Genomic DNA, 43,410 nt, shown 5'->3' on the forward strand with positions numbered 1-43,410 from the left:
TTTTAGTATACCATTCGAACTGCTTTCAAATTGTGACTACTTTGTGAATTTTTTTGGCCTTTACGCATTAAAAACATACTAAGATAAGAGGCAAGACCACAGCTGTGGTCTTGCCTCTTATCTTAGTATGATAGAATGAAAGTTGTAACGACAGAGGTTGCGCCTCTATATATGCATCAAAATTTCTTCTGGTGTCTCAAAAATAAATTCGGCTTTTTCAAACCCTTCTTTTGATTTGGCTCCCCAAAGTGCGAGACCAAAATGAGCACCGGCAGCGTGCGCACAGGCCATGTCATACGCGGAATCGCCAATATAAATGACGTCGGAAGGTTTTAAATTCAGCATTTCAATATTTTTAAGCAAAGGTGCTGGATGAGGTTTATGTTCGGTCGTGTCGCTCGCGCAAACAATTGCATCAAAGTGATGATCGATGCCAAACGGATAAAAACCTTTTTCCATTTCCACCGCATTTTTGGATGTGACAACGCCACTTTGCGGAATCGCTTCGAGCGCCTCTTTTATGCCTTCAAAAATTTCCACCTCATGAATGAGCGATGCTTCGCGTTCCACCCATTTCTCAAAAACTTCATCTTCGTCTAAAATATCAAGTTGGGCGAGTGCTTTTTTGCCTGTTATCCCTAAAACAAAACGCAATTCATCTTGTGTATAGGAAAGTCCTTCTTCATGCAAAACAGATTGAAGAGAATGTAAAACCGCTTTTTCCGTGTCTAAAATTGTACCATCAACATCAAAAATAATCGCTTTATACATTTTTATTCCTCCTTTACTTTGCAAAAACATAATGATGATGCGGTGTATATTTGCTGCGCTTCATACGATTTGGTTCTTGCATGCCGTATCTTTCAGCCCGAAGTTCATCAGCAAATGGTTTCAATTTGTTTGTGCTATCTGCAATTTCAAATCGAGTATTATCACAAGAAAACGTTAAATATTGCCCACTTTTTTCTGGAACAAGTGCAATGTTCCGTAAACTCGCAAGCGGATATGTGTGACGTTTCCCTAAACCATAACTATAGTTTTGCTCAAAGACTAGATAATCACGCTCCACATAAAATTCTCCGTACTGATATTCCATACCAATTCCTGAATAAACCTTGCAAATGCCTGACACAATCATTATTTCCGCCCCCTTCAAAGTCTCTACCTAAGTTGTACATGATGAAACGGGTTTCATGTCAAGCGTTTTCAATTAAAATTTTTCAGACTGATTTTCGAACAATTAGAGTATGCTCAATTCGCTCTTTTCTTACTTCTTTTGAATAAAATATGGAAAAAGCCGTTTCGCCTAATTTTTTTAGATTGTGGTCGAGCGTTGTAAGGTCAAGCACGAGTCCAATTGGCAAATTTTCTTGCCCTAAGATAGCCAAGTCTTCTGGCACACGAAGACCTTTTTCGCGTGCATAGACCATAATCCCCGCCGCGACCTCATCGCCATTTGAATAGATCGCATCTGGTTTTATGCCACGTTCTTCAAAAAAATATCGGGCAGCCGCTATGCCGTCTTGAACTGTGTAGCAATCATTCAAGGCATATTCTGCCGCTTTTTTTTGGAACACTTTCTCAAAAGCACTCATTTTGTGTCGCGTACTAGGGCTTATGCTTCTAGCACGTCCATTCGTAAAACAGACGTCACGATATCCTTTTTCCTTCAAAAAAAGAAAGCCTTCTTCGTATGCTTTTGCGCGGTCGATGTAGGCACACGAAAGCTCAGGGATATCCGTTTCCTCGCTCACAACGATGGGGCCATACTCTGCGTACTGCCGAATCAGCTCCAACGTGTTCGCCCGGGAGGCAATGATAATCCCGTCAACCTGTTTTGTTTTTAACATCATCAAATATTTTTCCTCTGTTTTCGCGTCATATCCAGTTGGAAAAAGCGTCACCGAATACTTTTTTCCAAAAGCTGCATCCAAAACGCCGTTTACAACCTTATCAAACCACGGATGATCATTATAAGGCAAAATCACACCAACTGTGTTTGTTTTGCCAAGCGCCAAGTTTGTCGCGCTTCGGTTTGGTATGTAGTCAAGTTCCCGCATCACTTCTTGTACACGCTCTCGCTTTTCGCTCACTACATATGGATGATTGTTTAAAACGCGTGACACAGTCGTCACTGAAACTCCCGCCCGCCTTGCAATATCCTTAATGTTTGGCATTTTATAGCTCCCTCCTATACAAAAAGCAGGACAAATCGCCCTGCTTCTGGCAAACTTAGTAAGCCATCATGTTTCGCTCGGTGTTTCTATCTGACCTTCTTGAACGGGGTTAACTTCCACGCGAAGTGAAATAAGACGAGCGTCTTTAATTTCAAGCGCTGTAAACGTAAACTGTTCATATTCTGCCACTACTTTTTCCCCGTCGTTTGGAATACTGCCTAGAAGCGTGAGAACAAATCCAGCAATAGTATCCACGCCACGAGCAGGAAGTTCCACGTGAAACATGCGACTAAAATCATCTAACGCAAGCATCCCGTCAAGCTCATAAGTATGGTCATTTATTTTTACAAATTCATTTGTTAAATCATCATATTCATCGTCAATATCGCCGACAATTTCTTCTAGTAAATCTTCAATTGTAATGATTCCCGCAACACCACCGTACTCATCCATTAAAATGGCCATCTGATTACGTGTGCGCTGCATATTTTTAAGTAAATCATCAATAAACATTGTTTCTTGTGCAAAGTAAGCTTCTTTTACCAGTTTTTTAACATCAACATGATCAAAGCCAACTTTTCGAGCCTCTACAAAATAGTCTTTTAGGTGCAAAATACCATAAACTGAATCCTGATCTCCCATATAGACAGGAATTCGCGAATAGTTTTCCTCTAGCAATAAATCACAAATTTTTTCTGGTGGAAAATTCACATCAAGCATAAAGGCATCTGTTCGCGGTACCATCGCTTCACGGGCATATTTATTATCCAGTTCGAATACACCACGTAACATGCTGAGCTCTTCTTCCTCAATAACACCGTCTTTTGTACTCGATTCCATAAGCATTTGCATTTCTTCACGCGTCATACGGTCATCTTCTACCGCATCCGTCATACGCGTTAATTTCACAAGCGCATTTGTCGAAAGCGACAATAATTTTACGAACGGGCGAAGGACAGTTCCAACAACACGAATGGGTCCAACCGAAAAGCGAGCAATCGTTTCAGATTTTTGTAAGGCAATTCGCTTCGGATAAAGCTCACCGAATACTAGTGTAATGTAAGAAAGAATAACCGTGACGATTATTATCGACATTTCTTTAGCAAATGCCCCGCCGCCTAAATAGGATTCAAAACGAGTCGCAATGCTTGTCGCTGCCGAAGCACTTGAGAAAAAACCAGCAAGCGTTATACACACTTGAATTGTCGCTAAAAAGTTACTTGGATCTTCAATCAGCGCCATAAGTTTTTTCGCTTTCTTATCACCATTTTCAGCCTGGTTTTTAATCCGACCTTTATTTAATGATACAAGCGCCATCTCTGCCGAAGCAAAAAATGCATTGAGTAAAGTTAACACCAAAATAAGTAATAGTTGCAAGATAATCTGCTGACTCTCGGGGTCAGGTGACATGTAGCCGTCCACTCCTTATAAAAAGAAAATTTTGACTGAGAAATACTCCCAGTTACTCAAATTCTACCACGCTCTATCCTTTTGGTCAAAACTGCGCGCTTCATTTTCCTTAAAGCCTTCCAAATACTTGCAGCGCATCCGCCTGAATCATTTCAATCGGCGTGGCGCTCTGAATCGCCTCCTTGTTCACTGCAAAAACCGGCACCGCATTATTTCGATAATCAATTAAATTGCAAAATGGACTTACTCGGAAACTCGTTCCCACAATGACAATTAAATCCGCATTTTGCATTGCTGAAACAGCACCTGAAATTACATCTTCAGAAATTCCTTCGCCGTATAAAACGATGTTTGGACGGATTTCACCGCCGCAATCCTCATGAAAACGCGATTTTAAATATGACGCAGCAGCAATCGTTGCCCCGCAATTTTGACAGTAGCAATCATAGAGGTTGCCATGAAAATCAATTACCTTTTTAGAACCCGCTTTTTCATGTAAACCATCAATGTTTTGTGTAATTACCGTTATCTCTTTATCCCGCGCTAGTTCAGCCATCTTCATGTGTATCCCATTTGGTTTTGCCTTCGGATAATACAAGTTTTCCTTCACAAATTTATAAAATACTTCTGGTTCACGATGTAAACAAGTAACACTCAGTAAATACTCAGGATCTTCATACCCTTTGTACAACCCGTCTTTCGAACGATAATCTGGTATCCCAGAAGGCACCGATATGCCCGCCCCCGTCAAAAACACAATTTTTTTAGCAGTAAAAATAGCCGCCTGAAGTTGCTTGACATTTGCCATCTTCAAAACCTCTTTTCTCTCGTAAATTGTTTCATTAAAAATAGCCAATCATCTAAATTTAAATGATTGGCTATCATTATATCATTTTTTTTGGCTACAAAAGTTCATTTTATAGATTATAATTTACTGATTGGAATCCAGCCGGCCATCCCGTCCTCATTGACGCACCACGCAAAGCCGTTTAGTTCGCGATTACTTTCGACCTTATCGCCTGGTTTTACAGCGAGCTCACGCGCTGAGTAGTCTTCAGAAACGGTAGCAGACTTTCCGCTTTCATCCCAAATAAGTATTTGTTTTGGTATATAGCCTTCTAGACCATTTGCCTTTACTTTGCAGAAAATCCATCCTGGGTATTCTTCATCTTCTTGAAAAGTCCAAATCCCTTCATTTTTATGAGCAAAAAGTGGGTTTGTCCGTGTCATACGATGTTCTTTTTTCACAAGATATGTGCGATTCATTTTTTTGCTGCCTCATAATCTGCTAAAAATTTCTGAATCCCTGTGTCTGTAAGCGGGTGTTTTAGCATCTGTTCAAACACTTTGTACGGAACTGTAGCAATATCTGCCCCTGCTCGCGCACACTCGGTAACATGGATGGGGTGTCTGATGCTTGCCGAAATAATTTCCGTTTGAATATCATGAACAGCAAAAATTTCAGCGATATCGCGAACTAATTCTAACCCGTCCTGACCAATATCATCAAGGCGCCCTAAAAATGGCGACACATAGGTTGCGCCTGAACGCGCCGCTAGAAGTGCCTGTGCTGCTGAAAAGACAAGCGTGACATTCGTTTTAATCCCTTCGCCGTTTAACACTTTCACAGCCGCCAATCCTTCGTCTGTCATTGGAATTTTCACAACCATGTTTGGATGAATTTTTGCAATTTCACGACCTTCAACAACCATTTTGTCTGCTTCAAGACTTACCACTTCACCGCTAATTGGACCATCTACAATAGCCGTAATTTCCTGAATCACTTCACCAAAATCGCGGCCTTCTTTTGCGATTAACGACGGATTTGTCGTCACCCCAGCGATAAAACCCATTCGGTTAGCCTTTTTAATTTCCTCCACATTCGCCGTATCAATGAAAAATTTCATGCCAATTCCTCCTTCATTTAAAACGCTTTCAAATTACGGTTCCATTATAACGCAAATTTTACAAAACAAAAAAAGATACAGCTTGTCACATGCTGCATCTCAATCTTCTACAATTTTGATTTATCCAAAACTAATAACGGTTTTGGTTTATTACGAACAATTCCTTCTTTAGTTAAAGCTTGAATTGTGCACGCGACATACTCGCGAGATGTACTTGTGTAACGCGCCAAAACTTCCTGAGTAATTTCTTTCGGCAAAATAATACCATCTTGTGAAAAAGTTCCAAGCTTATTCGCACACTGGAGTAATGCTTTTCGAATCCGCTCTTCTTTTTTATAAAAGCTTAATTCCGAAAACTCTCTTGATTCATTTATTTTAATGCCCATTTGAGCTAAAATGAAATTGCGCTTTGGATCAATCTCTTCAAGAATTTCACTTAAAAATTTGCTGTCAACTTCCATGACTCTTGCCTTCCCAAGACTTTGAATACAAACTTTTGATTCAGAGCCATCTGAAAATATATGTTGCAGGCCAAATGTATCTTCTTTCTGCAAAAAGCGAATAATGGCCTGTTTTGATGATGCTCCGTGTGCTGTTTTAGCCTTTCTTTGAATGAAGACACCAAAATAGCCCTCTAAGATAAAGTAAACTTTCTTTTTACCTTCGTCTATGGTTTGGAGAACATCTCCTTTTTTGGTAGAGAAAACTGAACAATTTTCATTGTACCTCGGATGCTCATAACAAATTTCTAATAAATTTTTCAACTCTAAGTTAACATGTTCGGTTTTAACAGAAAACATAGGCCCTCCTTGTAAACGCTTTTAGTTCTATAAATTATAACATACTTAAATTGGCGCAATGTTCTGATTATACAAAAATTTATTAAACTATCGTGAATTAAATCACTTTATTAGTCGATAAATCTATATTTATAGCTGATTTTAGACGAAAAATGACCAATAATGAATTATTTGTGACAATTTTCCACTAACATTTCTTAAAAAATTACCACTTAAGCATGACGCGCTGTATAAAACTTCTCTATATAATAGAACGGGAATGGAGGAAAAAATACATGAATAAAAAAACTATTGAAACGACTTACACATGGAGCAAATTTTTTAGCCTTCTCGGTTCAGTAAAGCCAGCAAATTGGATTATTGGTCTAGCTTTAATCACAAGCATCATCACAACCATCGCTGGACTTGTTGTACCACTTTTTACAAAAAATTTCATTGATGGCTTTTCGTTATCACAAATAAATGGCAGTTTGATTGCTATCATCGTCGCTGCATTTGTTCTTCAAGCAATTGCAAATGGCTTCTCTGTCTTCTTACTTAATTATATGGGGCAAAAAATGGTCGCTACCATTCGCACTCGTTTATGGAACAAAATCATTCATTTGCCAGTTCCTTATTACGATAATACGAAAACTGGTGAAACAGTGAGCCGAATGATTAACGATACTGTTTTACTTAAAGAACTCATTGCCGACCACTTACCACAATTTGTTACAGGGATTATTTCAGTAATCGGTGCTGTCACCATTTTGCTTTTTATGGACTGGAAAATGACACTCGTTATTTTAATTGCCGTTCCTTTTACCGCACTAATCGTAGCGCCACTTGGGCAGCGAATGTTTAAAATTTCAAAAGGACTTCAAAAAGAGACGGCTGACTTTACAGGTATGATTAGCCAAACGTTGTCAGAATCACGTTTAGTGAAGGCTTCAAACGCGGAAGACTTAGAACAAAAACGCGGTTCAGAAGGTATAAATCGTCTGTTTGGATTTGGTATTCGCGAGGCAAAAGTGATGTCCGTCCTCGCTCCGCTAATTTTCTTTGTCGTCATGGGGGTTATTGTGGCCATCATTGGTTATGGGGGTATTCGCGTTGCTTCCGGGACGCTTTCAACCGGAACGCTCATCGCCTTTTTGCTTTACTTGTTTCAGATTATTGTACCCGTCACATCATTTGTCACATTCTTCACGCAGCTACAGAAATCAAAAGGAGCCACCGAACGTATTTCACAAATTTTAGAGCAAGAGAGTGAAGAACTTCAAAATGGTGTTGAAGAAGATATTTCGGGTAAAAAAGTTCATATTGAAGATGTGTCATTTGCCTATACAACTGGTGACACCATTCTTGACGGCATTAACTTTACGGCAAACCCGGGTGAAGTCGTAGCTTTTGCTGGCCCAAGTGGTGGCGGGAAGTCGACCTTGTTTGCCCTGTTAGAACGTTTCTACGAGCCTGCAACTGGCGCGATTTATGTTGGCGATACACCGCTTACAGCGATTTCGACCAAATCTTGGCGCTCCCAAATTGGCTACGTCTCACAAGAAAGCGCCATGCTATCAGGTACCATCGCAGACAATTTGACTTATGGCTTAAACCGTGAAGTAAGCGAAGACGAATTGTGGACCGTCACCAAATTAGCTTACGCCGATGAATTCATTCAAAAGTTACCGGAAAAACTACAAACTGAAGTAGGTGAACGCGGCATCAAACTTTCTGGCGGGCAGCGACAACGAATTGCGATTGCACGTGCTTTCCTCAGAAACCCTAAAATTTTAATGCTAGACGAGGCAACAGCGAGCCTAGACAGCCAGTCCGAACAAATCGTACAACAAGCGCTTGCGAATTTAATGGCTGGTCGGACAACTTTCGTTATTGCACATCGTCTGTCAACCATCGTATCGGCAAACCAAATTCTTTTCATTGAAAACGGGCGAATTACAGGGCGCGGAACGCATGCCGAACTAGTTGAAAGCCACCCGCTTTATGCCTCTTTCGCCGAACAACAATTGCAATAAAAAAAACCGCAAGACATGCTTTGCGGTTTCTTTTTTAGACTTAATTTTCTTCGCTATTAAATGCAAATTTACTCACAATAGCTGCAAGAGCACCACCAACAATTGGCGCCACGATGAACAGCCAAAGTTGCGAAAGGGCTTCGCCGCCTGCAAATAATGCTGGTCCAATACTTCTTGCAGGGTTCACTGATGTTCCTGTTAATGGAATACCTAATAAGTGAATTAAAACGAGTGTTAAACCGATAACTAGACCTGCAAACGGTGCGTTTCCATTTTTCCCTGTTACAATTAAAATAACTAAAACAAAAACGAAAGTTAGAATAGCTTCTACTAGAAACGCTCCTGAAGCGGTTAAATTACCAAAACCATTTTGCCCCAAATTTGTAGTGGCTAAGTCTGAAGAAATTAAGAATGTACGTAGTGTTAGTGTTGCAACAATGGCACCTAAAATTTGTGCTACTATGTATACTACCAAATCTTTTACAGATAAACGTTTATTGACAAACATTGCGATAGAAACAGCCGGATTAATATGACACCCAGAAATGGTTCCAATACTATATGCCATCGCGACAATCGATAAACCAAACGCAAGCGCAATGCCTGGAATACCAATACCTTCGATTCCACCACCTAAAACAGCAGTCCCAGTACCAAACAACACTAAAACAAAAGTTCCAATAAATTCAGCAATTGCTTTTCTCATCTCTTTCCCTCCTTTCCAATTTAATCAACATGTTTAAAAATACCATAAATTCACCTAGAAAGATATGGATAAGTTGTGTATTTTTCAAAACAAAAAAGTAGCCTTCTAAAAAAGCTACTTTTAAGGTTTAGCAATATCCATTTTTGTTCGCATTTCATCATCTTTTTTACTGCCCGAAAGAACAATCCCCGCACAAATCAAGCCAAGGAATGTTGCTGACATGGCCGAAAATAGAACATGCCCAACGAAAAAGATATAAATTAATGTAACGACTAGGGCAAATGTATAAATAGATTTCATTTTGCGTTTAAAAGCTTGGGAAATAAAATATAGCATCATAACAATGAAAAGAATTGTGCCAATAAGCCCCATGCTGAAAAATAAATCAAAGAAATCCATTTCAACGATGCCTAAGCGACCAAATTTCTCAAACCGATACTGGAATCCTTGCCCGCCAAAGAGGGTGAACTTAAAGTTTGGATCATTAAAAAAGAGTTTGGCTGCGCCTTCTAAAAAGACATTTCTAGAACTAAAAAGTAAGCGAAATAAGTCTCCTTCGTACACTCTATAAAAATATTGCATGCGCGTAACCGATCCTGATACAAGCTCAGTTGCAGATGGAATACCTTTAAAAAATATCCAGATTACCGCAAAAATGGCCGATAACCATACAAACGCTCTTTGAATATTCGAATGATAATGTTTTTTAAAGATTACTCGAATTAAAAGGTAAATGACAGTCAGAACCGCGTATACAACAACCGTTTTTGTCGCCAAAAGGAATAGGCTTACCACATTTCCAGCAAAAAGCAAGAGTAAAAACAGTACCTTTTTTCCCCATCTTTTTTGCAACTCTTTAATAAGGACATGTGTAGTCATGGTTAATGTAATAATAAGCGCAAATGAAATTGAGTTTTGTTCAAAGAAAAAGCCTTTATATCCCGCACCTGCTGTTGAATAAGTTTGACGCCCAACGCCTAAAGTATATGGGATTAAAAGTTCAATGGAAAGCAAAAAGCCGAGTGCAAGAAATATATTTTCGAAATTTATTGTTTTGAAAATTTCTCTTCGTTGATACACATAATAAGGTATTAGCACCCATAAAAAATATTTTATATACACGGAGAAATCCGCGAACATAAATGATGCACTAGTATTCAGGAAAATTCCTTGCAAGAAAAACATCAACAAATTTCCGAGTATAAAGAAAATGGTTAAATAGGTATAATACGTTTTTGGAAGTTTCTCAATTATGATCATGAAAACTAAGAATGAAAAGTAACCAAAACGATAGACAACACCTACTGGAGTAGATGTACCAGCTGCTAGGAAGAAACCATTTATCATATCTATAATTGGGCAAGCCACGGTTAGTATTATAAAAATATATACATTTAGAGGTCTTTTTTTAATGGTGATTACATCCTTACATGTTTTTATTTTTATCTGTAAATTTTCCCATTCTCAGTATAAAGCAAAGCACTTTTACTCACAATATGACTTTACTCTAAAATGAAGAGTCTACAGCCATTTGCACTCACCCCTTTCGCGCAAACGACCCTATAATACCCATTAGTTTCTGACACATTATTTTCACAGTGCTACGATACACCAATGAAATTATGATAAATATCGCAATTCCTATGAAAAAAGAACTCCATACACCCTCGGCAAAAGTCGCATAAAAAGCATATCCTACAAGCATGGCAATACTTGCATATAATTGAACTAACTTATAACTCACCTTAAAGTGCTTTAATGAAAAGTAAGTTCTTAGTGAAAAGAACACGATATAAGATAAACCCGTTGATATCGCAGCACCAGTCGCACCAATATAAGGCACAAGTAATAAGTTGCCGGCAATACCACATAAACATACTAAAGCTACAATAAGAATATGCAATTTTGTTTTTTTATAAAAATTGATACCTACCACTGTCACTTCTGAAATCGTATATAGTACCGGAACAAAGACTAAGAACGGCATAATCTGTGCGGCACCACCATATTCACTGCCAAGCAAGAGTACAATAACATCTTTAAACATAATTACTAACACCGCGATAATAAGCATTGCATAACTTACCACTACTTGCATGTCTCTGAAAAAGTGCGTATTACTCGGATTTTCCTTAAATTTCTCGTAGCTTAAAGGCACCCAAAATGCAGTAAAATTAAGTTGCAACGTATTTAAGATTGTTACAATTTTAAAAGCTGCAGAATATAAGCCGATTTCAGTATAGTTAGACCAATGTTTGATTGCAATTCGGTCAATGGATTCAAATAACATCGTCATTAAAAGTGTAATCATTAGTGGAACGCCGTACTTCAAAATATCAGATGAATGGCTTTTTATTTTAAGACTTCCTTTTTTAAAGAAATTCCAAAACTTATGTTCCACTCCGATAATAACAATCGAAACGACTGCCATACTAAACATATAGGCATAAATAATAACTTCAAATTGATTTCCTAAAAAGAAGGCAAACATCAAAATTCCAGCAAACTCAAGCGATTTACTCAAAATAAGTTTAAAGGAAAACACTTTACCTTTTTGCTGCATTCTAACAACTACGGACGCATACGTGTTGATTATTCGCAAAAAGGCATAGAGAATAAGTAATAACACGAGCCAAAAACTTACATAGGAAAAGATAAAACTCGAAACATCTTTATAAAAAATCAATACACCGACTGATAAAACTAGAAAGGCAGCCATGGATAGCTTTAAGCACATCAATAATAAATACTTTCGCTTATCTTCTTCTTCTTCATAAAAAAATCGATTAAAACTCTGGTCAGCGCCTAATAATGCCACAGCGCCTAGTATTTCAGCTGCAAGCAAAAACATAGACACTTTACCAAATTGATCTGGCGAAATTAGTCTAGTTGCAATTGGAGTACTAATGAAACCAATAATAAGTGCTATCCAGCTTCCAACTGAAATTGATAAAAATTTATTTAAAATGCTGTTACTTTTTTTCATACCTAGATGTCCTCTCTGCAATATCCCTTCAAGCAAACTTCGAGATAAGCAAACAACAAGTTGGATACAACAATTGATACCGTTAAAGAATATATGAAATTATTCCATATACCCTTCCATAATTCTCAAAAACGCCATAAAGCTAATAATTTGGTCTTTTTCCATTGAATTTCCCGACTCAAATGCAACTTTACAATCGTTCCTCAATTCTTCATCTTTAATTAAATGGATATTTTTCTTAAATGATTCTTGATAAAAACGGCTTAATTCTGGATTTATTTTTGCCCAGTAGTCAATCGGATTCATATGATTTTTTGAATTCAATTTCAAACCAAGCTTGATTTTCAAAAGTTTAACAAATGCAGCTGGAATACTCGTCCAAGGAATGGATACACCTTTAACCGTAATTAATTTCCGACTAATCTTCCCTTTCACTTTATCGTAAACAAAATTAGCTGCTTCTGGATAATATTTATTAATCCATTTAATGTAAATGCTATGCCCCGTCCGGTATTTAAACGGCATGGTCAGAGCAAATGACATAAACTCAACATCCGTATACGGAGAAATGGCTTCAGTTGTTTTAAGAAATGGCTTTAGTCCAATAAGATTACCAGTAAAACCACGATTATACAGTTTAAAAATCTCTTTATCGTTTAAATGAACGGAATTCTCTTCCGTATATTGAACTTTCTCAATCAATCGAGTCGAATTCGCACCTGCGCCAGGATGGAAGTCTTCTTTTCTACCTTTTTCATAATACGTCCCTAATATCGCACCGCCTAAATGACCCGTATGAACAATACCAAATTGATCCATGTTTAAAGTATTAGCCATGCTAAGCGTTGGTGTAATACTACAGCTTTGGCATCTGCCACCTGAAATCTTAACCGCTTCTTCAAAGTATTTATACAAATAAATCCCATTATCAAGCGACTTGAAAATCCACTCATTTTTTAGTTTGCCTGCCATTTGCTTAGGAATCGTTTCATCCATATAATCCGTTTGCGAAAAAGTATAGCTTAAAGTGTTTGTATAGCCCATATCATGCGCAACCCAAGTTGTCATTCTTGAGTCTAAACCGCCACTTAAAGCCGCTATATGCTTGTAGCCATATTCCTTATCCTTATCAAAAGAACGCTTAACAGAATTTCTAAAGAGCTGATTAATTTTAGCCATTGCCTCTTCCTCTGTCATATCAATTGGTGTATTATCAATTTCAAAATAACACTTTTTACTAATTCCTTTAGCTGAATATTGCAAATAATGTCCTGGAGTTAAACGAAATACTTCTTCAAAAAGTGTTTCATTACATAATGTATAGGAATGCGTAATCATGCTATACGCCGCATTTTTATTTAACTTAAACCTCTTCCCCGTATGCTTATGAATCAATTTCATAAGAACATCCACATCGGTACCAAAATACAAAATATCTGCTTGTTTATCTAAATAATAAAAGACTTCTTTATTTCCAATATGGTTCGTATATAGATTAAAAGTATTGGCTTTTTTATCTAAAAACACTCCTGAAAAATGACCTCGAAACTCATCAAAGAATGCTTCAGCTCCAAGCTTCGCCATTTTCTTTGTTAAGGAAAACATATCCCCATTTTTAATTTCATATTTTCCCATTAAATCAATCTTATTTAAAATTACTCCATCAACAATACAAAATGTTTCTTCATCTTGAGAGAACGTTTTATCATTTTCAAATTTTTTAACTGTATTTCTAAAAAAACGACCATACAAATGAGGTGCGTTTATTGTCTTTTTTTCTTCAATAAGGTTATCGTTTGTATCAAAAATATCATAGATTTCAATATCATTTTCCAATGCTATTTCTTGATTTGAAATAAATCCAAAAAAACCTGGCATATTAGGTTGACCTCTTTTCTTTAGCGGTAATAATTAACCTTGTGTTAAAATATACTACGCTGTATAATGCTTGTCAACGCGATTAAGCCCTTATAAATCCCTATAAAACAAACTGTCACATTTTCGCCCCATAATGAAGCCTATTTTTATGAAAAAACTACTAAATTGTGATTTCCGCTCTTCTCAAAATATACATAGAATGATAAAATGTAGCAGTAACTTTTCTTTGTGATAAAAATAACAAGCACATGCAAAAAACATAATAATACTTGTTTCACAAAAATATTAAAAAGTTTTACCTCTCTTCATAGCTCTACACATAACTAAAAACAACTAGAAAACACTTAGATTCATTTTTAGTGTTGCTAAAGTCTGGAGGACGCAATGGAAAACAGCTTAGATGTAAGACAACTATGGAATTATTTCAAAGAAAACAAATGGATACTCGTAATTAGTACATGCACATGCTTATTCACCATGATATTGTATCTTTACTTTTTTTCTCCCCCCGTCTATAAAAGTGAAGCAGAAGTCATTATTAATCAGGCTACTTCTGTGAAAAACCCCGCTGATGCGCAAACGGTACAAGCTAATTTACAACTTGTTAGTACATATACATCCATTATGAAGAGCCAGCGTATTTTGACACAAATTTCAAAAACAATGAATAATAAGTACTCCGTTCATGAATTACGTCAAATGGTTACCATATCAAGCCCTGCAGATTCTCAAATTATTCATGTTAATGTGGAAGGAACAAATGCAAAAGATGTCGTTAAGATTGCAAACGAAACGATTATAGCCTTCAGCAAAACCATTCCACAAATTATGAAAATCAATAATGTATATACTTTATCGCCCGCCGTTTACACGCCCGAAATGGCTCCTATCAAGCCACATAAAATTTTAATGCTCATTTTTTCAGTCGCTTTTGGATGTACTCTCGGTCTTATAATTATGTTTGTCAGAAGTTTGCTTGATACAACCATTAAGACGCCTCAGGATGTGGAACAGCATTTAGGATTAGTTGTTTTAGCTTCGATTAATCAAATAGAAATGAAAAACCCAGCCACCTCAAAAAGAAAATGACAACCTTTTAGAAAATAGAATACACAAAAAAAGCCCCTAATACATTAGGGGCTTTTTTGTGTATTTATTTAGGCGCCTCAATTTTCTCGATTCCACCCATATAGCCTTGAAGTACTTTTGGAATGCGGATAGAGCCATCTTCTTCTTGATAGTTCTCTAAAATCGCAGCGACCGTGCGACCAATTGCAAGGCCAGAACCGTTTAAAGTGTGTACAAATTCAGGCTTACCATTTAATTCGCGGCGGAAGCGGATATTGGCGCGACGTGCTTGGAATGCTTCAAAATTACTGCAAGAAGAAATTTCACGGTACGCACCATAACTTGGAATCCACACTTCTAAATCGTATTTTTTAGCTGCTGTGAAGCCTAAATCAGCCGTACACATACTAAGCACACGATACGGAAGTTCTAAGCGTTTTAACACTTCTTCTGCGTTGTTCGTCAACTTTTCAAGCGTTTCATAAGAATCTTCAGGTTTGACGAACTGGACCAATTCGACTTTGTTGAACTGGTGTTGGCGGATTAATCCGCGTGTATCGCGACCCGCAGATCCTGCTTCTGAGCGGAAGCACGCACTAAACGCCGTGTATTTGCGCGGTAAATCCTCTGCTTTTAAAATATCGTCACGGTGGTAATTCGTCACTGGGACTTCAGCTGTTGGTATCAAGAAATAATCCTCTTTTTCAACAAGAAAAGCATCTTCCTCAAACTTCGGAAGCTGACCCGTTCCCGTCATACTCATGCGGTTCACCATGTACGGCGGGAGCATCTCCTCATAGCCGTGTTCTTCGGAATGAAGGTCCATCATGAAGTTTAAAAGCGCGCGTTCTAAACGTGCACCGAGCTTTTTATAGAATACGAAGCGGCTCCCAGTTACCTTGCCGGCGCCTTCAAAATCTAAAATATCAAGGTTCGTACCTAAATCCCAATGTGCTTTTGGCTCAAAGCTAAAATTGGGGAGTTCGCCCCATTTGCGAATTTCTACATTGTCATCTTCTGTTTCACCGATTGGCGTTGATTCATGCGGAATGTTCGGGATTGCCATCAAAATGGCATTCAATTTTTCGTCAATGTCTTTTAGTTCAATGTCGAGCGTTTTAATTTTATCGCCCACAACACGCATTTCCTCAATTTTTGCATCAGCATTTTCCTTGTTGCGCTTTAAAACCGCAATTTCTTCCGAGACGGCATTACGTTCTGACTTTAGCGCCTCCGTCTCCAAAATGAGTGTACGCCTACGCGCATCTAGTTCCCCAAATTTTTCAAAATCACCTAAATCTTCGCCGCGATGTGCGAGCTTTGCTTTCACTTCTTCAAAATTGTTTCTTAATAATTTTACGTCTAACATAACTAGTCCTCCTTTATTTAAATAAGATGGTTTGTATATGTGTGTAGTCGAAAAAGGGATGCGTTACTCCTTGTATTTAGTTGGAGCTCTAAGTGCTAAAGCACTAAAACCTTGGATTAACACCTCTCTTCGATCGGTCTTATATTGGAGCTCTAAGTGCTAAAGCACTAAGAGCTCCAACAAAAAACCCCCGTCCCTTTCCTGTAATACAAACATACAGAGAAGGGACGGAGGTTGATATCCGCGTTGCCACCCTAATTGAGATTGTGAAAATCTCCAGCTTCATTTGGATTTAACGGCTCCAACCGGAATGACTTACTAACAAAAAGTGTTCCACCATTCACTCCAAGACGGATTCGCAAATTTTTGTTACAGGTTTCCACCAGCCACCTGCTCTCTTTTAAACAAAAAATTTGGTACTAATTCTTGTCAACGTTTTCTTTTATCAATGTAGTTGTATTCTAAACCATTCAAGAGGATTTTTCAAGCCTTTAAATTAAATCCAGTACTTCTGGTTCCTCCGTGGGAAGATCAAACAAGCGAATCTGCTCTGGAATGATTTTCAGCACCGTAAACCCAGGTTGCCTTTTATCCACCCATTCTGAGTTGATTTGGTTCCAAATATCTTCCACTACCGCCTCATTTTGTTCCACAACAACACGCCCATTAAATTCGACAAACGCCGTTTTCACATTTTCTCCCCAGTAGCCAATTAGTACACAAACATGTGGATTGCGCTTAACTTCGTCCAATTTCGGAAGCGTATTTAGCGTTGCTGTATAAAGCGTCAACCCTTTATGAAAAAAAGTCATATATCTAGCGTGCGGATATTTATCCTTCACAGAAGCCATAACGCCGATTTTATGATCCTCTAGCACATTTAGAATTCGTTCTTCTAGCTCATTTCGCATCTCTATCCCTCCAAAATGTTAGTTTTTTATTTCATTCCACCACAACAAAAATTTCAAACTTCACTTGTGTAAGCTTATTTAATTTGCTATAAAAGAAATAGTAACGAAAGGGGGATTTCGATGTTACTCATTATTGACCACCATGATTCATTTACATATAACTTATACCAGTATTTTTTAGAGCTAAAAGCAGAAGTTGATATCGTCTTTTCAGAAAACCTACCTGATGCTGCCCATTTAAATCATTATGATGCCATTATTTTATCACCCGGACCCGGAAAACCGACCGATTACCCAGAGACGCTAGCTTTTATCGAGCGCTTTTTTGATAAAAAACCCATTTTTGGGATTTGCTTAGGGCATCAAATGCTCGGCACATTTTTCGGTGCACGTGTTGTTTCTGCCCCCGAAATTGTTCATGGCAAAACCAGTACCATCACACATAATAAAACGCGTTTATTCCGTAGTTTGCCACACACGTTTGATGTTGCGCGTTATCATTCGCTTGCGGTAACTGGTGTAAAAAGCCCGCTAATTGAAACGGCTTGGACAGAAGACGGCGTTTTAATGGCGACAGAACACGTGGCACTTCCCATTTTTAGCGTACAATTCCACCCAGAAGCCATTTTATCGGAACATGGGCATCCTATTTTAAAAAATTTTTTAGAGGTGGCTTATGGCGAATCAGTTGCGTTTTGATTTCGAAGAGCAAACATTATGTTTTAGCGAACCAAAGGAAATTTTAACGGCTTATACATATCAGGAAGTCGAAACTGTTTTTGAGCAAGCGGAAAAGCGGCGGAAAGAAGGCTATTATATCGCGGGCTTTGTGAGCTACGAGGCGGCTCCTGCCTTCAATAAACATTTGAAAACCTTTTATGCGGACGAAAAATTGCCACTCGTTTGGTTTGGGGTATTTCTTTCGCCGGTTTCAAATTTCGAGGTGCCTTCCCGTGTAAAGCCGGCTTTTGCGTTTACCGCAGATATGACTTTCAAAGAATATCAATCACGCATTGCGCGCATTCGCGCGGAAATTGCGGCCGGAAACACCTATCAAACAAACTTCACGCTACGCCTAAACAGCCCTGTGCTGGCTGGATTCGAGGCGAGTTCTGCGTACATGCATTTTCGGGAACAAAGCGCCGCAAGGTACACGGCAATGCTTACAACGTCCACACATCAAATTCTCTCTGCTTCACCTGAGCTTTTTTTCAAGGTGGAAAAGGGGAACGTGACGACGCGGCCGATGAAAGGCACGATTCGACGGGGTGACACGGCAGAATTAGATGCGGCGAGACGGAATTTTTTGGCGAACGACGAAAAAAACCGTGCGGAAAACGTCATGATCGTCGACTTGCTGCGAAACGACCTTGGCCAAATTGCGCGCCCGGGTTCGGTGCGTGTGCCGCGTTTATGTGAGCTTGAACCGTATCCTACGGTCTGGCAAATGACATCGACGGTTACAGCAGAACTTGCGGCGAAGAAATCCCTTTTTGAAATTTTCGAGGCACTCTTTCCGTGTGGTTCGGTTACGGGGGCGCCGAAAAAAAGCACGATGGATTTCATTGCCGAGCTCGAAACTTCGGCGCGCGGAGTCTACTGCGGCGCAATTGGGTTCGCGAAGCCAGATGGGGACATGATTTGGAGTGTGCCAATTCGGACGGTTCAAATTGATTCTGCGGCAAACACGGCACGCTACGGAGTTGGTGGCGGTATCGTTTGGGATTCTGACGCAAAAGCAGAATTTGCAGAAATTGAAGCGAAATCGGCTGTTCTAGCAGATGCTTTCCCACCCGTCGAATTAATTGAAAGCATCCGACTTGAAAACGGGGAATTAAAGCGGCTTCATGCTCATTTGGATCGTTTGGAAAAAAGCGCACAATTTTGGCAGTTGCCATTTGAGCGTTCTGCCGCTCGCACGCTCTTACTGGCAGCTGCTGCTGAACATGCAAATGGCGTATTTAAATTCCGAGCTGAGCTAAAGCAAAACGGGGAATTTATTTTTGATATACAGGAAATAAGTTCTAAGACACCCATTTGGACAGCCAAAATTGCCACAAAACCACTCGCACAAAATGTGTTTTTAGCGCACAAAACGACCCGCCGCCAAATGTACGAGGAGCTTCGCGAACCAGATGTCACGGAAACTTTGCTTTATAACGAAAGAAGAGAGCTCACGGAATTCATCTCTGGAAATCTCGTTTTGGAAATCGGCGGAAAACTTGTAACGCCTCCGCTTTCATGCGGCCTCCTTCCTGGGGTCTTTCGGCAGACGCTACTTCAGACAGGAGAAATCGCTGAACAAATTTTAACTTTTGACGATTTAGAGCTAGCAACACGTATTTTTTTGACAAATAGCGTCCGAGGATTTGTGGAAATTGAATTAAGATAATAAACGGCCGTAAATAGTAGGAAAAGGCTTAAAAAGACGTATCCCGATGAAAAGCCGCATGCCCTTTACAAGAATCAAAAGCTATTCCTTAAACGAGCATATTCGTATTTTGTCATAATCACACAACTTTTAAATAAAGGCAAGATAGGGCTGCTGTCAATTTGGAAAAATAACTAGAAAGAAAAAGACCGTGGACATTTTTAAACTCCACGGTCTTTTTAATCACATGTTTCTTCTATACAGCTGAAGTATTTTATATTGAGCCCTATTTTAGGGGACAGGTTAGTTAAATTTTAAGTTTTTCTAAGACAAAGTTTTTGAGCGCATATTCCATCCTATCATTGGAACTTCCAAATACCTCCATCACTTCCCCAAAAGTCTTATCAACTAATTGATACTCCAAACTTTCACTGTTTCAAACATACCAAGAAATATCATCATGCGCATAGAATAAGTATTTTTGATTATCTTCTACATCATTCCAAGCTATATTATTAAAAATACTATCTAAGTTGGCTTTTGTAGGTTTGATACCATTAACAGATTGTAAGCTATTATTTACACTGAAAACCCATTTTCTAGTCAATAGAAAATGGGTTTCCCTGGTTAATTATTTTCTTCTTTTCAAGAGATTAAACTCGCTTGTTTTTAATACATTGAAAGCATTTATAATGAGCATCATAACAATATAACACTGACAACTTTTTATTCTTCCTCTTATTGGAAAATCAAATTATAGCCCAAGCTATAAAGGGGGTGATTTTTTATCAAAAGTTTACTTGAAGCAATTAAATACCGAATAAAGAATTAATAATCGACCAAATCCAACTCCAAAAATCCTGTTCTGTATCAGTCTCTTCTGTGCTAGATTTTTCAACTATCATTTTTGTTGCTGCAGATTCATTCAAAGATATGTCAGTAGCTGTAATAAATAATTCTTGAGATGCTTTTAGATTCGATATGGATATGCTAAAATTGCCCTTACTATCTGTTACTCCACGAGCAATTATATCACCCGCACTATTCTTAACGGATATTTTAGCATGAGGTTCAGCCTGACCTGTTATATTTTTAGTAGTATCATATATTTTATTTACGACTGGGAGAGCAGGCGGCGTTTTATCCTCAATGATTACTTTTGTTGGTTTACTTTTAAGACCGTTTTTTTCAATCGTCACAATGACACTGGCCCCTGAAGGTAATGGTTCTACAGAAATAGCAAAGACTCCTGTATTTGAAACAGTTCCATGATACTCTTGTAAGACTTGACCGGATTTTTCTTGTACTACTATTGTATATGCGGCATTTTTCGATGCTTCACCAGATATCACTCTCGCTCCGCTTTCTAAATCACGAAGTTTGGCAGGTTCTGGGCGCATATTTTCTACATTTTTTAAGAAAGATGTGATTTTATTTTTATATAAGGCAGGTTGAACATTATAAGCTCCCACATGTTCGGCACCTTGTACTAATAAATAGTCTTTATAACCTTTTCCAGCATTTTTGTAAAGTATATCTAAGGAAATGGGGGGGATAAACCAGTCAGCCTCACCATGTATAAATAACTTTGGTAATGTTGACTTAGTGACACTGTTTAAGGGTGAAACTTGATATAAATCAAACCCAAGAACAGGTTTTATTTGTCGTTCATTTAAAATTTGAATTAATCGATTTTCTTCATTATTCCAATCTATTTCATTAAGAAGAGGTATATATTCGAAATATTGCGTCAATAAGTGCAATGTATCTTTTAATTGTTGCTCAAGTGAATAATAGCCGCTATCTTCAATATAGGCTTTTACATTTTTGTGAGGAGTTTCTTGTGAGAGCATTGTGGTTGCAGCTCCCATAGACGCTCCGAATAAAATAATTTCTTGGTGTGGCTTTAGGCTAACTTCTTGATCAATCCATTTATTTAAATCTTGCTTTTCATAATAGCCAAAGGTAATATAGGTTCCCTCACTTTGGTTATGAGAACGAGTATCTGGTAAAAGTATGTTATAGCCTAAGTCGGAAAATAATTTAGCCTGTTCATAGATAGCGTTTGACGGTGCTCTATAGCCATTATGTACAATAATTGTTTCATCCGAATTATTATCTATATAGGTTCCTACTAATTTAATATTCGTTTTGGTTATTTCATCATAAACAGTTAAAGTTCTTGATTTTTTATTTTTCAGTAAATTAAACCAATTATTTATTTCACTAGTATTAGAACTGCCTCCTATACTTGCGATTAAACTGAAAAGGGGATTCTCCCTCTTAAATGCAAAATCAAAAGCTAAATCCACTAATGCATTTTCGACTTCATTTCCAACAATAGTACGCTTTTTATTCTGTAATTTCTTGGTTAATTCTTGGTTAATTTCATTAACAATTTCTTGTTTTTGGGGTGAGAGTTCTTCTATCTTTTTATTTGCGGACGAAAAAGTCTCTTTTGAAGTTGCTTGATGATTATCTACTTCCGCAAATGCAGTGGTTGGTACTATGAATAACAATAAGCTACACAAACAAAATATTTTTTTAAACATTTAATTCCTCCTCTTAATATGAAAGTTCTTTGAATGCTCGAGCCTTTTCATTTTAGCATTTTTTTGCCTGATTTAATGTGACGTTTTTTAGAAGTATTTTGAAAAAAAGGGGGTAAAAGTACACATTAATCTATTGACAACGTTTGTAATATTCAATAAAACCATTTATGGTGGTTAGATGATAAAATGAAAAAGAGGAATAGCGTAATCATTTCTAGTCCATTTTGAACATCTCTTTCAAATTTCGGAAACAAACCCGTGAGTCGCCGTGTTTTTTAATATTGGCTTTCTTTTGACTTCTCTTTTTAAAGCATAATGCTTCCGAACCACGCCAAATGTATGGTCGGGCTCTTCAAAAATACATATGATTTGTTGTGCCAAGTATTCGTTCTCTTTTTCTTTGTTAGCTTTTATTTTATAAGGACCTAGCTCATTTTCTCCAACTTTAGCACAAGAGAGATTGTTTTCTTTCGCTTCTAAGTTTCTAGGTTTTTTCGTTTCAAGCACTTCTTTCATGATAAATATTCTCTTTTCGAAGCTTGTTTTATTTATAGTCATACAAAAACACTCCCCATAAAATCACTAGATTTTTTGTTTTCTAGTGCCTATTTTATGGGGTGTATATCATATTTCAGTATGTTTATTTTTTCACCTATTCAATTGAAACCACTTTTTTCTAGGTTAAATTCATTCCTAGATATTTGCAGATGGCTGATTGTATCTGCTCAAGCGAGGAATCAAGGATTTACATTTGTTACCTATAGGCAATCGCGTGTAGGTTATTAAAACATGATTCTCGCCCAACCCATTTCAAAAATTCGTACCTATCCTCATTCTGGTGCGTTGTTTAACGACCAAGTCAACGTACTTGTATAAGATCCAACTTTATTACCAGATGGAATAGTTAATGTAACAGAATTTGTGCCCGTATTTGTCTTGAACTTCCCTTTCCACGATCCCATACCGCTATCAGCAGCTGCAGTCATGATCGTTTTCGCAGAGGTATCACTTGTTCCAAATGTTTGTGTAGCCCCTGTTGGCAAGCCAGATGTATTCGTTTCATCAACAGCTTCTGGTAATACTTGTCCGATTGTTAAAATCGTCCCTATTAATGTTTTTGTTTCATCTTCATTATTTTTAAAAGATGATGCACTCAGCTTCAATGTCCAGCCAGCGCCCGAACCACGATTATCCGATATCTGTACGAATGGATTCGTATTTTGATCTGTTAATACAAGTTTAGAACCCCCTACTTCCGCTTGACCAAATAAAAAGTTTGGCACGTAGTCAATACTTAGCGGACCTTTATTGCCTGTCTCCTTACCATCTCCTGGTTGAATAGGTTCATTAGGATCAACTGGTGTTACTCCTTCTCCTGCTGTAATAAGCTGTACAGTCCCCGTTGTGCTAGCAGTTGATGTTTCTACTGCCAGCGCAGTACTGCCAACGTTTGCAACTACAGTAAAGCCAATTAGCGTCCCTGCTATAATCAATTCTTTTTTCATTATACTATTTCTCCTTTTTATAAATTACGGCGCCTCAATGATTTGCCATTCAATCGCAGCCCGATAATCATCTGCGTATGCCCACGAAAAGAGCTGTACATAAAATCCTGCTGTTCCTTCTTGATTTAAAGCTATCCTTCCTTCTTGACCAGCCGCTACATCTAAAATCGTATTTCCAGCAGTATCAATTTGAATTCTTTCACCTTGATCATTTTGATAGTAAAACGTTTCAGGTGGCAATATGTGCCCTGCTTGGCTAACAAACCCTGTTGTCTCACCCTCTACAAGTGCAGTTAATTTAGCTTGTAGACGCCAACTTGATTTTTCAAGACGCGTATCTTCAATCGTAACCGGACCAATACTGGTCACTTTCGAGGCGGTAGTTTGTTGCGGAATAATCGCATCGATGGAAAAATCTTCGGGAGCTTGTTGAAATGCAATTTTACCATCAACTAAAATCGACTGTTGACTTGGAGCGGATGTATGCTGTTCCGCATCCACAGCATATACTTGCACTGTATGGGAACCGTAATCTAGATCTGCTGTATTGACTGTCCATTCGAAGCTTTGCGTCTCTCCTAATATAGGATTTTCTTTTGAACCAAGTTCAACTACTGATGCATCATCAATCTGATAAAAGAATTGCACTTGTTCGCTGTCTAAATCATGCCAATCCACTTTAAAAGTTGCATCACCTCCCTTCAGTATTTTATTTGTTTCATTCAATAAAGTAAGCTGTACGGCTGGTGCAAACTTTTTCAATAGTTTTTTCGTGATTATTGCCGTCTGTCCCATTAGATTTTCAGCTGTTACTTGGAAAGTATGCTCCCCATCGCTCAAGCTATCGATTTGTGCTTTAGTGAGCGTATAGAGCCAATCCCCATCTGTATTCGTACCATCAACCGTCTCTGTTTTGACCGTTGTACCGTCAATCGCATATGTCAATATCAGTTTGCCTTGGTTAGGATCGTGGAACGTACCATCAATAGTTTTCATCTCATCTGTATCGACGACTGGTACATCAGCTGTTTCTGTAAAGGTCAATACAGGAGGGAGATTTTGAGCCGGAATGAGTTCAAAAGGGGCAGCTTGATAAACAGCATTATCACCTTTAAATTCACTATTTAGATAAATAGCAGTGTTCGGCGTTTCAGTCGCGTAATGTCCTTCATAGCTGATTGCAATTTTACTTGGAATTTCACCACTCAAATCTAAATCTGGACTAATACCATCACTTGGAAATTGCAAAATACCATCCGTCCATGCTGAGTCTTCCATTTTATAAGAATCCAAAGCCATTTCGCCGAAATAGGGCGTTACAGTGATGGAGCCAGTATCTAAAATAAAATTTGGGTCATTCATCAAAGTAGCCCTAATGTTTTTCCAAGTTTGTTTACCATCAATATATTCAACCGAATAGGTCAACCGGACTTTTTCACCTACATGGATGGCATCACCAGAACTCATTTGTTTGTTGCGCGTGAGATTTTGAACAGTGATTTGTGGGTCGGCCTCAACTAAAAAGGGAACTTTCTGGAAAACAACTTTTTGCGGAGCGGAGTATGTACCAGTCGCTCCTGTAAATCCCCAAAGCACAGAGGTATTATGTGACAATACATTTGTATAAAATTCCTCGTACGGAACATCTACTACCTGTGTATCATCAATGATGTACTGTAATTTTTCTTTTTCAGCATCCCAGTTCACATCCAACTTGATCCACTTATCGCTTGTAAGCAAATAACTGATTGGATTGTAATGGCTGATATTGCGTTGTGTTTGGAACCAAGACCACCAAGAGCTATACTGCGTCAAATCTCCCGGCCAGAGGTAAGCGATGTGTTGCCCTTGGTTTGTTGTCGGCAAACCTTGATCATACCAACCATCCGCGTCCGCTTGGTTGTTGAACAAGTCAAATTCAATTGCAAAACTATTTGGAATTCCAATTGAATTTTCATCACGTTGATTTCCTAAATAACCAATCGCTGATGCGCCGTAGGTGAACCATTTTGGTGTTTCATTATAAGCTTGGAAAACGAGCGCCATCCCGTCCCCCACTTCATTTACTTGTGGACCGAAATATAAATAACTTGTCAAACTAAAATTTTTCTTAAAATCTAACAAGTTTTTTTCTGTACTCCAAATAGAACCGATGGCATTGCCCTGATTAGGTGTAATGGTAACAACACCATCACTACCTACCGACGAAGTACTTTCTGACTTGATTTCAAAAAGCCCCGTCAAATCTTGTACGTGTGTTGGTGGCACTGCCGCTGCACTAGTACGAACTGCTGGCATGAATATCATCATAAAAACAATTAATACACTAAATTTCTTGATTATTTTCCCCATGCTTTCTTCTCCTTCTAAATAACACGATTGCAGCAATAATTAGCAGAATGCCGATTGCAATAATAACAGCTTTTAAAACGGGACTGAATGTGTCTTCCAAATCCGTTTGTTCCTTAACTTGATGAATCTTATTAGCAGAAATAGTAAATTTTTTGCTAAAATTCCACGTTTTTCTATCGCCTGTGATAGTTAATTCATAGATATATTCACCTGGCGGAAAAGCCTTTAACCGAACACCTTCTAGTAAGCGATACTTTGAGTCTGGTGCCATTGAAAATATTTTGGGAGATATGGTATGGACAACACGTCCGTTTTTCGTCTTAATCGCCCCCATCAATTCATAATGCGAAATAATACGAGATGCTTGGTTAATAAGATTCACTTGGATGTTCGGTGCATGATTCCATTCCTTCAATTGCGGCTCACCAAGAATAAACTTTTGTTTCACTGGTTGGTCTTTTTCACTAAGTTTACACCCTATAACATATGCATAACGATTCTCGATTGTGACACCTGATTTTTCAGATTTCCCGTTGTCAACTTGCTTCTCTTGAATGTAAAACCCACCAAGGATTACACCGCTAAACAATTGTTTTGGCATCTCAATATAGTACTGGACTATTCTTGTTTCGCCCGCTTGTAATGTTACTTCCTTATCACCCGTTACAAGTTCTTCAAACGAATAGGTTAACGATTCAGCCAATTTACTTTTTTTATCACCACTGTAATCAATATTGCCACCTGTTCCAGTCCTTGCTGTATTTGCATTGACTGATAGCGTAAGTGGTTGATTAGACGTATTATGCATTTTCAATTCGACTTTTTCTATTTTCCCTGGTTCAACACGTAAATCGTAGTAAGAGACGTCATCGTTAATTTGTTGTGGTGATTTAATGATTTCAATATAATAAGGCATTTCTGTCTTAGTATTCGTTGCCTCAATGAGTTTTGGAAATAAGAGGCAAGAAACTGCCACAAATAACAATGTCACAACAAAGATAACGATTGACAAAGTTATACGGCGATATGTTTTTTTAAATTGCATATTTATTTTCCTCCCTTTTCTTGTGATTCTATATAAAGCATTGTTTTGCCTAATATGAAACGGTACATGTATAATGATAAATTAATTACATGCTGCTTTTGTCCTTTTACTCCACAAAATTAGCACTTTGGGTAAAAAAGCAGAGTTTGATATGAATATTTTTTAGCAGAAGATACTATTCTGCATCGTAAGTTTATTGAAACTAGCATTTTAGAACCCATACCTCTTCCAATTGATGAGTCCACCTCAAATGAAAACCATCCTGGGACATCTCTCAAAAAGTATGAAATGGCAACTTAACCAAAGATGGGCATATGAACACTTTTGTTAATCTAAACTATGTGGCACAGCCAACAAAAAATTAACCCTATCAATTTCTGAGTGTTAGTACTCTTGAAACTACAATATGAACATATTAAATAATTTTAAGCCCGTAATGAAAAATAAAAGAACCGAAGACCAAGTAATTGTGCCATTTTTAGAAATGGGCACTGCTTGATTTTCAGTTCTTTTCTTTAATTATGTTTCTTATTTGTTTTTATTCTCAAAGTTAGGCTAGCAAGGACTAGCGTAAGTCCAGCTAAAATTAGAAGCGGAGAATTCGTATCTCCTGTTTTCGGTAAACTTGTCGCTTGTTTCTCAACCGGGCTTTTCATTACAACTTTTTCATTGGTTGGCGTTACTTTTATATTGCTTGTTTTTTCATTTGGTGGCGCAACGTTTATGTTGTCCACTTGTTCATTTGGTGGCACTGGTTGATTTTTCTCAGGAGGTAATGGTTGTAAAAGGGGTTCTTTTACTGTCACGGTAATGGTTTTTTCAATTGTACGTCCGCCTGTATTTTCCACTGCATAGGTTACGCCGTACACGCCAGCTTGTGATGTATCGACGTTTGTTTCCTGTACGCGGATAGCGCTTGTCAAATCGCCATCAGTAGAGTCATTTGCAGTTGCGTACTCAAGCGGATCGAACGCATCGCCGACATATAATTCCACGTCACTAGCATCAATTGTAAGGTCGCGCACTGTCACATATACCGTCTTTTCTACACTGTCGCCGTCTTTATCCGTCACACTATATTTAATCGGATATTTTCCAACCTCATGAAGGTTCACCGCACTATCATCGACAACAATCTGGTCTGTAATATCACTTGCGTCATCGGGATCTGTCGCTTGAACACCTTTCATTGGGTCAAAACTTTCGCCAATATAGACTTCACTATCGAACGCCTCAATTACTGGTGCTAACGAATTTGTCACAATTACATTGAATGCGCTTTGAACAACTGCATTTTCCGTTCCATCATATCCAAAAAAGCCATTCATATTCGTTACCCTAACTGAGACGGGATAGATGCCCGGAACATCCCAGTTCACATTGGAACTATCCGCGGAAAATAGCATATCATCTTGGTGATAAAGACGAAATTGCGTTAAATCGCCTTCAAAACTGTCATAGGCCTTTGTTACACCTTGCCTGAGGTTTGGTATCGCATCTCCAATACGATAATAAATATCTTCTGTTTCAACAGCTATCGATTCTTTGATTTTCCTAAGTTGCTTATTATTTGCATTCTCGTAAATATATTGAATGCCACCAATGACTTCATCGCTGCCTTCAAAGCTATACCATGCATAGTCACCTGGATTAGATGTAGCAGGATCTGATGATCGTAGTACAAAGCTTGTATAATAACGCTCTTCAGGGTCATTAAAATGCATGTAGTTAACATCTGTTCGAGTCACTTTGTCAAATTCATAGTAACCGTTTTGATCTGTTATCGTTTGTCCGATTAGGTTACTATTTACATCGTATAAAAAGACTTTAATTCCACTTACATTAGGATCATTTGGTGCAGGTGAATTAAATGACCCTTTAACGCCATGCTCCGTTGTTAAACGTTCAAATGCTTGACCGTAAATCTTAGGGTCTTTGAAATACACAGTCGGCACGTAAGACATATCCGATGTATTTGTACGATTGTCATCGCGCCCGGTTGCAAAATACTGACCTTCCGCCTGATGTCCCGTTGTTTGATTAAAATCAGCCTCTAGTAATGTTGATTTCTCAACACTTTTCGCATTAAAAGATAGTTTCACTCGTTGCGTCGTGGTATCCCAGTTCACATCTTGAGTTACTTCATACCTTATCCAACGATAACGATTATTTTCACTAGGAGTACCTGTTTCAAAATTCACACCATCATTTGAATATTCTACCTTCACATCCGCGGGCGTGATACCCCCTGTAGTCACAATTTCAGGCGCACCAATCAATTCGATTTTTCCATTTTTATCCAAGTGAATGGTTTGTCCCCATGTTTTATAATTTCCTGTCATGTTCATTTGCGCTTCATACGTCAATGTATCATCGTCTGTATAAGGGAAAAAGGTAAGCGCTTTATTGGTCGGGCTGGTAGATACTTTCGATTTTACGGTTAGTCCTGCTCCGTAGCTCCCAGATGCTGCTTCCGCTGAAAAAGAGGATGGGAGTAGTAACACTAAAATGCTAAAAATACTCACTAAACTAATAAATTTTTTCATGATATTCTCCTCAAAAGTATTAAGTCAACACCTAATATATCGACTTTGTGACAAATTAGCAATCTATTTTTATGCTACTGTATAATAGACTACACATATTTTTTAGACAAACTGATTGAGGCAACAAGACTAATGATAAATGTGTCTATTTTGTGAACATTTAACCCAAAACTTATTGTTTCACCCAAAAATTGGTATTTTTTACACTTTTTCGGATATTCATTTTGTTTGTAAGAGTGATTTTCTATCGACTAAGAACATCGAAATAGACTACACATATCTTATGCTATAATAGTAAGCGAATTTATACCTATTCGAACTGCAACCAAGGGGGCGTTTTTTATTAAACGGTTATCAGTTATATTTTTTTTCATACCTGTCATTATACTTTCTATTAGTGTCTATAATGGATATCGAGACTATCAAGCTAGTCAAAAAGAAAATTTAAAAGAGGCTAACCATCTGCTTTTATTTGACAAAGGGAATAAAATGCTAGTCGTACCAGACAATGACAATCTAGTTGCGAATTTATATGACGTTAAAGAGAAAACCATTGAAAAAACTTTCTCTTTCGATTCTGATATTTTTAAACAAGCCATCCCAAGTTATCAAAATGGCACATTTGTTATCGCAACAAAAACGAAAGATAGCGAGCTTCAACTTCATCAAATTGATGCAAGCGGCAACTTGAAAAACATCCTTTCACAAAAAATCATGATGGATGGCTTTTTAGAAAGCAATAGTTATCCTTACCGTAATCGTCTTGTGCTTGAAGCACAAAATAATGCTGATTCATATTATATTCAAGTACAAAACGGGAAAGCGACTACTTTAAATTTAGCTAGTGACAAGCGCCTTCCTGCAAGGCCAACAAATATTTCCCTAAATTACGGGGTGAGCGCAAACTTTTTACCGACTTGGCGAGTGTATTTAAAAGATGATTCCACCGTACAATTAAGTGGTATTTTAAATACAAAAAATACGTATTCCATCACAAATGAAACGAGTGAAGTATCTATCCAAAAATCATTTTTAGCAGATACTGGACTAAGCAAAAACCAATTACTCGGGGTTAATACTTCATACCCTAAAGAAATTTACCATCTAAGCCCCACTGATTTTCATGCCAGCGAAAAACTTGCGACGCCAAAACCACTTTATCAAGCACTCATTTTCCCACTAAATTCAAAAGAAAGTTTACTCATTGGTTCAAGCACACAAGACGAGGAACAAGGTGGCATAACCGCATATTTATATAATGAAATAGATGGTGCTCTAACAGACGTTAGCCCACTTTTTGAAAAAGCAAATTACAAAGACTTAGCCGATACAAACGCGCTTTTTTATAAAGTCGAAAACGAGAAAGAGCTATATTACGACGGAGCGGGCAAAACAACTGGCATGTTCGATTTGGCAACAGGTAAAGCGAGCATCATTGAAGCGGCAGATGTTAGTTCGTGGCCTCAAAAAACAACTACCAAATTAGGCGCATTCGTTCAATTTCTAAAAGAGCATCCAGCGCTGGCTATCAATTGGTTTGTTTGGCTTTTCATTCCGCTTATACTGCTTTTAGTAATTGTTTTCAGGAAACTTTTCTTTGCGTTTAGACGTAAGAAAAATAAAGAGGGCACTGTTATTTTGCCCGCTACAATTTTGTCCGCAAACGAAACCGGCGTCTATATTAATAATCAGCCTAGAGTTCGTTTTTTACTGCGCTTTCTCTACAAAGGCAAAGAAAAAGAACTTGAGGTTCACCGTGTTGTTTCGGTCCTTTCTCAAATTCAGGTTGGGCAGCAAGTGATGATTCACTATAATCCGAAGAAAAATAAAGCTATTTTCATGGATGAGGCTGATATGACGGAAGGCGCCACAAAAGAAGTGCGCGTTCCAAGTGCCACACTTACTGCTGTGCTTTCATTTGGAGCGGCAAACCGCGGGACAGCTGTTGAACTTGAGTTGAAAGCAAATGGTAAAGTGTACCGCGTTCCTGCCACCGAGCCAGAAGGATTTCGTTTTGAAATCGGCAAACTAGCAGAATTAATTGAAGTGGGCGGTGTTACCCGTTTGCTCGCATATAACACCACATATGAGAAAAATGATAATATCACGCTAAACGCTACTGTTACAGCTATTAAGCCTCTTTCGGCAACGGTTTTGGGACGCAAATTGACTCTACTTGACTTAAGCGTTCAAGCAGGCAATACGAGTTTTCCAATCCAAAATAGCCAATTTATACCTGAAACGATACCATTACAGGTCGGGATGGTGCTTCCAATCAGTTTCACGCAGGAAGACTTTTCTCTAAGAAAAAGATTAAGCCAAGCAAAAGAAGGCTCCGCCGTTATATCTTCCGTGAACTATCTCGGCTACACAAGAAGCGAACGACCTGTCGCACGTGTTGAACTTGACATAAAAAGCCGCCGCTATACTTACATCGGAACTATCGAGCCCACCGCAAGCCCCCGTTCTGGTGACGCTGTTTGGGTACAGTATGATGAATCACACGGTGATGCTATTATCATTCGCTATAGCTAAAAAATTCGCAGGTTTCTAGAAAATAGCTGTATTTGCTTTTAGAACCTGCGAATTTATTTTTAACCAGTGAGTTATGTTAGAATAAAAGAATATCAATAAAAAAAGGAGTGAAGCAGGTATGTATGGTATCCATCAAAAAACGCCTGGTGCAAAAATTTTTATCTTCATCACCCAGCTTATTTATCTAGTCTTGGCGTTTTTTATCCTCTATCAAGATACTACTTTAAGTAGCTATATACGTTATACGATTATCATTTTCCTACTAATTACTTTCCTTCGCTTAAATGCGATGCTTTTTATCTGGTTACCACGCGGAATTAGCTGGAAAGAGGCCACTGGGAATAGTTTGGCATTTGCCATTTACTACATCGGTTTCCCCTTATTCACTGTATTCAGTCAGACTAGTTCCAATGTCACCATGTATATTACAGGGATAATCCTCTTTGTAGCCGGCAGTCTGATTAACACACTTTCTGAGTTGTTACGAAAACCATTCAAAGCTGACCCTTCAAACAAAGGCAAACTGTATACTGGGGGGTTATTTAAATACGCCATCCACATTAATTATTTTGGAGATATATTATGGGTAGCAGGATTTTCATTAGTTACTTTAAATGTTTGGGCCCTTTTTGTTCCGTGTTTCTTGTTCCTCATGTTTGTCTTCTCTTACATCCCAAACGCCGACAAATATTTACTCCAAAAGTACGGCTCTCAATTTGAGAATTACCAAAAGCACACAAAGAAGCTTATTCCTTTTATTTGGTAAAAATATAACTATTCTTTGCATATAAAAAAGCAGATATTATATCTGCTATAGTAGCCTTTTAACCAGTATGGGTTGCGTTTCCTTCCTGTGCTGGTTTTTGATTGGATTCTTTTTTTCCGTAAATCCCTCTTCGTAGCCGCTGAATACGCCCCTCCTGAACAAGTATTTGCAGATGATAACGTACAACTCCTCCAAATGCAACTTCTAATTCTGCTGCTCGTACAGGACCATTCATTTCCACAAGCTTTTGGATTTGTTTCAATTCCTGCCTATCCATCTCATCTTCCCTTTCTCTAAAGGATCTTATTATTCCGTTGACTATACCCGCTTTTTAATCAATGTAACAATAAACAGAAAAAAATAATGCCACAAAATATTTTCGAATAGCGCACGCAAATAAGCATTTTATGATGCGTAGCTTCTGATTTCACTAAGTTCATTCTTCTTTCTTAGATACAGTTTGTTTTATATAAAAAATCATGTAGAGCATACTAAGTGTTAGAACAACGATACTTTTTGATACTAAAATGGTATCAACTGGACTTGTAAATAGTGCATAAACCAGTGGAACAGTGACAATGAACTTTAATTTAACATTTGTGGTTGGAAGACTTTTCACAATATCTCTTAATACCAGTACAAATAGAGCGATGATGAGAATGCAACCTATAAAACCGACTTCCCCTATAATCATAGCCCAATAAGAATCCGTCGCGAATTGTGGATTACTCGGCGCAAGCCCCCATACTCCGTCAAGACCATACTCAGAATAGTAGGGCGAATAATTAACACGCGCTGAATTTGAACCGAACATACCAAGCCCACCACCAAGCGGAAAATAGTTTTTGGCAATCTTCATTGAAGTTTGTAGTAAAAGACCACGTGCTTCCTGTGTCGCTCCGAAAAACTGATCCATAATACGATCAAAATTAAACCAGACAAAAATACCACTAAGCAAAGCAATAAGCCCAATCGGAATTCGTTTTATATAAGGAAACAGAAGCAAAAGAAGAAAGAAACAAAGATAAAAACCGATGGAAGTACTTCTCCCTGCGATAAAAATCAAAATAAAATTAAGCAACAAGTAAAAATACGGCGGTTTCTTTTGATCCACAAGTTTAAAAAAAGTAGTTAGCGTGGATAGAATCAAAATAACCAAAGCAAATTGAGCAGGATGTCCAAAACCAAATGAATACGTTTGGATGCCAAAACGAGTATCAAATGGCTCCAAAAGAGGCACAAAGAAATGGATGACGTACACAACTAAACAAGAAATTGTAACCAACCAAGCTAAGAAAGTAAAGAGCGGTTTGGTCGATGTAACATCAATGTTTTGAAATAAATATTTGCCACTTAAATAAAGCAAAATAAATTTGACAATACTGAAGAAAGTGAGGAGTTGCTGCGCAATTGTATTTTGATGGAGTGTAAATAAATTAGGCATAATCGCCATAATGAAAAATAAAAATAGAACTCCGATTATAGTCATTTCGCTCCTTGAAATGATTTTTTTCCCCTGCACAGATTCATAAATCGCTTTAAATAAAGCCGCAATAAGGAAAAGTACCACAACACCATTTTCTACCATGCCTCCAGTAGGAATGAATTGGGCGATAAGATTTGAAAAAAGAGCAAATAAAAATAATCCGATGAATAAGTGCATATATGATTCTCCTTAACGCTCATTTAACGTCTTTTTTTTAATAGAACCTTAATCAATCGATAACATTGAATAAATAATGGAAATTGAAAAACAAGTACGAGTATACTCAAGCTAAATAAAATTACTGTGGACGGGTGGTGACCAAAAGAAAGATAACTACATTCAATAAGGAGTAGGAATAAAGAACCGAAAAAGCTCCATTTATGCATCATAAACTGCAATTGTTTTGTTTGAAGTGCTCGAATAATCCACGTGACGAAAAAACCGACAAACGTTGCGATAGATGCTGCTAACACACCAAATTTTGGCACAAATCCAATTGTAATTGCCATCGAGATAGCACTTCCAATAAAAGATGTTAATAAAAGTTGCCGTGTTTTTTTCGTAATCATATAAGAAACTTCAATGAAGCTTGAGAAGCTTGAAAAACAAGCAGCTAAAAGTAGAAACGGAATAAAAATCCATACACTATGATAGGCTGGGGCAAATAGAGACGTCACAAGGGGCTGAATGATGCATAATAAGATGGCAACTCCACTAAAAAATAAAGATGAGTAGGCGGAAAAAACCTGTGCGAAAAAATGATTTTGGTTTTCTTTTTTTTCTTCTAGTGCGGTTAAACTCCAAGCTTGGAAAAACACCGTATGAACTAAAGATAAGATGCTTGGAATTTTAGCTGCCACCGTATATAAACCGGCTGTGCCGATACCTAAAAACCAGGTGATAATATAGCGATCAGCAACTTGCAAGAGCCACCAGAGTAGCGAATTTGGGATGAGAGGTATCGAATAATGAAGCATCTTTTTCAGGAGACTAAAACGGATACCTGACCACTGGAAAAGCGAGATAACTCGCCCGCAAGCTAGGAATATGACATTTCCTATAAAAAAGGAAAGTACTTGGGAAAATAAAAATCCTGTTACACCCATATTCAAGTATTTTAGGCAAATGATATTACTTACAAGTAAGACAACGGTTATGACTAAACCTGCTACCGCGTATAGTTTTAACTTATTGACGGAGCGTATTTGTTGTTGGAGGATAAAGTAAAGAGACTGACAGGCGATAAGTAGCACAATCAAAAGAGCTAGGATCGAAAAACCGCTTATGAGTGTGAAAATTAGGTAGGTAATGGCAACAAGTAGCATACTGAAAAGCCATACCCCAATAGCTGAGCTAAAGGTTCTTTCCTGTTTTTCTTGCTCAAGGTTAAAGCGAAATAAGCCATCTGCAATACTTAATGTTAGGATTGGAAGAATAACTGAAACGGACATAACAATCAAGTCAGCTAGACCATATTCTTTTGGAGTTAAATAATAGGTGTAAAACGGGACGAGAAGAAAAATAAGCAATTTACTGCCAATATTCCCAAGTCCAATGATAAAAATATTATGTCCAAGTTTTTTTAATGATTTTCCGTTATTCACTTATGCGTCACGCTCCGTATAGTAGTAATCAAGTTTTTTCATCTGTGTGTTATTAAAAATGGTCCCGATAATAGGGGCGTTCGCATCTTTAAACATTTTAATCGCTTTTCGAACTTCTTGTTTTTTTGAATAACCATTTTTAGCAACAAATACACAACCGTCTACCCATTTTGAAATTAGGAGTGCATCTGTAACTGGCAAAACTGGTGGCGTGTCAATAATAATAACATCATAATGTCCTTTTAAGATACTCAGAAGTTGCCCCATTTTTTTTGAGTTTAAGATGGCATAAGGAGAAGAAGGGCGCGTTCCAACTGGAAGGATATCAAATTCACCTTGAACAATTTCTACAATAGCATCCTCTAATGGGATGGATTGTGAGGAACCAAGTAAACCAGTTAAACCCATTGATAAATTTGCTTTTGGAAAAACGAATCTTAATGATGGTTTGCGTAAATCTAAATCAATGAGTAATGTTTTTTTACCACACTGTGCATATGTTGCTGCCAAATTAGAAGCTATCATCGTTTTACCACTATCTTGAGTTGGCGACGTCACTAAAATGGTTTGGAATTGCATATCAATATTTAGCATCTCTATATTCGTTTTAATAGTCCGAAAATATTCTGCTTGCTCTGAAGTTGGGGCATATAAGGATACGAGTCGATTTTTCAAGTCACGTTTATCTGTTTTTTTCATCTTCATCTTGCCATCCTCTCTTGCGGGGTTCATAAACTTTAATTTTTCCAACAGAACCTAGTAGCGGGATGCCTAACTCTTCAAAATCTTCTTCGCGTTTCATTTTACTCGAAAAGATAGTTTGAAATAGCAAATGGATAGTCCCGATAAAAAAACCTCCAATAAGACCAACAAAGCCAAATAATAATGGGTTTGGAAAAATGGGTTTTTCAGATGTTTTTGTTTCAGCAAGGGTAAGTAGCTCTAAACTACTTGTGCTCACCATTTTCGGTGTAACTTTAATAAATTCTTTTGCAGTTGTATTGGCAATTCGCGCAGCTTCTTTTGGGCTGTCTGTTGTAACCATAATATTAATGACTTGCGAATTTTCCTCCGTTGTAGGCTGAACCATACTTTTTAGTTCGCGGACAGAGTATTGTCCGTCTAGGTCACGACTAACTCGGCCCAATACTTTCGGACTCATAATAAGTGCTTTATACGTATTAATCATTTGTAAATTAGCTTGAACTTCTGAACCCGCATTCGTTGTCTCACTTGACGGTACAACAATGACTTGAGACTCCATTTGATAGCTTGGAGTAATTAAAAACAGCGAAATACAAACTGCGGTAACACACCCTAATAAGGTCCAAATAAAAAGGAGCCATTTATGTTTGAAAAACAACTGCCAGAGTTCACTTAAATTAAATTCTTGATTCAAGTTTATCACGCACCATTTCTTTAGTCATTGTAGTTTTATATTCATTATGCCAAGCCTTGTTATAGGCTTGAATGGAAAATTGGTCATTCACGGTTTGACGCGCATTAACTGATAACTCTTGTCGCACATTTTGATTTGCTAAAAAATAATCAATTTGTTGAACCATAGCTGGAATATCTCCAGCCTTTGTTAAAAGACCATTTCGCTTATTTGTTAATAATTCTGGAATTCCACCAACCGTGCTAGATAAATTTGGAATCCCAGCTGCCATAGTTTCTAAAATAGCCATGGGAAGCCCTTCATGATAAGAAGGTAAAAAATGAAGGACTGTTTCTTCTAAAATTGATTTTTTATCTGTAACCCAGCCACCTAATGTAACATTTGGGATATGTTCTGTTTGAATAATTTGCTTCACTTTATCAAGTTCCCCGTCCCCGTATAATACGAATTGATACTCTGGATGGCGTTTATAAATTTCTTTCGCCACTTTCAAAATATCATAACTTCCTTTTCGGTTACCGATGCGACCGAATGTTACAATTTTTTTTGTGTTTGAATGGTAGTAAGACTCACTTGGAATAGGAACAGCGTTTGGAATAACTGTAATATTTGTTGTTGTTAATGTTTCATAAAAGCGACGCCACTCTTCACTCAGTACCACAACCTGATCAGCTTTATTAAAAATCGAACGAATCCATTTTTTAATAAAAAAGGGGCTTTCCTTGTAAAACACATCGAATGAAGAGGCGTGCATGTGTAAAATAACGTGACTTTTTTTATAACTCCCTAGTAAAAACCATGCTTTCCGGAAAAAACTGCCTTTTTGGGCAACGTGCAGATGCACAATATCAGCTTTTTGTTTGCGCATTTGAAAAAAAGATTGACAGGCGTGTTTGAATCGGTACAAAAGAGAACCGCCATCCCATGAAGAAAGGTAGGTTATTGTTGTATCAGCATAATCAAAGTATTTTTTAGAATTCTCGATGACCGTTGCAATGCCACCTTTTGCGGAACTATTCGGACCAATCATTGTAATCTTCATCGTGTGCTCCTTTTCTCTGCTAGTAAATGTTTTAAAAATATCAAATTTCCAATGAAATAACGTTTAAACATACGACGCGGTTCTTGAATGAAACGCCATAGCCACTCACAACCTATTCTTTGGAAAAATTTTGGTGCCCGTGTTGTTTTACCAGCCATAACATCAAAGCTACCACCAACTCCCATTACAAACGGAACATTCATTTGATTTAAATGTTGATTAATCCAAAATTCTTTTTCCGGACTAGAAAAAGCAACAAACAACATATCTGCATGACTATTTTGGATGGCTGTCGCAATTTCCTCTGAATCATCACGGTCAAAATAGCCGTTCTGATAGCCCACAACACTTGCGCCAGGATAGCGTTCAACAATGATGCGCCTTACTTCCCGAACAACTTCTTCAGTTGCGCCAAGCAGGAAAATCGAGTAACGCTCTTCGCTTGCCACTTCAAGTAGACGCATCATCAGATCAATTCCTGTTACGCGCTCTGGAATTCGTTTGCCAAGAACTTTACTTGCGAGAACGATACTCGAACCATCTGCATTGATAAGTGGACAAGCATTGACAATATCACGTAATGCTTTATCTTTTTGCATTTGATTAATTTTCCCTGCATTCACCACAACATGTTGCGTAGGAATTCCTTCTGCAATAATCATTTTGACTCGTTCTACTGTCTCGTCCATTGTTATACCGTCCACGTAACTGCCTAATAATTGAATACGCAACTCTTCACATACCCTTTCCAAAAATCGTAATTTCTTTAAATGTTAGGATCATAATTTTTAGATTAAAAAAGAGGTTTCGTTTTTCGATATACGCCAAATCAAGATTAATCATCTCTTCAAAGCTCAGCGAATTGCGTCCACTTACTTGCCATAAACCCGTACAACCCGGTTTTACAAGTAGCCGTTTTTTGTCACGATCTGAATACATGACATATTCGCGTTCGAGTGGCGGACGAGGACCAACCATACTCATTTCCCCTTTTAATACGTTGAAAAATTGAGGAAATTCATCGATACTCAACTTCCGAATGATTTTGCCCACCTTTGTAATGCGAGGATCATTTTTCATTTTAAACATGTGTCCCTCTACTTCATTTTCTGCCATTAACTCAGTAAGACGTTTCTCGGCATCGGTATACATACTTCGGAATTTATACATCTGAAATTTTTTACCACCTATCCCCATTCGAGTTTGTCTGAAAAGAACAGGTGCCTTAGGATTTTCTAGTTTAATAAGCAACCCTGTAATGAGCATAATAGGAGAAAAAACCAAAAGAGCGAATAATGCTGCGCATACATCTACAAAGCGAATAAGAATATCATTAGCTGGACTTTTTTTAAGCGTGTGCGGAAATATCGATGTATCTTTTTTAGTATTAATATACATATTCATCTTCCTTTTGTTTTATTTTTGATAAATTCCCTAAATTCAGATATATAGAATCACGTACATATTCTTGAACCACATTTTTAGTATCTAAAATGACTACTTGTGCCATTTGTTTCGTGAATGTTTCGTCTAGTTTTTTAAACTCCTCATGATCTGTCAAAACAAGCAATAGAGAGCTATCAGTCATCGCAACTTCTTTGGAATCAGAATATGCGGGCACATGTGGCTCAAAAATACCCACCTCATATTTTTCTTTCAATGCCTCCATAATTTCCATTGCAGGACTTTCTCTTATGTCATCAATATTGCCTTTATAGGTTAAGCCTAAAACGCTAATTTTATTCGTCGGTGCAGCCGCCATGATTTTGTCGACCTTCGCTTCGATAAATTTCGGCATCGATACATTGATGGCTCTCGCCGTTTGAATGAGCGGAGATACTTCCGGCGCCGCCGCAATTACAAAATAAGGATCAACAGCTAAGCAATGCCCGCCCACGCCTGGTCCTGGCGCATGCAAATTAACACGGGGATGTAGATTCGCCATTTCGATAACTTTCAAAGCGTCAATATCAAGTTGTTCTGAGATTTTGGCTAGTTCATTGGCTAGCGCAATATTTACGTCACGGAACGTGTTTTCCATCAGTTTACTTAATTCCGCCTCACCCGCTTTAGCCCGAATGAGTTGTCCTTTAACAAATGTTTGATAAATTTTCATTGTTTCGGTTGTGCAAGTCTCTGTGATTCCGCCAATAATACGGGGATTATGAATCATTTCATGCATAATATTTCCTGGCAAAACGCGTTCTGGGCAATGAGCAAGAAAAATATCTTCACCAATCACAAAGCCCGCTTCTTCAATCATAGGTTGAACAATATCCTCCATTGTTCGCGGGGCGATGGTTGATTCAACAACAACTACATTTCCTTTTTGGATAAAAGGGAGAATGGCATTAACGGCTGAAATCAAATAGCGATTGTCACAGCTCTTGTATGCATCATCTCGATTGGGAGTCGGGACAGCGATGATAAAGGCGTCTGCAAAGCTCGGTTCCGTTGCGGCTTCAAAAAATTGATTTTGAACAACGTCTTTGAAAAGTGACTGTAAACCTTTTTCTTCAATGTGAATGTGCCCACTATTTAGTTGATTGACAACGTCTTTTTTTGTATCTACCCCACGAACCTTTATTCCGTGGTTAGCAAAGACGATTGATGTTGGAAGTCCTATATATCCTAATCCGATAACATTAATTTTCATTGTATGAAAAACACCTTTCTTTCTATAAGTTGCCCTTTTTATTTTGCAGGAACTTTGAGTTGCCACTGCGCCATCTTTTTACCTAGCGGCTCGTAGTATACCGTGACAGATTTTGAACCCGCAGGAATTTCATAGTATCCTGTGCCCGTTATGCTTTTGTCTGCCTGAATAGCCGTGCCGAAGTTTTTTTCTTCTAAGCCATAAACCGAATATGTCTTCCCACTGTCGGTTTTAACTTTAAAATCATTAGCTCCCACACCACCTTCTGTTTTACTTGTGTTTTTTACTTTAAATGTAACTTGTAGCATATCCTTCTTATCAGAAGACTCACCAAAACCTGTTTTCACATCTTGTACAGTTATTTGTAAGTCATTAGAAGTTTCTACCATTTTTCCAACTTCATTTTTCACTTTAGGACTTTCTTCTTTTGAGTTATTGGAGGTGCAGCCTGATAAAAAGACTACTATAGCAAAAGCAGTTAAGCTTAGGATTATTTTTTTCATGTATAAAAGCAACCTTTCCATGATGAGAATCTTTTTTTGAATGTATTTAAAATCATGTATCAATATGATTCGTTTTCAAATGAATATTTAATAAGTGAAAAGGCCCCACAAAAGGCGGGCCTTTTCGATTGTCATTAGTTTAAAATTGTTACAGGCTTTTCATCCATAAGTAGCCCATTTTTATCTATTAATTGGATTTTTACTACATCCGTTGTCGAAGAGATTTTATTTTTCATTCCAACATAATAGCTAAAGTTTCCGCTAGAAAGCGTTCCACCTGCTGGAAGAGCTGTGCCATTTACGATGACACGAATTGTTTTTCCTTCACCCGTATAAGTTCCTGTTAGAGAGCTTGTTGATAGAGAGAAAGTGGCAGGAGTGATAGTCCCAACTGCTGGTTGAGCAGCTAATAATTGGACAGATTTAGAATCTAATTCACGACCATTTTTATCGAAAGCTGCAATGCTTACGACATCTGATGCAGATTTAATCTTGTCACCAATCCAAAAGCTTAGACGACCATCAGCAATAGTTCCACCAATATAAACTGTTCCATTAATTGTCACCTTAACACTGTTAACTGCACTGGAAACATTGGCTGTTAAGAATGTATCACCTGGAACCGTGTAGGCATCAGGTTGGATATCCCCATAAATATTTTTAATGTCAACATCCTTCACATCCAGTTGTTTGCCATATGCGTCATATCCATAAATCTTAACAATATCGCCAGAAGATGTGATTTTGTTACCAATATAGAAGTTAATACTTCCGTCAGCTACTGTTCCACCAGTGTAAATATTACCGTTAATAGATACTTTGACAGATTTAACATCACCAGTATAACTTCCTGTTAAGAAGGTATCCTTTCCTGCTGTAAAGAGGTCAGGTGTCACTGTTCCTGTCGTAGTAGAAGAAGCACTTGTAACATTGACAGCTTTTTGATCAAGTATTTGGCCGTACGCATCGAAGGCTGTAATTCTTACAATATCATTGGCAGATTTAATTTTATCCCCAATATAGAAGTTAACTTGGCCATTTGTAACAGTACCACCTGCATAATCTACACCATTAATGTTGACTTTGACTGTTTTCACATCGCCTGTATAGGAAGCTGTTAAAAATTTATCTGTTGGAACGGTGAACGTATTCGGTGTAATCGTTCCAGAAGTATTTGGTTTTGTGACACTAACTGCTGATGTCGCAATCTTATTCCCATTCCGGTCAAAACCGTTCACAACAACTGAATCCGTTGTGTTTTTCACTTTATCCCATGCATAGAAGATGAAAGTACCGTCAGCGTTCAAAGTACCACCACGGTATTCAACGCCTCCCACACTGACACTTAGACTTTTCACATCGCCAGTGAATGTACCTGTGATTGATTTATCAATACCAATAACAAAAGGATTAGCATTTACTGTACCTGTTCCAACTTGACTGTCATTGGCGTCTAACAATGAAACAGCAGATGTTGCAATTTTGTTGCCGTATCTATCATAACCATTCATGATAGCTGGTTTCGTTTTATCTGTAATAGTATTTAATGCATAGAAGGAATAAGAGCCATCACTATTTAATGTTCCACCTTTATATTCCATTCCGTCATAAACTAAACCAAGGGAAACCACATCACCAGTGAAAGTTCCTGTAACTGATTTATCTTGGTGAATCGTGAAGGTATTCGTTGTAATCGTTCCAGTTCCTGGAGGATTTGGCGTATTGTTTGCAACAATTGAGCCTGTTTTAGTATCCAGTACTTTCCCACTAGCATCTAATCCTTCAATTTTAAAAGTACCTAATTCTGAAATCTTGTCATAA

At 37.9% G+C, this 43,410-nt stretch carries 37 protein-coding genes and 1 other annotated feature; of the genes, 6 read left to right on the top strand and 31 right to left on the bottom strand.

What is annotated here, in order from left to right:
- Positions 1-165: 165 nt before the first annotated feature.
- The 8 genes from R8923_RS13780 to R8923_RS13815 form a co-directional block, all read right to left on the bottom strand.
- The gene (locus R8923_RS13780) at positions 166-771 is read right to left on the bottom strand and encodes an HAD family hydrolase (RefSeq protein WP_485873334.1); all 606 of its coding nucleotides are present in this window, start codon (positions 769-771) and stop codon (positions 166-168) included.
- A gap of 13 nt (positions 772-784) precedes the next feature.
- The gene (locus R8923_RS13785; RefSeq protein WP_485873335.1) at positions 785-1,138 is read right to left on the bottom strand and encodes a hypothetical protein; all 354 of its coding nucleotides are present in this window, start codon (positions 1,136-1,138) and stop codon (positions 785-787) included.
- Positions 1,139-1,220: 82 nt separating this feature from the next.
- Positions 1,221-2,177, bottom strand: a complete 957-nt coding sequence (locus R8923_RS13790; RefSeq protein WP_485873336.1) for a LacI family DNA-binding transcriptional regulator — start codon at positions 2,175-2,177, stop codon at positions 1,221-1,223.
- 66 nt (positions 2,178-2,243) lie between these two features.
- The gene (locus R8923_RS13795; RefSeq protein ID WP_485873337.1) at positions 2,244-3,587 is read right to left on the bottom strand and encodes a hemolysin family protein; all 1,344 of its coding nucleotides are present in this window, start codon (positions 3,585-3,587) and stop codon (positions 2,244-2,246) included.
- Between the two features lie 109 nt (positions 3,588-3,696).
- Positions 3,697-4,395, bottom strand: a complete 699-nt coding sequence (locus tag R8923_RS13800; RefSeq protein WP_485873338.1) for an NAD-dependent protein deacylase — start codon at positions 4,393-4,395, stop codon at positions 3,697-3,699.
- A gap of 116 nt (positions 4,396-4,511) precedes the next feature.
- Positions 4,512-4,853 carry a hypothetical protein gene (locus R8923_RS13805; protein WP_485873339.1) on the bottom strand — a complete coding sequence of 114 codons (342 nt, stop codon included), beginning with the start codon at positions 4,851-4,853 and terminating at the stop codon, positions 4,512-4,514.
- Positions 4,850-5,494, bottom strand: a complete 645-nt coding sequence (fsa, locus tag R8923_RS13810) for a fructose-6-phosphate aldolase (protein WP_485873340.1) — start codon at positions 5,492-5,494, stop codon at positions 4,850-4,852. Before fsa ends, R8923_RS13805 begins: the two co-directional genes overlap by 4 nt.
- A gap of 107 nt (positions 5,495-5,601) precedes the next feature.
- The gene (locus R8923_RS13815) at positions 5,602-6,294 is read right to left on the bottom strand and encodes a Crp/Fnr family transcriptional regulator (protein WP_485873341.1); all 693 of its coding nucleotides are present in this window, start codon (positions 6,292-6,294) and stop codon (positions 5,602-5,604) included.
- Between the two features lie 275 nt (positions 6,295-6,569).
- Here R8923_RS13815 and R8923_RS13820 point away from each other — a divergent pair, with 275 nt between their 5' ends.
- Positions 6,570-8,309, top strand: a complete 1,740-nt coding sequence (locus R8923_RS13820) for an ABC transporter ATP-binding protein (RefSeq protein ID WP_485873342.1) — start codon at positions 6,570-6,572, stop codon at positions 8,307-8,309.
- A 40-nt stretch (positions 8,310-8,349) separates the two neighbouring features.
- On the opposite strand, the gene R8923_RS13825 is transcribed toward R8923_RS13820, so the two are convergent.
- The 4 genes from R8923_RS13825 to R8923_RS13840 form a co-directional block, all read right to left on the bottom strand.
- Positions 8,350-9,015, bottom strand: a complete 666-nt coding sequence (locus R8923_RS13825; RefSeq protein WP_485873343.1) for an MIP family channel protein — start codon at positions 9,013-9,015, stop codon at positions 8,350-8,352.
- A gap of 120 nt (positions 9,016-9,135) precedes the next feature.
- Positions 9,136-10,095 carry an O-antigen ligase family protein gene (locus tag R8923_RS13830; protein ID WP_485873344.1) on the bottom strand — a complete coding sequence of 320 codons (960 nt, stop codon included), beginning with the start codon at positions 10,093-10,095 and terminating at the stop codon, positions 9,136-9,138.
- A gap of 457 nt (positions 10,096-10,552) precedes the next feature.
- Positions 10,553-12,001 (bottom strand): lipopolysaccharide biosynthesis protein, encoded by a 1,449-nt coding sequence (locus tag R8923_RS13835; protein ID WP_485873345.1) that lies wholly within the window; start codon positions 11,999-12,001, stop codon positions 10,553-10,555.
- Positions 12,002-12,100: 99 nt separating this feature from the next.
- Positions 12,101-13,879, bottom strand: a complete 1,779-nt coding sequence (locus R8923_RS13840) for an asparagine synthase-related protein (RefSeq protein ID WP_485873346.1) — start codon at positions 13,877-13,879, stop codon at positions 12,101-12,103.
- Between the two features lie 384 nt (positions 13,880-14,263).
- Here R8923_RS13840 and R8923_RS13845 point away from each other — a divergent pair, with 384 nt between their 5' ends.
- A complete protein-coding gene (locus R8923_RS13845) occupies positions 14,264-14,968 on the top strand; it encodes a YveK family protein (RefSeq protein WP_485873347.1) in 705 nt (234 codons plus the stop codon).
- A gap of 64 nt (positions 14,969-15,032) precedes the next feature.
- On the opposite strand, the gene serS is transcribed toward R8923_RS13845, so the two are convergent.
- Both serS and R8923_RS13855 read right to left on the bottom strand, forming a co-directional pair.
- Entirely contained in the window at positions 15,033-16,316 is a 1,284-nt protein-coding gene (serS, locus tag R8923_RS13850) for a serine--tRNA ligase (protein ID WP_485873348.1), read from the bottom strand.
- 220 nt (positions 16,317-16,536) lie between these two features.
- Positions 16,537-16,758: a binding site (T-box leader), on the bottom strand.
- 49 nt (positions 16,759-16,807) lie between these two features.
- Positions 16,808-17,227, bottom strand: a complete 420-nt coding sequence (locus R8923_RS13855; RefSeq protein WP_485873349.1) for a pyridoxamine 5'-phosphate oxidase family protein — start codon at positions 17,225-17,227, stop codon at positions 16,808-16,810.
- A 120-nt stretch (positions 17,228-17,347) separates the two neighbouring features.
- Between R8923_RS13855 and R8923_RS13860 the strand changes: the two genes are divergently transcribed.
- Positions 17,348-17,926: an anthranilate synthase component II gene (locus R8923_RS13860; RefSeq protein WP_485873350.1), complete on the top strand. Its 579-nt coding sequence runs from the start codon at positions 17,348-17,350 to the stop codon at positions 17,924-17,926.
- Positions 17,904-19,619 (top strand): aminodeoxychorismate synthase component I, encoded by a 1,716-nt coding sequence (gene pabB, locus R8923_RS13865; protein ID WP_485873351.1) that lies wholly within the window; start codon positions 17,904-17,906, stop codon positions 19,617-19,619. The genes R8923_RS13860 and pabB overlap by 23 nt, the downstream gene beginning before the upstream one ends.
- A gap of 788 nt (positions 19,620-20,407) precedes the next feature.
- On the opposite strand, the gene R8923_RS13870 is transcribed toward pabB, so the two are convergent.
- The 6 genes from R8923_RS13870 to R8923_RS13895 form a co-directional block, all read right to left on the bottom strand.
- The gene (locus R8923_RS13870) at positions 20,408-22,150 is read right to left on the bottom strand and encodes an alpha/beta fold hydrolase (protein ID WP_485873352.1); all 1,743 of its coding nucleotides are present in this window, start codon (positions 22,148-22,150) and stop codon (positions 20,408-20,410) included.
- Positions 22,151-22,387: 237 nt separating this feature from the next.
- Positions 22,388-22,708: a hypothetical protein gene (locus R8923_RS13875; protein ID WP_485873353.1), complete on the bottom strand. Its 321-nt coding sequence runs from the start codon at positions 22,706-22,708 to the stop codon at positions 22,388-22,390.
- Positions 22,709-22,980: 272 nt separating this feature from the next.
- Positions 22,981-23,655: a WxL domain-containing protein gene (locus tag R8923_RS13880; protein WP_485873354.1), complete on the bottom strand. Its 675-nt coding sequence runs from the start codon at positions 23,653-23,655 to the stop codon at positions 22,981-22,983.
- Positions 23,656-23,679: 24 nt separating this feature from the next.
- Positions 23,680-26,007, bottom strand: a complete 2,328-nt coding sequence (locus tag R8923_RS13885) for a lectin-like domain-containing protein (RefSeq protein WP_485873355.1) — start codon at positions 26,005-26,007, stop codon at positions 23,680-23,682.
- Positions 25,982-27,052, bottom strand: a complete 1,071-nt coding sequence (locus tag R8923_RS13890; protein WP_485873356.1) for a DUF916 domain-containing protein — start codon at positions 27,050-27,052, stop codon at positions 25,982-25,984. Before R8923_RS13890 ends, R8923_RS13885 begins: the two co-directional genes overlap by 26 nt.
- Before the next feature lie 515 nt (positions 27,053-27,567).
- Positions 27,568-29,598 (bottom strand): immunoglobulin-like domain-containing protein, encoded by a 2,031-nt coding sequence (locus tag R8923_RS13895; protein WP_485873357.1) that lies wholly within the window; start codon positions 29,596-29,598, stop codon positions 27,568-27,570.
- 489 nt (positions 29,599-30,087) lie between these two features.
- Between R8923_RS13895 and R8923_RS13900 the strand changes: the two genes are divergently transcribed.
- Together R8923_RS13900 and R8923_RS13905 are read left to right on the top strand one after the other, a co-directional pair.
- Positions 30,088-32,133: a DUF3592 domain-containing protein gene (locus R8923_RS13900; protein WP_485873358.1), complete on the top strand. Its 2,046-nt coding sequence runs from the start codon at positions 30,088-30,090 to the stop codon at positions 32,131-32,133.
- Positions 32,134-32,251: 118 nt separating this feature from the next.
- On the top strand, positions 32,252-32,899 hold the full coding sequence (locus R8923_RS13905; RefSeq protein WP_485873359.1) for a methyltransferase family protein: 648 nt from the start codon (positions 32,252-32,254) through the stop codon (positions 32,897-32,899).
- A gap of 58 nt (positions 32,900-32,957) precedes the next feature.
- On the opposite strand, the gene R8923_RS13910 is transcribed toward R8923_RS13905, so the two are convergent.
- From R8923_RS13910 to R8923_RS13960, 11 genes are all read right to left on the bottom strand, one after another.
- The gene (locus tag R8923_RS13910) at positions 32,958-33,176 is read right to left on the bottom strand and encodes a hypothetical protein (RefSeq protein WP_485873360.1); all 219 of its coding nucleotides are present in this window, start codon (positions 33,174-33,176) and stop codon (positions 32,958-32,960) included.
- A gap of 159 nt (positions 33,177-33,335) precedes the next feature.
- Positions 33,336-34,562: a hypothetical protein gene (locus tag R8923_RS13915; protein ID WP_485873361.1), complete on the bottom strand. Its 1,227-nt coding sequence runs from the start codon at positions 34,560-34,562 to the stop codon at positions 33,336-33,338.
- 23 nt (positions 34,563-34,585) lie between these two features.
- Positions 34,586-35,989, bottom strand: coding sequence for a lipopolysaccharide biosynthesis protein (locus R8923_RS13920; RefSeq protein ID WP_485873362.1), 1,404 nt, complete (start codon positions 35,987-35,989; stop codon positions 34,586-34,588).
- The gene (locus tag R8923_RS13925) at positions 35,990-36,694 is read right to left on the bottom strand and encodes a CpsD/CapB family tyrosine-protein kinase (protein ID WP_485873363.1); all 705 of its coding nucleotides are present in this window, start codon (positions 36,692-36,694) and stop codon (positions 35,990-35,992) included.
- A complete protein-coding gene (locus R8923_RS13930; protein ID WP_485873364.1) occupies positions 36,672-37,388 on the bottom strand; it encodes a YveK family protein in 717 nt (238 codons plus the stop codon). Before R8923_RS13930 ends, R8923_RS13925 begins: the two co-directional genes overlap by 23 nt.
- The gene (locus R8923_RS13935; RefSeq protein ID WP_485873365.1) at positions 37,372-38,430 is read right to left on the bottom strand and encodes a glycosyltransferase family 4 protein; all 1,059 of its coding nucleotides are present in this window, start codon (positions 38,428-38,430) and stop codon (positions 37,372-37,374) included. Before R8923_RS13935 ends, R8923_RS13930 begins: the two co-directional genes overlap by 17 nt.
- A complete protein-coding gene (locus tag R8923_RS13940) occupies positions 38,427-39,119 on the bottom strand; it encodes a WecB/TagA/CpsF family glycosyltransferase (RefSeq protein ID WP_485873366.1) in 693 nt (230 codons plus the stop codon). The genes R8923_RS13935 and R8923_RS13940 overlap by 4 nt, the downstream gene beginning before the upstream one ends.
- 46 nt (positions 39,120-39,165) lie before the next feature.
- Positions 39,166-39,828 (bottom strand): sugar transferase, encoded by a 663-nt coding sequence (locus R8923_RS13945; protein ID WP_485873367.1) that lies wholly within the window; start codon positions 39,826-39,828, stop codon positions 39,166-39,168.
- Positions 39,818-41,086, bottom strand: coding sequence for a nucleotide sugar dehydrogenase (locus R8923_RS13950; protein WP_485873368.1), 1,269 nt, complete (start codon positions 41,084-41,086; stop codon positions 39,818-39,820). Before R8923_RS13950 ends, R8923_RS13945 begins: the two co-directional genes overlap by 11 nt.
- A gap of 38 nt (positions 41,087-41,124) precedes the next feature.
- Positions 41,125-41,589 carry a DUF4352 domain-containing protein gene (locus R8923_RS13955; RefSeq protein WP_485873369.1) on the bottom strand — a complete coding sequence of 155 codons (465 nt, stop codon included), beginning with the start codon at positions 41,587-41,589 and terminating at the stop codon, positions 41,125-41,127.
- A 134-nt stretch (positions 41,590-41,723) separates the two neighbouring features.
- Positions 41,724-43,410: immunoglobulin-like domain-containing protein (locus R8923_RS13960; protein WP_485873370.1), on the bottom strand; the 1,687-nt coding region annotated here is incomplete at its 5' end.

Source organism: Listeria tempestatis (genome assembly GCF_963575625.1).
Lineage (GTDB): Bacteria > Bacillota > Bacilli > Lactobacillales > Listeriaceae > Listeria > Listeria tempestatis.

What these genes read in the sequence shown, in the direction of transcription:
- R8923_RS13805 (WP_485873339.1), bottom strand. Translation starts at nt 4,853, where the DNA reads ATGAATCGCACATATCTTGTGAAAAAAGAACATCGTATGACACGGACA.
- R8923_RS13890 (WP_485873356.1), bottom strand. Translation starts at nt 27,052, where the DNA reads ATGCAATTTAAAAAAACATATCGCCGTATAACTTTGTCAATCGTTATC.
- R8923_RS13950 (WP_485873368.1), bottom strand. Translation starts at nt 41,086, where the DNA reads ATGAAAATTAATGTTATCGGATTAGGATATATAGGACTTCCAACATCA.
- R8923_RS13910 (WP_485873360.1), bottom strand. Translation starts at nt 33,176, where the DNA reads ATGGATAGGCAGGAATTGAAACAAATCCAAAAGCTTGTGGAAATGAAT.
- R8923_RS13945 (WP_485873367.1), bottom strand. Translation starts at nt 39,828, where the DNA reads ATGTATATTAATACTAAAAAAGATACATCGATATTTCCGCACACGCTT.
- R8923_RS13955 (WP_485873369.1), bottom strand. Translation starts at nt 41,589, where the DNA reads ATGAAAAAAATAATCCTAAGCTTAACTGCTTTTGCTATAGTAGTCTTT.
- R8923_RS13935 (WP_485873365.1), bottom strand. Translation starts at nt 38,430, where the DNA reads ATGAAGATTACAATGATTGGTCCGAATAGTTCCGCAAAAGGTGGCATT.
- R8923_RS13940 (WP_485873366.1), bottom strand. Translation starts at nt 39,119, where the DNA reads ATGGACGAGACAGTAGAACGAGTCAAAATGATTATTGCAGAAGGAATT.
- R8923_RS13795 (WP_485873337.1), bottom strand. Translation starts at nt 3,587, where the DNA reads ATGTCACCTGACCCCGAGAGTCAGCAGATTATCTTGCAACTATTACTT.
- R8923_RS13900 (WP_485873358.1), top strand. Translation starts at nt 30,088, where the DNA reads ATGCTAGTCGTACCAGACAATGACAATCTAGTTGCGAATTTATATGAC.
- R8923_RS13870 (WP_485873352.1), bottom strand. Translation starts at nt 22,150, where the DNA reads ATGTTTAAAAAAATATTTTGTTTGTGTAGCTTATTGTTATTCATAGTA.
- R8923_RS13840 (WP_485873346.1), bottom strand. Translation starts at nt 13,879, where the DNA reads ATGCCAGGTTTTTTTGGATTTATTTCAAATCAAGAAATAGCATTGGAA.
- pabB (WP_485873351.1), top strand. Translation starts at nt 17,904, where the DNA reads ATGGCGAATCAGTTGCGTTTTGATTTCGAAGAGCAAACATTATGTTTT.
- R8923_RS13790 (WP_485873336.1), bottom strand. Translation starts at nt 2,177, where the DNA reads ATGCCAAACATTAAGGATATTGCAAGGCGGGCGGGAGTTTCAGTGACG.
- serS (WP_485873348.1), bottom strand. Translation starts at nt 16,316, where the DNA reads ATGTTAGACGTAAAATTATTAAGAAACAATTTTGAAGAAGTGAAAGCA.
- fsa (WP_485873340.1), bottom strand. Translation starts at nt 5,494, where the DNA reads ATGAAATTTTTCATTGATACGGCGAATGTGGAGGAAATTAAAAAGGCT.
- R8923_RS13825 (WP_485873343.1), bottom strand. Translation starts at nt 9,015, where the DNA reads ATGAGAAAAGCAATTGCTGAATTTATTGGAACTTTTGTTTTAGTGTTG.
- R8923_RS13820 (WP_485873342.1), top strand. Translation starts at nt 6,570, where the DNA reads ATGAATAAAAAAACTATTGAAACGACTTACACATGGAGCAAATTTTTT.
- R8923_RS13860 (WP_485873350.1), top strand. Translation starts at nt 17,348, where the DNA reads ATGTTACTCATTATTGACCACCATGATTCATTTACATATAACTTATAC.
- R8923_RS13880 (WP_485873354.1), bottom strand. Translation starts at nt 23,655, where the DNA reads ATGAAAAAAGAATTGATTATAGCAGGGACGCTAATTGGCTTTACTGTA.
- R8923_RS13780 (WP_485873334.1), bottom strand. Translation starts at nt 771, where the DNA reads ATGTATAAAGCGATTATTTTTGATGTTGATGGTACAATTTTAGACACG.
- R8923_RS13875 (WP_485873353.1), bottom strand. Translation starts at nt 22,708, where the DNA reads ATGACTATAAATAAAACAAGCTTCGAAAAGAGAATATTTATCATGAAA.
- R8923_RS13845 (WP_485873347.1), top strand. Translation starts at nt 14,264, where the DNA reads ATGGAAAACAGCTTAGATGTAAGACAACTATGGAATTATTTCAAAGAA.
- R8923_RS13925 (WP_485873363.1), bottom strand. Translation starts at nt 36,694, where the DNA reads ATGAAGATGAAAAAAACAGATAAACGTGACTTGAAAAATCGACTCGTA.
- R8923_RS13895 (WP_485873357.1), bottom strand. Translation starts at nt 29,598, where the DNA reads ATGAAAAAATTTATTAGTTTAGTGAGTATTTTTAGCATTTTAGTGTTA.
- R8923_RS13885 (WP_485873355.1), bottom strand. Translation starts at nt 26,007, where the DNA reads ATGGGGAAAATAATCAAGAAATTTAGTGTATTAATTGTTTTTATGATG.
- R8923_RS13815 (WP_485873341.1), bottom strand. Translation starts at nt 6,294, where the DNA reads ATGTTTTCTGTTAAAACCGAACATGTTAACTTAGAGTTGAAAAATTTA.
- R8923_RS13785 (WP_485873335.1), bottom strand. Translation starts at nt 1,138, where the DNA reads ATGATTGTGTCAGGCATTTGCAAGGTTTATTCAGGAATTGGTATGGAA.
- R8923_RS13855 (WP_485873349.1), bottom strand. Translation starts at nt 17,227, where the DNA reads ATGCGAAATGAGCTAGAAGAACGAATTCTAAATGTGCTAGAGGATCAT.
- R8923_RS13905 (WP_485873359.1), top strand. Translation starts at nt 32,252, where the DNA reads ATGTATGGTATCCATCAAAAAACGCCTGGTGCAAAAATTTTTATCTTC.
- R8923_RS13915 (WP_485873361.1), bottom strand. Translation starts at nt 34,562, where the DNA reads ATGCACTTATTCATCGGATTATTTTTATTTGCTCTTTTTTCAAATCTT.
- R8923_RS13835 (WP_485873345.1), bottom strand. Translation starts at nt 12,001, where the DNA reads ATGAAAAAAAGTAACAGCATTTTAAATAAATTTTTATCAATTTCAGTT.
- R8923_RS13800 (WP_485873338.1), bottom strand. Translation starts at nt 4,395, where the DNA reads ATGGCAAATGTCAAGCAACTTCAGGCGGCTATTTTTACTGCTAAAAAA.